Source organism: Microbacterium sp. JZ31 (assembly GCF_016805985.1).
Classification (GTDB): domain Bacteria; phylum Actinomycetota; class Actinomycetes; order Actinomycetales; family Microbacteriaceae; genus Microbacterium.
This window is the reverse complement of sequence record NZ_CP017661.1, coordinates 2,255,380-2,313,050: the sequence shown is the minus strand read 5'-3', so window position 1 is coordinate 2,313,050 and position 57,671 is coordinate 2,255,380. Positions and strand designations below refer to the sequence as shown.

Annotated in this window: 45 protein-coding genes and 1 pseudogene (2 of these 46 only partly in view); 29 read left to right on the top strand and 17 right to left on the bottom strand. The window is 72.4% G+C overall.

What is annotated here, in order from left to right; genetic code table 11:
* The 5 genes from BJP60_RS11065 to BJP60_RS11045 all read left to right on the top strand — a co-directional run.
* Positions 1-737: the 3' portion of a DUF5684 domain-containing protein gene (locus BJP60_RS11065; protein ID WP_203135807.1), read on the top strand. 91 nt of this gene lie to the left of the window's left edge; the window shows 737 of its 828 coding nt (coding positions 92-828); its start codon lies off the left edge, out of view; its stop codon occupies positions 735-737.
* A gap of 74 nt (positions 738-811) precedes the next feature.
* Entirely contained in the window at positions 812-1,795 is a 984-nt protein-coding gene (locus BJP60_RS11060) for an aldo/keto reductase (RefSeq protein ID WP_203135806.1), read from the top strand.
* Positions 1,796-1,912: 117 nt separating this feature from the next.
* A complete protein-coding gene (locus BJP60_RS11055) occupies positions 1,913-2,779 on the top strand; it encodes a PP2C family protein-serine/threonine phosphatase (RefSeq protein ID WP_442923384.1) in 867 nt (288 codons plus the stop codon).
* Positions 2,780-2,836: 57 nt separating this feature from the next.
* Entirely contained in the window at positions 2,837-5,617 is a 2,781-nt protein-coding gene (locus BJP60_RS11050; RefSeq protein ID WP_203135804.1) for an FtsK/SpoIIIE domain-containing protein, read from the top strand.
* A 118-nt stretch (positions 5,618-5,735) separates the two neighbouring features.
* Entirely contained in the window at positions 5,736-8,465 is a 2,730-nt protein-coding gene (locus tag BJP60_RS11045) for a cation-translocating P-type ATPase (RefSeq protein WP_203135803.1), read from the top strand.
* On the opposite strand, the gene BJP60_RS11040 is transcribed toward BJP60_RS11045, so the two are convergent.
* Entirely contained in the window at positions 8,462-8,839 is a 378-nt protein-coding gene (locus BJP60_RS11040; protein WP_203135802.1) for a DUF4406 domain-containing protein, read from the bottom strand. The genes BJP60_RS11045 and BJP60_RS11040 overlap by 4 nt on opposite strands.
* A gap of 47 nt (positions 8,840-8,886) precedes the next feature.
* Between BJP60_RS11040 and BJP60_RS11035 the strand changes: the two genes are divergently transcribed.
* Complete coding sequence (locus tag BJP60_RS11035; RefSeq protein WP_203135801.1) at positions 8,887-9,654, top strand: DeoR/GlpR family DNA-binding transcription regulator; 768 nt, start codon at positions 8,887-8,889, stop codon at positions 9,652-9,654.
* Here BJP60_RS11035 and BJP60_RS11030 read toward each other — a convergent pair.
* Both BJP60_RS11030 and BJP60_RS11025 read right to left on the bottom strand, forming a co-directional pair.
* Positions 9,644-10,336 (bottom strand): nucleotidyltransferase domain-containing protein, encoded by a 693-nt coding sequence (locus BJP60_RS11030; protein WP_203135800.1) that lies wholly within the window; start codon positions 10,334-10,336, stop codon positions 9,644-9,646. The genes BJP60_RS11035 and BJP60_RS11030 overlap by 11 nt on opposite strands.
* A gap of 20 nt (positions 10,337-10,356) precedes the next feature.
* Positions 10,357-11,346 carry an asparaginase gene (locus tag BJP60_RS11025; protein ID WP_203135799.1) on the bottom strand — a complete coding sequence of 330 codons (990 nt, stop codon included), beginning with the start codon at positions 11,344-11,346 and terminating at the stop codon, positions 10,357-10,359.
* 54 nt (positions 11,347-11,400) lie between these two features.
* On the opposite strand from BJP60_RS11025, the gene BJP60_RS11020 reads away from it, so the two are divergent.
* Positions 11,401-11,871, top strand: coding sequence for an OsmC family protein (locus tag BJP60_RS11020; RefSeq protein WP_203135798.1), 471 nt, complete (start codon positions 11,401-11,403; stop codon positions 11,869-11,871).
* A gap of 72 nt (positions 11,872-11,943) precedes the next feature.
* Here BJP60_RS11020 and BJP60_RS11015 read toward each other — a convergent pair whose 3' ends face one another.
* A complete protein-coding gene (locus BJP60_RS11015) occupies positions 11,944-12,729 on the bottom strand; it encodes a lysophospholipid acyltransferase family protein (RefSeq protein ID WP_203135797.1) in 786 nt (261 codons plus the stop codon).
* Between the two features lie 133 nt (positions 12,730-12,862).
* Between BJP60_RS11015 and BJP60_RS11010 the strand changes: the two genes are divergently transcribed.
* Both BJP60_RS11010 and BJP60_RS11005 read left to right on the top strand, forming a co-directional pair.
* A complete protein-coding gene (locus tag BJP60_RS11010; RefSeq protein WP_203135796.1) occupies positions 12,863-13,810 on the top strand; it encodes an FKBP-type peptidyl-prolyl cis-trans isomerase in 948 nt (315 codons plus the stop codon).
* 11 nt (positions 13,811-13,821) lie between these two features.
* Complete coding sequence (locus BJP60_RS11005; RefSeq protein ID WP_203135795.1) at positions 13,822-14,904, top strand: 1-deoxy-D-xylulose-5-phosphate reductoisomerase; 1,083 nt, start codon at positions 13,822-13,824, stop codon at positions 14,902-14,904.
* A gap of 66 nt (positions 14,905-14,970) precedes the next feature.
* Here BJP60_RS11005 and BJP60_RS11000 read toward each other — a convergent pair whose 3' ends face one another.
* From BJP60_RS11000 to BJP60_RS10990, 3 genes are all read right to left on the bottom strand, one after another.
* Positions 14,971-16,599 (bottom strand): Mur ligase family protein, encoded by a 1,629-nt coding sequence (locus BJP60_RS11000; protein ID WP_203135794.1) that lies wholly within the window; start codon positions 16,597-16,599, stop codon positions 14,971-14,973.
* A gap of 117 nt (positions 16,600-16,716) precedes the next feature.
* On the bottom strand, positions 16,717-17,388 hold the full coding sequence (locus BJP60_RS10995) for a YcnI family copper-binding membrane protein (protein ID WP_203135793.1): 672 nt from the start codon (positions 17,386-17,388) through the stop codon (positions 16,717-16,719).
* A 121-nt stretch (positions 17,389-17,509) separates the two neighbouring features.
* Positions 17,510-18,085: a hypothetical protein gene (locus BJP60_RS10990; RefSeq protein WP_203135792.1), complete on the bottom strand. Its 576-nt coding sequence runs from the start codon at positions 18,083-18,085 to the stop codon at positions 17,510-17,512.
* Between the two features lie 71 nt (positions 18,086-18,156).
* Between BJP60_RS10990 and BJP60_RS10985 the strand changes: the two genes are divergently transcribed.
* A complete protein-coding gene (locus BJP60_RS10985; RefSeq protein ID WP_203135791.1) occupies positions 18,157-19,446 on the top strand; it encodes a M50 family metallopeptidase in 1,290 nt (429 codons plus the stop codon).
* A 69-nt stretch (positions 19,447-19,515) separates the two neighbouring features.
* On the opposite strand, the pseudogene BJP60_RS10980 reads toward BJP60_RS10985, so the two are convergent.
* Positions 19,516-21,467: pseudogene (locus BJP60_RS10980) on the bottom strand (anthranilate synthase family protein).
* 301 nt (positions 21,468-21,768) lie between these two features.
* Between BJP60_RS10980 and ispG the strand changes: the two are divergent.
* Positions 21,769-22,899 carry a flavodoxin-dependent (E)-4-hydroxy-3-methylbut-2-enyl-diphosphate synthase gene (gene ispG, locus BJP60_RS10975; protein ID WP_203139274.1) on the top strand — a complete coding sequence of 377 codons (1,131 nt, stop codon included), beginning with the start codon at positions 21,769-21,771 and terminating at the stop codon, positions 22,897-22,899.
* 44 nt (positions 22,900-22,943) lie between these two features.
* Positions 22,944-23,576, top strand: a complete 633-nt coding sequence (locus tag BJP60_RS10970; RefSeq protein ID WP_203135790.1) for an SIMPL domain-containing protein — start codon at positions 22,944-22,946, stop codon at positions 23,574-23,576.
* A gap of 78 nt (positions 23,577-23,654) precedes the next feature.
* On the opposite strand, the gene BJP60_RS10965 is transcribed toward BJP60_RS10970, so the two are convergent.
* Positions 23,655-24,563, bottom strand: coding sequence for an LLM class flavin-dependent oxidoreductase (locus tag BJP60_RS10965; RefSeq protein ID WP_203135789.1), 909 nt, complete (start codon positions 24,561-24,563; stop codon positions 23,655-23,657).
* 134 nt (positions 24,564-24,697) lie between these two features.
* On the opposite strand from BJP60_RS10965, the gene BJP60_RS10960 reads away from it, so the two are divergent.
* Complete coding sequence (locus BJP60_RS10960) at positions 24,698-25,177, top strand: small multi-drug export protein (RefSeq protein WP_203135788.1); 480 nt, start codon at positions 24,698-24,700, stop codon at positions 25,175-25,177.
* 4 nt (positions 25,178-25,181) lie between these two features.
* On the opposite strand, the gene BJP60_RS10955 is transcribed toward BJP60_RS10960, so the two are convergent.
* Genes BJP60_RS10955 through BJP60_RS10945 form a run of 3 tightly spaced genes read right to left on the bottom strand, consistent with a single transcriptional unit; the run spans position 25,182 to position 29,230 of the window.
* Complete coding sequence (locus BJP60_RS10955) at positions 25,182-26,624, bottom strand: RNB domain-containing ribonuclease (protein WP_203135787.1); 1,443 nt, start codon at positions 26,622-26,624, stop codon at positions 25,182-25,184.
* Positions 26,625-26,675: 51 nt separating this feature from the next.
* On the bottom strand, positions 26,676-28,292 hold the full coding sequence (locus BJP60_RS10950; protein ID WP_203135786.1) for an ABC transporter permease: 1,617 nt from the start codon (positions 28,290-28,292) through the stop codon (positions 26,676-26,678).
* Positions 28,289-29,230 (bottom strand): ABC transporter ATP-binding protein, encoded by a 942-nt coding sequence (locus tag BJP60_RS10945; RefSeq protein ID WP_203135785.1) that lies wholly within the window; start codon positions 29,228-29,230, stop codon positions 28,289-28,291. The genes BJP60_RS10950 and BJP60_RS10945 overlap by 4 nt, the downstream gene beginning before the upstream one ends.
* 116 nt (positions 29,231-29,346) lie before the next feature.
* Here BJP60_RS10945 and BJP60_RS10940 point away from each other — a divergent pair, with 116 nt between their 5' ends.
* The 7 genes from BJP60_RS10940 to rbfA all read left to right on the top strand — a co-directional run bounded on the left by BJP60_RS10940 (position 29,347) and on the right by rbfA (position 42,902).
* Positions 29,347-31,110 (top strand): proline--tRNA ligase, encoded by a 1,764-nt coding sequence (locus BJP60_RS10940; RefSeq protein ID WP_203135784.1) that lies wholly within the window; start codon positions 29,347-29,349, stop codon positions 31,108-31,110.
* A gap of 216 nt (positions 31,111-31,326) precedes the next feature.
* Complete coding sequence (locus tag BJP60_RS10935; protein ID WP_203135783.1) at positions 31,327-36,360, top strand: ExeM/NucH family extracellular endonuclease; 5,034 nt, start codon at positions 31,327-31,329, stop codon at positions 36,358-36,360.
* A gap of 81 nt (positions 36,361-36,441) precedes the next feature.
* Entirely contained in the window at positions 36,442-37,956 is a 1,515-nt protein-coding gene (locus tag BJP60_RS10930) for an alanine/glycine:cation symporter family protein (protein WP_203135782.1), read from the top strand.
* Positions 37,957-38,064: 108 nt separating this feature from the next.
* Entirely contained in the window at positions 38,065-39,054 is a 990-nt protein-coding gene (gene nusA / locus BJP60_RS10925; RefSeq protein WP_203135781.1) for a transcription termination factor NusA, read from the top strand.
* A 66-nt stretch (positions 39,055-39,120) separates the two neighbouring features.
* Positions 39,121-39,393 (top strand): YlxR family protein, encoded by a 273-nt coding sequence (locus BJP60_RS10920; RefSeq protein ID WP_203135780.1) that lies wholly within the window; start codon positions 39,121-39,123, stop codon positions 39,391-39,393.
* 61 nt (positions 39,394-39,454) lie between these two features.
* Positions 39,455-42,220, top strand: coding sequence for a translation initiation factor IF-2 (infB, locus tag BJP60_RS10915; RefSeq protein WP_203135779.1), 2,766 nt, complete (start codon positions 39,455-39,457; stop codon positions 42,218-42,220).
* A gap of 241 nt (positions 42,221-42,461) precedes the next feature.
* Positions 42,462-42,902 carry a 30S ribosome-binding factor RbfA gene (gene rbfA, locus BJP60_RS10910; RefSeq protein WP_203135778.1) on the top strand — a complete coding sequence of 147 codons (441 nt, stop codon included), beginning with the start codon at positions 42,462-42,464 and terminating at the stop codon, positions 42,900-42,902.
* An 8-nt stretch (positions 42,903-42,910) separates the two neighbouring features.
* Here rbfA and BJP60_RS10905 read toward each other — a convergent pair whose 3' ends face one another.
* Together BJP60_RS10905 and BJP60_RS10900 are read right to left on the bottom strand one after the other, a co-directional pair.
* Complete coding sequence (locus BJP60_RS10905; protein WP_203135777.1) at positions 42,911-43,780, bottom strand: A/G-specific adenine glycosylase; 870 nt, start codon at positions 43,778-43,780, stop codon at positions 42,911-42,913.
* A 98-nt stretch (positions 43,781-43,878) separates the two neighbouring features.
* Entirely contained in the window at positions 43,879-44,310 is a 432-nt protein-coding gene (locus tag BJP60_RS10900) for a GNAT family N-acetyltransferase (protein ID WP_203135776.1), read from the bottom strand.
* A 114-nt stretch (positions 44,311-44,424) separates the two neighbouring features.
* Here BJP60_RS10900 and BJP60_RS10895 point away from each other — a divergent pair, with 114 nt between their 5' ends.
* The 5 genes from BJP60_RS10895 to BJP60_RS10875 are packed head-to-tail and all read left to right on the top strand — an operon-like array spanning position 44,425 to position 47,967.
* Complete coding sequence (locus BJP60_RS10895) at positions 44,425-45,177, top strand: hypothetical protein (RefSeq protein ID WP_203135775.1); 753 nt, start codon at positions 44,425-44,427, stop codon at positions 45,175-45,177.
* A 56-nt stretch (positions 45,178-45,233) separates the two neighbouring features.
* Positions 45,234-46,133 carry a tRNA pseudouridine(55) synthase TruB gene (truB, locus tag BJP60_RS10890; protein ID WP_203135774.1) on the top strand — a complete coding sequence of 300 codons (900 nt, stop codon included), beginning with the start codon at positions 45,234-45,236 and terminating at the stop codon, positions 46,131-46,133.
* A complete protein-coding gene (locus BJP60_RS10885; protein WP_203135773.1) occupies positions 46,130-46,498 on the top strand; it encodes a hypothetical protein in 369 nt (122 codons plus the stop codon). The genes truB and BJP60_RS10885 overlap by 4 nt, the downstream gene beginning before the upstream one ends.
* 45 nt (positions 46,499-46,543) lie before the next feature.
* On the top strand, positions 46,544-46,993 hold the full coding sequence (locus tag BJP60_RS10880; protein WP_238439395.1) for a hypothetical protein: 450 nt from the start codon (positions 46,544-46,546) through the stop codon (positions 46,991-46,993).
* A complete protein-coding gene (locus BJP60_RS10875; RefSeq protein ID WP_203135772.1) occupies positions 46,990-47,967 on the top strand; it encodes a bifunctional riboflavin kinase/FAD synthetase in 978 nt (325 codons plus the stop codon). The genes BJP60_RS10880 and BJP60_RS10875 overlap by 4 nt, the downstream gene beginning before the upstream one ends.
* 63 nt (positions 47,968-48,030) lie before the next feature.
* Here BJP60_RS10875 and deoC read toward each other — a convergent pair whose 3' ends face one another.
* Complete coding sequence (deoC, locus tag BJP60_RS10870) at positions 48,031-48,768, bottom strand: deoxyribose-phosphate aldolase (RefSeq protein WP_203135771.1); 738 nt, start codon at positions 48,766-48,768, stop codon at positions 48,031-48,033.
* Positions 48,769-48,856: 88 nt separating this feature from the next.
* Here deoC and BJP60_RS10865 point away from each other — a divergent pair, with 88 nt between their 5' ends.
* The 4 genes from BJP60_RS10865 to BJP60_RS10850 all read left to right on the top strand — a co-directional run bounded on the left by BJP60_RS10865 (position 48,857) and on the right by BJP60_RS10850 (position 55,474).
* Positions 48,857-51,124, top strand: coding sequence for a heavy metal translocating P-type ATPase (locus tag BJP60_RS10865; protein ID WP_203135770.1), 2,268 nt, complete (start codon positions 48,857-48,859; stop codon positions 51,122-51,124).
* Between the two features lie 77 nt (positions 51,125-51,201).
* Positions 51,202-51,861, top strand: coding sequence for a hypothetical protein (locus tag BJP60_RS10860; protein WP_203135769.1), 660 nt, complete (start codon positions 51,202-51,204; stop codon positions 51,859-51,861).
* A 376-nt stretch (positions 51,862-52,237) separates the two neighbouring features.
* The gene (locus BJP60_RS10855; protein ID WP_203135768.1) at positions 52,238-54,385 is read left to right on the top strand and encodes a DEAD/DEAH box helicase; all 2,148 of its coding nucleotides are present in this window, start codon (positions 52,238-52,240) and stop codon (positions 54,383-54,385) included.
* Positions 54,386-54,445: 60 nt separating this feature from the next.
* A complete protein-coding gene (locus BJP60_RS10850) occupies positions 54,446-55,474 on the top strand; it encodes an ATP-dependent 6-phosphofructokinase (RefSeq protein ID WP_203135767.1) in 1,029 nt (342 codons plus the stop codon).
* A gap of 74 nt (positions 55,475-55,548) precedes the next feature.
* Here the strand turns inward: BJP60_RS10850 and BJP60_RS10845 are convergent, their stop codons facing one another.
* Positions 55,549-56,037 (bottom strand): hypothetical protein, encoded by a 489-nt coding sequence (locus BJP60_RS10845; protein WP_203135766.1) that lies wholly within the window; start codon positions 56,035-56,037, stop codon positions 55,549-55,551.
* 92 nt (positions 56,038-56,129) lie between these two features.
* Positions 56,130-57,671, bottom strand: partial view of a S9 family peptidase gene (locus BJP60_RS10840; RefSeq protein ID WP_203135765.1) — the 3' portion only. Its footprint extends 603 nt past the window's final position; 1,542 of the gene's 2,145 nt are visible here — the last part of the coding sequence; its start codon lies beyond the right edge, outside the window — the gene reads right to left on this strand; its stop codon occupies positions 56,130-56,132.

The following is a 57,671-nucleotide window of genomic DNA, read 5'->3' as shown; positions in this document are numbered from 1 at the left end:
TGCTGGCGCTCGGACTGTCGAAGGTGTTCGAGAAGGCAGGCGTGCAGGGCAAGTGGCGCGCGTGGGTGCCGGTCTACAACATGATGGTCTTCTTCAAGCTCGGCGACCTCAGCCCGTGGCTCGTGCTGTACGGCCTGGCCGGGACCATCGTGCTGGGGTGGATCGGCATCGGCTACCTGTTCAGCCTCGCGCTCACGGTTCTCAGCTTCATCGCCGCGTACCGCATCGGCCTCAAGCTCGGTCTGAACCCGGGAATGACGGTGCTCTGGATCCTCCCGCCGATCTGGGCGCTGGTCGCCGGCTTCGGCAGCTCGGCCTGGAACCCGAACGTCCAGCCCGCGTCGTGGGCGTCGAACAACTTCATCGGCGACAACACCGTGTGGGACGGCGTGCCCACGCAGCGGACCTCGGCAGCGGGGTACGGCCAGACCGGCTACGGCCAGCAGGGCTACGGCCAGCCGGGCTACGGCCAGCAGGGCTACGGCCAGCCGGGCTACGGCCAGCCGGGCCACGGGCAGGCTCCCGGATACGGCACTCAGCCGGGTCACGAGCAGTACGGTCAGCCGGGCCAGCCCGCCTACCCCGCTCAGCCGCCGGCCGGCGCGCCGGTCCCGCCGCCCGCCCCGGGCGCGCCCGTGCCGCCTCCGGCCACGCCGCCGGCCCCTCCCGCCGCACCGCGTCCGGACGGCGACGAGCCGCCCGCCGGACCCGTGCCACCGGCTCCGCCGCGGCCGTAGTGCCCCTCGCGAACGCCCCCGCCCGATTCGGGTGGGGGCGTTCGCGCGCCCGGGTGCCGACTAGCGTGGTGGGCATGAGTGGTGTCGCGCTGCGCCGGGTCGGGAAGTCGGGTCTGCTGGTGTCCGAGGTGGGGCTCGGCTGCAACAACTTCGGTCGTCGCGGCACGACATCCGAGACCCTCGAGGGCACGCGTGCGGTGCTCGACGCCGCGATCGAGCACGGCGTCACGTTCCTGGACACGGCGGAGATGTACGGCGGGCAGGGACGCAGCGAGACGCTGATGGGCGAGGCGCTCGCCGGCCGTCGAGACCGCGTCGTGATCGCGACCAAGTTCGGGCACCACGCGGTCGACATGGGCTACGGTCCCGCCGCGGGCGCGAAGGGTTCGAGGGCCTACATCCGCCGCGCGCTCGAGGCGTCGCTCACGCGTCTGCGCACCGACTGGATCGACCTCTACCAGCTGCACACCCCCGATCCCGACACGCCCGTCGAGGAGACGATCGACGCACTCGACGATCTCGTGCGCGAGGGGAAGATCCGGTACTACGGCCACTCGAATCTGAGCGGATGGCAGATCGCCGAGGCGCACCTGACGGCGCGCGCGCGTACGCGGTCCGGGTTCGTGTCGGCGCAGAACCAGTTCTCGCTGCTCGCGCGCGACGCGGAGCGCGAGGTGCTGCCCGCCGTCCGTCGCTTCGACCTCGGCTTCTTCCCGTACTTCCCGCTCTACAACGGCCTGCTCACGGGCAAGTTCACGCGCGAGGGCGGGCCCGAGCACAGCCGCATCATGTCGCAGCGCAAGCACCTGTGGGAGACCGCGCCCTGGGATGCGCTCGACGCCTACCGGGCGTTCTGCGACGCACGCGGGATCACGATGCTGGAGGCGACGTTCGGCTGGCTGCTCTCGCAGTCGGCCGTCGCGAGCGTGATCGCCGGCGCCACCTCGCCCGAGCAGGTCGCGGCGAACGCGGCCGCAGGAGCGGCGTGGCGTCCGACCGAGGCCGAGGCCGCCGAGATCGACGGCTTCTTCCCGGCCCCCGAGGCACCCGCCATCTGACGGCAGCGGCGCGGGGCGGTGCATCGCTCCCGATAGACTGTCACTGCTTGCGACGCATCCGCCTGAACCGTTTTCGCTCCGGCCCAGATGTCGTCGCCCGATCCGGAGGTCATACCCGTGTCCGACGCACCCACGACGACGCAGTCGCAGACCGTGGCGCTGCCTGCAGGCCTCGATGCGATCCTGACGTGGGCGGGCGTGACGCACCGCGGACGAAAGCGCGACATCAACCAGGACGCGCTGCTGACGGCGTATCCTCTGTTCGTCGTCGCCGACGGGATGGGCGGTCACATCGGGGGAGAGATCGCGAGCGCCAGCACGATCGACCGGCTGCACCGCATGGTGGGCAAGGGCCCCGTGTCGCCCGAGACGATCGAGAAGGCGCTCACGAAGGCGGTGCGCGACATCGGCGATCACCCGGACACGACGGACGAGGGCACGGGCACGACCGTGACGGGCGTCTACCTCGACATCACCGAGGACGACGCGACCTGGGTCGCGCTGAACATCGGCGACTCCCGTGTGTACATCCAGCGCGACGACGCGCTCGCGCAGGTCACGACCGATCACTCGCTCGTGCAGGAGCTGGTCGCGGCCGGGCGCCTCAGCCCCGAGGAGGCCGAGAACCACCCCTACGGCAACGTCATCACGCGGGCCGTCGGCCCCAGCGAGGGCGCCGTGCCCGACTACGTGCGGCTCGACGTGCGCGACGGCGACCGCTTCGTGATCTGCTCCGACGGGCTCACCAAGGAGCTCACCGACTACGGGATCCTGCACTTCCTGCGGCTGCACGACGATCCCGGGGCCGCGGTCGACGCGATGCTCGAGGCCGCGCTCGAGAACGGCGGGCGCGACAACATCACGATCGTCGTGCTCGACGTCTCGGTGCCCGGCCAGCGCCCGGTCGACAGCGATGAGGAGGCGCCCACCGCGCAGACGCGCGTCGTGGGGGAGTCGTCCACAGGGGACGAACCGGCCGAGTAGTCCCGGCCCGGGCGCCGCGGGCCTCCACCGCGCAGTCGCGCGCGGTGGACTTGCCGCATGCCCACGACGCTCGACGAGCCCATCACGCTGCCCTCGCCGCAGCCGCCGCCCAAGCGCGGACCACTCCCGATCATCGCGTCGATCGTCCCCGTCGTCGCGGCCGTCGCGCTGTGGGCGATCACCGGATCCCTCATCGCCCTGTGCTTCGCCGCGCTCGGACCGCTCATGGCCGGCGCTTCGCTCCTCGACGCTGCCCGCGGCGGCCGGCGCCGCCGCAGGGAGGACCAGCGCGGGCATGCCGACGCGCTGCGCCGCGCGCGCGAGCAGATCGAGCGGCGTCACGCGGCCGAGCGGGCCACGCGATGGCGGGAACGACCGGACGTCGCGGCGCTCGTGGCCGACGCGCGCCGGCAGTGGCGCTGCACCGCGGACGAGCTCGTGATCGGTCGCGGCCGGACGCCGAGCGCCGTGCGGGTGACCGGTGGCGATGACGACGAGGCCCGGACTCTGCGCGCGCACGCGGCGGTCCTCGAAGGCGCCCCCGTGACGGTGCCGCTGCGCGCCGGCATCGCCGTGCAGGGGGATCCGGTGACGGCATCCGCCGTGGCCAGGGCGCTGGTGCTCCAGCTGTGCCTCGGGCGTCCGGCGACCCGGCTCGCGGTGATCGCGGCGCCGGAGCCGGAGCGCGCCTGGGCCTCGGCGCTGCCGCACTGGCGCCCGGCGGGGGCGGCGCCCGTCCGCCTCGCGCTGGTGGGCGTCGGCGAGGCCGTGCCCGCGGCCGACGTGGTGATCGCGGTCTCGCCGCTGGGCGGGGAGGCGTCCGCGGCATGCGGGGCGCTGCTGGAGCTCGACGCGGAGGCGCCCGGGAAGGGCCGGCTCCTCCACGACGGCGAGCTTGCGGACATCGAGGTCGAGGCCGTGTCGATCGCGCAGGCGACCGTGCTCGCCGCGCGGCTCGCGGTGCGTGGCGCGCCGACCGCGGGACCCACGGGCACGGACGCCGTCGTGTCCCTCGGCGCGCTGCTGGATCGCGCCGGCGCGGGCGAGTCGCTGGGTGCTCTCGGCGCGGTGATCGGCCTCGAGGACGGCGATCCGGTGGCGCTCGACCTCGTCTCCGACGGCCCGCACGCGGTCGTGGTGGGCATGACGGGCAGCGGCAAGTCCGAGCTGCTCGTGACGTGGGTCGCGTCGCTGGCGGCGACGCTCCCGCCCGAGCGCGTGCAGTTCCTGCTCGCGGACTTCAAGGGCGGCACGGCCTTCGCACCGCTCGCGCGTCTGCCGCACGTGGCCGGGGTCATCACGGATCTCGACGACGGCGGCGCACGACGTGCGGTCGAGAGCCTGCGCGCCGAGCTGCGTGCCCGGGAGGCGGCGCTCGCCGAAGCCGGTGCCCGCGACGTGTCGGACCCGCGGTCGGATCTGCCGCGGCTGGTGATCGTCGTCGACGAGTTCGCGGCGCTGCTGCAGGAGCATCCGGACCTTCATGCCCTCTTCACGGACGTGGCCGCTCGCGGACGGGCGCTCGGCATGCATCTCGTGCTCGGTACCCAGCGCGCGGGAGGTGTGCTGCGCGACGCGCTCGTCGCGAACTGTCCGCTGCGCATCGGGATGCGCGTGGCCGAGGCCGCCGAGAGTCGCGCGCTGCTCGGGTCCGACGAGGCGGCGTCGCTCCCCGGCGGGCCGGACGGGCGCGGTCTGGCGTGGATCCGCCGCGCGGGCGACGCCCGCGCCCGACTGACCCGCATCGCGCTGTCCGCGCCGACCGACGTCGCCGCGGTCGCATCGCGCTTCGCCGACCGCGCGCGTCGCCCCGCGCCGTGGCTGCCGCCGCTTCCCGGACGGCTCACCGCGGAGGAGGCCGCGGCGCTCGTCGGCGCGCCGCGCGGCGGGGTCATCCTGCTGGGCGTCGCGGACGATCCCGTGCGCCAGCGGCGCTCGCCCGTGCTGCTGACGCCGGGGGAGGACCGCGGCCTCACCGTCGTGGGCGGCGGCGGCTCCGGGCGGTCGACGGTGGCGGGCGTAGTGGTGGCCGCTCGTCCGGACGCGGTCGTGGTCCCGCGCGACGCGGAGGGCGCCTGGGACGCGCTGGAGCTCATCGATCGCGTGCGGCCCGCGGTCGTGGTGATCGACGACGCCGACGCGATGCTGGCGCGCTTCCCGGCCGAGTACGCGCAGGCAGCGGCCGAACGCGTCGAGGCGATCGTGCGTGACGCGGGCGAGACCGGCACGACGGTCGTGATCACGGCCGCGCGGCTGAGCGGAGCGGTGCTGCGCTTCGCCGACCTGCTGCCGCGTCGGGCGCTGCTCGCGCTGCCCGGGCGCACCGAGCATGCCGCGGCGGGCGGCGACGTCGCGACCTTCGATCCCCGCCGACCGCCCGGGCGGGCGATGCTCGACGGCCTCGAGGTGCAGTTCGTGCACGCCTCGCCGCCGGTGCCGGCCGACGCTCCCGCCCTGGAGCGCTGGCAGCCGCACACGCCGCTCACGGGCATGGTGCTGCGGGCCGCGCGGCGCCGCAGCGATCAGCTCGCGGCGGCGTGGCCGGGCGACGTGCGCGTGATCGTGGTGGACGACCTCCCGCCCGGTACGCGCCTTGCCGCGCTCGACAGGGCGGGCGAGCGCCTGGTGCTGGTCGGCGACGGCGACGCCTGGCAGCGCCACTGGGGACTGCTGCAGGAGCTGCGGTCCGTCGCACCGCTCGTGGTGGGCGCCGACTGCGCGACCGAGCTGCGGACGCTCGCGGGAGAGCGCGAGCTGCCGCCGTATGCCCGCACGCGGGCGTCGCGCGCCTGGGTCGTGCGCGACGGGCTCCCGCCCGAGCGCGTCGTGCTGCCCTGATCCGGCCCGGCCCCGGGTGTGCGTCGGTTGACACGGCCGCGCGGGTGCGGAAAGGATGACGGCAGAGCAGCGCAGCAGCGGTCGGCGCACGGCCCTGTCGGAAGGGCGAGGCGGACAGATGGATGCGAGCGACCGGGTCGCCGGTCTCGACACGCCCGAGACGGCGGTCGTGAACCGCGGCGCGGAGTCCACGCCATGGGCCGTGCCCGGCGACGACGTCGTCGAGAGCCTACGCACGCGCGCGTCCGGCCTGACGCGGGCGGAGGTCGCCGAGCGCGCGGAGCGGTTCGGCCCGAACGAGCTGCCCGAGGCGCAGCGCAAGCCCGCGATCGTGCGCTTCCTGTCGCACTTCAACGACACCCTGATCTACATCCTGCTGGGCGCCGCGGCGGTCAAGGCGGTCATGGCCGACTGGCTGGACTTCAGCGTGATCATGGTCGTCGCGGTCATCAACGCCGTGATCGGATACGTGCAGGAGGGGCGCGCGGAGAAGGCGCTCGCGGGGATCCGCGGCATGCTCTCCTCCGTCGCGCAGGTGCGACGCGAGGGCGAGTGGCACGTCGTGCCGGCCGCCGAACTCGTGCCGGGCGACATCGTGCGCGTCGCACCCGGCGACAAGGTCCCGGCCGACATGCGGCTGATCTCCGCCACGCAGCTGCGGGTGGACGAGGCGGCGCTCACGGGCGAGTCGGTGCCGTCGTCGAAGTCGGTCGCGCCCGTGCTGCCGGAGGCCGGCGTGGGCGATCGCGCTTCGATGCTGTTCTCGGGGACCATCGTGTCGGCCGGTCAGGCGCGCGCGGTCGTCACGGGCACCGGGGCGGCCACCGAGATCGGCACCATCCAGGCCCTGGTCGGCGAGGCGGGCTCGCTCGACACCCCGCTCACGAAGCAGCTCGACGCGTTCGCCCGGGTGCTGACCCTCGTGATCCTGGGCATGGCGACCGTCATGCTGCTGATCGGGCGCTTCCTGCACGGCATGCCGTTCGGCGAGCTCGTCTCGGCGACGATCGGCTTCGCCGTCGCGGCGATCCCCGAGGGACTGCCCGCCCTGGTGACGATCACCCTCGCGATCGGCGTGCAGCAGATGGCGCGCCGCAACGCCATCACGCGCAAGCTGCCCGCGGTCGAGGCGCTCGGCTCCGTCACCACCGTGTGCTCGGACAAGACCGGCACGCTCACGACGAACGAGATGACGGTGCGGCGGATCCTCACCCCACGCGCGGCGTACGAGGTCGAGGGCCTCGGGTACACACCGGAGGGGCGGATCGCCCCCGCCGCGGACGGCACGGAGCCGACGGGCGAGGACGTGCGCGCCCTTCTGATGGTCGCCTCGCTGTGCAACGACGCCTACATCCAGCCGACCGGCGAGCAGTGGCAGCTCGTGGGGGAACCCACGGAGGGGGCCCTGAAGGTCGCGGCGATGAAGGGCGGCTTCGACGGCGCCGGTTTCACGCGCGCGGCGGTGCTGCCGTTCGACTCGGCGAACAAGCTCATGGCGACCGTGAACGCGGACGTCGAGGGCGGCCGCGTCCTGCTGGTCAAGGGGGCGCCGGATCGCCTGCTCGACCGCTCCACGACCGAACTCGGGGGCGTCCCGCTCGACCTCGCGCGCTGGATCTCGGCGGTCGACGCGTTGAGCGCCGAGGGACTGCGCGTGCTGGCGGCGGCACGCATCACGGACTACCCGGTCGGCGGCGACCTGTCGCTGGATGATCTGTGGGACCTCGAGTTCCTCGGCGTCTTCGGCATCGTCGATCCGCCGCGTCCCGAGGTCATCGACGCGATCGCCGACTGCCACGCGGCCGGCGTGCGCGTGAAGATGATCACGGGCGACCACGCGGGCACGGCGGTCGCGATCGCGCGCGAGATCGGGATCGTCTCCGAGCCGGATGCGCCCGTGCTGACGGGCGCCGAGCTCGAGGCGATGACGCAGGATCAGCTCACGGCGGTCGTGCGCGACGTGGACGTGTACGCGCGCACGAGCCCCGAGCACAAGATCCGCATCGTGCGCGCCCTGCAGGCGCACGACGAGGTGGTCGCCATGACGGGGGACGGCGTGAACGACGCCCCGGCCCTGACGCGCGCGAGCGTCGGCATCGCCATGGGCATCAAGGGAACCGAGGCGACGAAGGAGGCCGCCGAGATCGTCCTGGCCGACGACAACTTCGCGACCATCCGGTCGGCGATCCGCGAGGGCCGGCGCATCTACGACAACCTGCGCAAGTCGGTCGTCTTCCTGCTGCCGACGAACGGCGCGCAGTCGCTCGTGATCCTGATCGCGATCGTGTTCGGCCTCTCACTGCCGCTCACCCCGGTGCAGGTGCTGTGGGTCAACATGATCACGGCCGTGACGCTGTCGCTCGCCCTGGCGTACGAGCCGGCGGAGCGCGGGATCATGTCCCGTCCGCCCCGCCGGCCCGGCGGATCCATCATCTCGACGCGCGAGCTGGGGCTCGTGCTCGTCGTGTCGCTGCTGATCGGCGGCGCCACGCTGTTCGTGTTCTACACCGCGCTCGCCCGCGGCGACGCGCTGAATCTGGCCCGCACCGAGGCCGTGCTCATGCTGGCGCTCGGGCAGCTCGCGTTCCTCTTCAACTGCCGGATCTTGTCGCACTCGAGCTTCAGCCTCGATGCGCTGCGCGGCAACCCGGTCGTGTGGTGGTCGGCGCTCGTCCTGATCGTGCTGCAGCTGATCTACTGCTACGTGCCGTTCATGAACGGTCTGTTCGACTCGACGCCGCTGCCGCTGTGGGCATGGGTGGTGCCATTGGGGCTGGCGATCGCGCTGTTCGTCCTGATCGAGGCCGTCAAGGCGCTCTGGCGCCGCCTGCCCGGCGGTTCGCGCTAGGCGACCGGGGCCTTCGCGGGGATCTCCTCCAGGGAGAAGTACACGGGGATGCCGCGCTCGCGGGCGATCGCGACATCCTGGTCCGCGCCCCGCGAGTCGCCGGGCAGACGCAGCACGGCGTCGCAGTGCTGCAGCAGACGCTCGGCCGTCGGGTACATGACCTCGGCCGCGAGGGGATCGGTCGGGCCGCTCGCCCCCGCACTCGACAGCACGGGCAGCGCGACCCACTCGCCGATCATCGGGATGTGGCCGGCCTGGAAGATTGGCCACGCGGCCTCCTCGAGCCGGGCGAGGTTGCGGGCCATGAGGGCGGGATCGCCGCCGGTTCCCGAGGCATAGGGGCCGGCGATGAGAATGAGAAGTGGTTTCGTCATAACCGGTACGATACAGCAAGAACGTGCACAAACGTGAAGGAGTCGGAATGCTCGCCGCCGCGCGCAAGGAACTGCTGCTCGAACGACTGCAGCGAGACGGCCGCATCGTCGCGAAGGAGATCGCAACGGAGCTCGGGCTCTCGGAGGACAGCATCCGCCGCGACCTGCGCGAGCTCGACGCCGCCGGGCTCGCGGTGCGCGTGTACGGCGGAGCGCTGCCGGCATCACCGGCCGTGGCGGACTACGCGGCGCGCGCGACGGTCGCGCCGAACAGCAAGCGCCGCGTCGCCGCGGCCGCCGTGGCGCTGATCGAGCCGGATGCCACGGTCATCCTGGACGGGGGCACCACGGCCCTGGCGATGGTCGAAGCCCTGCCGCGCTCGTTCCGGTGCACGGTCGTCACGCACAGCCCCACGATCGCGGCGGCGCTGCTCGAGCACGCGGCCGACGTGTTCCTGATCGGCGGACAGCTCTTCAAGCACTCGGCTGTCACGAGCGGGGCGGCCGCCGCCGAGGCCGCGAGCCGGATCAGCGCGGACGTGTTCTTCCTCGGCGTGACGGGCGTGCACGCCACGGCAGGCCTCACGACCGGCCATCCGGACGAGGCGGCCATGAAGCGCGCGCTGGCGGCCCGGGCCGCGGACACCTTCGTGCTCGCGAGCGACGAGAAGATCGGGGCGGCCTCGCGGTTCACCGTGCTCCCGCTCGACGAGGTCGCGGGCGTGATCGCCGACGCCGACTCCGACCTCCCCGCGATGCGCGATCTCGTCGCGGCGGGCGCGCGCGTGATCCCCGCCGGCGGAGTCAGCGCGTGAAGTCCGCCTGCAGCCTGCCGCCGAGCGCCTCCAGCTCGACCTCCGCCGCCGCCACGAGGCCGGCGTGGTCGTCCGCGAGCAGGGGAGCGGAAAGCCGCTCCGTCCGCACGGGATCCCAGGCGCGCAGCCGGCGCGGCAGGTGCTTGCCGGTCGCGATCCACTCGCCGTGCGACACCAGCAGCAGCTCGCCCAGGCGCTCGAACAGGGTGGCCGCGAGCACGCGCCGCTCGAGCGGATCGGTCGCGTCGCGCAGGTCGTCCACCACGTCCGTCACGATGTAGCGGCGCATGTCCAGCTCGTGCGGCTCCACGCGGGGACCCGCGTCCCGCACGGGACTCCATCGATCCCGCAGCCGATCCAGCAGCGCACCGGCTCGCACGGGCCGGCCCTCGAACAGCATGTTCAGCAGAAGCGGCCGGTGCCGTGCGAGGTCCTTCTCGACCCACCGCTCGAAGGCGCCCGCCGTGTGCGCGAAGACCTCGAACGCCTCGCCCTCGAACGCGAGGGTGGCCGCGAGGCTGTCCTCGTCGGCGTCGAACATCTGGGCGGGGCCGAGCACGAGCAGGTCGACGTCGCTCGTCGCGGTGCGCTCGCCGCGGGCCGTGCTGCCGGCGAGGACGGCCGCCTCCGCGGCGGGGAAGCGGTCCTCGACGAACCTGCGGGCGAGCGCGTCGTGATCCATGGACCCGACCGTAGCGGGACTCAGACGGTCGCGCGGATGCGCCCGACCTCGCGGCCGCCGCCCTGCACGGCGAAGGACGGGTGTGCGGCGGCGTCCGCCACCTCGTTCGGCGGCAGCGCGCCGGCGTTGGCGAGAAGCTGCAGCGCGACGAGCGGCGCCGCCCGCAGCGATCCGTCGAGCATCTTGAGCGCGACCGTCGTGCCGTCGGGGGCGACCATGATCTGCACACCCTCCGCGCCGAGCTTCGAGAACACGCCGAAGCGCTCGATCGCCATCGTGTCGCCGCCGCCGGGCCCGTCGATCACCCACGGGTTCTCGCGCACGGCGCGCACGAGTGCACCCGCGACGCGATGCAGCGCGAACGGCGAGCGCTCCGACGACGTCCCGATCCGGTGGATGCCGCGCGCGAGGCTCGCGAGCGGCAGCGCGTGCACGGGCGCGCCGCATCCGTCGATCACGGTCGCGGCGATCTTCTCGCCGGTCAGGCGCTCGACGACCTCGCGGATGTGCGTCTGCAGGGGATGGGCCGGGTCGAGGTACCCCGCCACATCCCATCCGGTCGCGACGCACGCGGCGAGCATCGCGGCGTGCTTGCCGGAGCAGTTGTGCCGGATGGCGGCCGGCTCGAGATGCTCGCGCACCATGGCGTCGCGCGTGGCCGTGTCGCTCGGCCGGCTCGCGGGGCACGCGAGGTGGTCCTCCGTGAGTCCCGCGGCGGACAGCACGTCGCGCACGAGCGCGACGTGCCGATCGGTTCCCGCGTGGCTCGCGGTCGCGAGCGCGAGGTGCTCGCCCTCGAGCGCGGCGCCGGCCGTGACGACCGCGACGGCCTGAAGCGGCTTGAGGGAGGAGCGGGGCAGGATCGTCGCGTCCGGATCGCCGAGGCGCGTGACGACGTCGCCGGCGGGGGAGAGGACGATCGCCGAACCCGCGTGACGGGATTCCACGAAGCCGCCCCGCTCGACTACGGCGAGCTCTTCGGCATCCTGCACGGTGAAAGTCTGAGCCACCTCCTCAGCCTAACGACGCGGATCGCGCTCCTCGCGCGGTGGCAGACTGGCGCCATGAACCGAGAGCACCGCTACGCCCTGACCGCGACCTGGACCGGCAACCAGGGCTCCGGCACGAGCGGCTACCGCGACTACTCGCGCGACGTGACGCTCGAGGTGGCCGGCAAGCCGGCGCTGCTCGCGTCGTCGGACAAGCCGTTCCGCGGCGACCCCGAGCGCTGGAACCCGGAGGACCTGCTCGTGGCGGCGCTGTCGGAGTGCCACCTGCTGTCGTACCTGCACGCGTGCGTGCAGGCTGGCGTCGTCGTGACGTCGTACGTCGACGACGCGACGGGTCTGCTGCGGGAGGACGGCAGCAGCAGCGCGCGGTTCGAGCAGGTCGTGCTGCACCCGCGCGTGACGGTCGCGGACGCGTCGATGATCGAAGCCGCCGAGGCCGCGCACAAGACGGCGCACGAGTGGTGCTTCATCGCCCGCTCGGTCAACTTTCCCGTGCTGCACGAGGCGACCGTCACGGTCGGCTGACCCGCGGCGCTCGAGTCAGGCGATGAAGCCGAGGCGTGCTCGGCGCTCGACCCGGCGAGCCGCGTGGGCCGGCTACCGGCGCTCGTGCGGCAGCGCGCGGCGGATCTTCTCCATCGGCGACTGCGCGGGGGACTCGTTGTAGGCGTTGGCGAGCTCCTGGCCCGAGAGGGCATGGATCGCGGCCATGATCTCGTCCGTCGCGGTGCGGCGCGCCTTCCCCGAGCTGGCGGGGCCGTGGTGCGAGAGGTCGAGAGGTGCGCCGAAGCGGATCGTCACGCGCTCCTTCGTCGACGGGAACTTCGCCCCGACGGGCATGACGCGATCGGTGCCGGTGAGACCGACCGGCACGACGGGCGCCCCGGTCTGCAGGGCGAGGAACGCCACGCCCGTGCGGCCCTTGTAGAGGCGGCCGTCGAGCGAGCGCGTGCCCTCGGGGTACAGCGCGACGGCGGCGCCCGTCTCCAGGATCTGGCGCTGCTGGTCGAGGGCGTCGAGCGCGGCCTGCCCTGCGCCGCGGCGGACGGGGATGGCGCCGACCGCCGTGAACAGCGACTTCGACAGCCATCCCTTGAAGCCGGTGCCCTCGAAGTACGACGACTTCGCGAGGAAGTGCACGGGGCGCGGGGCGACGGCGACCGGGATCGCGATCGAGTCGATGAACGACAGGTGGTTGCTGGCGAAGATCACGCTCCCGTCGCGGGGGATGTGCGCCTTGCCCTCGACATGCGGGCGGTAGATCGCGCGAGCGAGTGGGGCGAGCGCGAGGCGGCCGACGGTGTAGAACCAGCTCGGTCGGCTCGGGTCCTCCTCGGGCGCCGTCTCGTCGGGTTCCGGGGGCACGGAGTCCGCAGAGGTCATCGTCCGAGATTATCGCGGGGTCCATTCCGTCGGGAGCATGCCTCGTGGGAGCATCTGCCCGGGTGATGCTCAGGACGTTCGTACCCGGCATGGGGCAGGATGGGACGACCCCCACAACGATCGAGGTATCTTCGTGCGTCTTCGCTCCGCAGCTTTCCTGTCCGCTCTCGCGCTCAGCGCCGTCGCGCTCGCCGGCTGCTCGGGCGAGCCGGCGCCGGCGGAGACGCCCACCGCCTCCGCCGAAGCCACCGACGTGTGCGCGGCGGCGCTGGCGAGCGGCGCGTCCTCCGAGGCCGTCACGGTCGAGGGCGAGCCCGGCGAGAAGCCGACCATCGCACTGGACGGCGCGCTCGAGATCACCACGCCCGAGCGCACGGTCGTCGACGAGGGCGACGGGGAGCCGATCGCGCTCGGCCAGATCATCGAGTACGGCCTGACGGTCTTCGATGCGAGCACGGGCGAGGAGCTGCAGAGCGTCGGCTACGACACGCCCGTCCTGCCCGAGGCGCTCGCCATGGATAGCGGCACCGCGCAGCTGTTCGGCTGCGCTCCGGTGGGCTCGCGCATCGTCGCGACCGTGCCCGGCCAGGGCGAGCAGCAGCCCGCCACGGTGTACGTGATCGACCTGCTCGGCAACGACACGCCCACGGCCGCGTGGGGCGAGCCGCAGGAGCCCGTCGAGGGCCAGCCCACGGTCGAGCTCGCCGACGACGGAGAGCCCACCATCACGCTCCCCGACACCGAGCCGCCGGCGGAGACCGAGGTCACCACGCTCAAGGCCGGCGACGGCGCCGAGGTGGCGTCGGGCGACAGCGTGCTCGTGCAGTACACCGGCGTGAAGTGGTCGGACGGCTCGGTGTTCGACTCGAGCTGGGAGCGGGGCGCCGCGGCCGCCATGTCCACCACGGGCGTCGTCGCCGGCTTCCAGAAGGCCCTCGAGGGGCAGAAGGTGGGCTCGCAGGTGCTCGTCACGATGCCGCCCGCGGACGGCTACGGCGCGTCGGCCGAGCACGAGCTCGCGGAGGAGACGCTGACCTTCGTGGTCGACATCCTCGCGTCGCAGTCCGTGGCGCAGCAGTAAGCGCCGCGGCAATGCGTCGCGTCGTCATCCTCGGCTCCACCGGGTCGATCGGCACGCAGGCGCTCGAGGTGATCCGGGCGAACCCGGACCGCTTCGAGGTCGTCGGCCTCTCGGCGGGCTCGAACGCCGCGGCGATGGCGGCGCAGGCCGACGAGTTCGGCGTCGCGCACACCGCGCTCGGGGCCGTCGAGGCCGAGCAGCTCGTGCGCGACGTGGCGGCCGACGTCGTCGTCAACGGCATCACCGGATCGGTCGGTCTCGGCCCGACGCTCGCGGCGCTCGAGGCCGGACGGACGCTCGCACTCGCCAACAAGGAGTCGCTCATCGTGGGCGGCGACCTCGTGAAGCGCCTCGCGGCGCCCGGGCAGATCGTGCCCGTCGACTCCGAGCACTCCGCGATCGCGCAGGCGCTGCGCGCGGGGGAGCACCGCGAGGTGCGGCGGCTCATCGTGACCGCGTCGGGCGGCCCGTTCCGCGGACGCCGCCGCGATGAGCTGGAGGGCGTCACGCCGGCCGAGGCGCTGAAGCATCCGAACTTCGCGATGGGCCGCGTCATCACGACGAACTCGGCGACGCTCGTGAACAAGGGCCTCGAGGTCATCGAGGCGCACTTGCTGTTCGACGTGCCCTACGACAGCATCGAGGTCGTCGTGCACCCGCAGCAGTGGATCCACTCCATGGTCGAGTTCCACGACGGCTCCACCATCGCGCAGGCGGGGCCGCCTCGCATGCTCGTGCCGATCGCGCTGGGTCTGTCCTGGCCCGAGCGGCTGGCCGACGTCGACGTCCCGATCGACTGGACGCGCGCGCAGAGCTGGGACTTCGAGCCGCTCGACGACGACGCGTTCCCCGCGGTGAGGCTGGCCAAGCAGGTCGGCGAGGCGGGCTCGACCTTCCCCGGTGTCTACAACGCCGCCAACGAGCAGGCGGTCGACGCCTTCCACGAGGGACGTCTGCCGTTCCTCGGCATCGTCGACACCGTGAGCCGCGTCGTCGACGCGCACGAGCCGCCGGCGGAGCTCACGCGCGAGTCGCTCGCGGACGCCGAGGCGTGGGCCCGGGCCGAGGCCGACCGGATCATCGCCTCGCTCTAGCCCCGATCGCCTCACGCGGCCGCTGAGCGCGGCCGCTGAGCACCGGGCACGGGCGCGGCGAGCCGGTCAGCCCTCCGCGCGCGCGTACGGGTCGTTCCAGCGGCGCTCGCCCACGGGCCAGCCGGCGTCGTCGAGCGCGCGGCGCGCCAGTTCACGGCCCGAGTAGAACAGCCGCACGCCCTGCACCTCGCGGTGGTCCTGGTGGCCGGGTCCGAACCAGATGATCGCATCGCCGGGACCGACGAGCTTCACCGCGTCGACGATCGCCTTCTCCGGCGGGACGACCTCGTACGCCTCGGCCTCCGACTTCACCGACAGCGCGCCCTCGAGCAGCATGCGCCGCACGACGGCCGGGTCCTCCCAGCGCGGGTTGTGGTCGGTGATGATCACGACGTCGCCGTAGTCGCCCGCGGCCTTGCCCATCGCGAACCGCTTCGTGGTGTCGCGGCTGCCGTCCGCGCCCATCATCACGACGAGCTTGCCGGTCGTGACCTTGCGCATCGCCTCGAGGGTCTTCTCGATGCCGACGGGGGTGTGGCCGAAGTCGACGTAGACCGCGGGGCCGTTCTCGCCCGCGGCGTGGATGCGCTCGGCGCGGCCCGGCAGGTGCGCGCGGATGGCGCCGTCCTTCGCGATCGCCCCCGTGATCCGCTCCCACGAGTAGCCGGCCTCGAGCAGCATCAGGATCGCCAGGCCGGCGTTGGCCGCCATGTGCGGTCCGATCACCGGAACGAAGGAGGTGAACGAGCGGCCGTCGGCGTTGTTCGTGAGCGTGAACCCGGTGCCGTCGAGCGTCTCCTCCCGCACCGTGACGGTCCACTCGGCGGTCCCGGCGAGTTCCTGATCGACCGCGATCGCGGGCGTCGCGATGGTCACGACGGGGACCTCGGCGCGCTGCACGACCTCGGCGCCCGCGGGGGTGTCGAGCGAGACGACCGCGCGGCGGGCGCGATCCGGACGGAACAGCGGAAGCTTCGCCTCGAGGTACTCCTCCATGTCGGAGAAGTCGTCCATGTGGTCGTGCGAGAGGTTGGTGAACGCGCTGACGTCGAACACGATCGCATCGACGCGGTGACGCATGATCGCCTGCACGCTGACCTCGATCGCGGCCGCCTCGACGTGGCGCTCGCGCATGACGGCGAGCAGCGCGTGCATCTCGTAGGCCTCGGGGGTCGTGAGCCGCGCCATGACCGACTCGCCCGCGATCGTGCGCAGGGCCGACGAGGACAGGCCCGACACGACGCCCATCTGCGACAGGATGCCGTCGAGGATGTGCGTGATGCTCGTCTTGCCGTCGGTGCCGGTGGTGCCGAGCAGGATCGGCAGATCGTGATCCGTGCCGAAGGCCCACTTCGACAGCTCGCCCAGCACGCCGCGCGGGTCGTCCACGATGACGATCGGCAGACCGGCGGGCTCCGCGATGTCGGCGCCCTCGGCGTCGGTGACGATCGCGACCGCGCCGGCGTCGGCCGCGGCCTGTGCGAACTCGGCGCCGTGCTTGTTGCGGCCGTTGATGGCGACGAAGACCTCGCCGGGGTGCAGATCCGTGGTCGCGAGCGTGACGCCGCGGATCTCGACGCCGTCGAGGGATCCGCGCGTATCGCGCCCGAAGCGCTCGGCGAGCTCGGTGAGACGGCGCCGCGGCGGGTTCTCGGGACGCAGGACCGGCGGGATGTTCGATGCAGGCTTCGTCATGGCCCTACAAGTCTCGCACGCGGGCCGGATCGCGCCGGGTCGCCGGGTGCTCCGCGTTCCGGATGGTGCGCGTGGTGCGGGCGGCGCGCTCGCGCGGAGCGCACCGCCCGGAGGCGATCACCGGCGCGCGCGACGCCAGGCGAGCAGCGACACCACGAGGGCCGCGACGCCCGCGACCAGGCCGCCGGCTCCCAGGGCCACGGGAAGCGGATCCGCGGCAGGCGCGGCCGCCTCCGCGGGCGCCGCTTCCGTGTCGTGGGACGCCGATGCGCCGTGCTCGGCGGAGGTCGCCTCGCCCAGCGTCACGGTCGGCGCGGGGTGGTCGAGCGCGTGCGGGTCCTCCCCGTCGGCGGCGATCTCGCTCCACGACGTGGCGCCGTCGACGCACACCTGCTCGACCGGGAAGGCGAGCGTGTCGGCGGCGTCCTCGGCGTACTTCACGCCGAGCTCGATGGTCGCGCGGCGGTCGTCGGCGACGGGCTCGTCGGCCGTGTACGTGACCTGCGTGACGAGGCCGTTCGACGCGTCGCGCTCGACGTCGATCGCCCACCCGGGAGCGATCGTCGGCGTGACGGAGTCGAGTCCGTCCGGCATGTCGATGCGCAGCGCGGTGGTGGGCGAGCCGTCGCAGCCGTGCCCGAACGCGAACGTCAGCACGTCGTAGCCGCCCACGGCGGGGGCGTCCGGCGTGACGGTGACGTGCGCGCTCGCGGCGAGCGGAGCGGCGAGCACGAGGCCGGCGGCGAGGGTGACGCCGGCGGCGATGCGGGTGCGGTGGGTGAAGGGCATGTCTGTCTCCAAGTGATCAGGGTGCGAGCGGGCGCGGCTGATCCGCGCGGTCCGGCGCTCGCGGTGAGGGATCTGCGGCGTGCGCCGATCACCGCGCACCCGTCAGGCGGGTGCGTGCGGCTCAGACGCTTCGCGGTGCGGGCGGGCCGCGCAGGGAGACGGAGGAGAGGATCCGCGACTCGACGGGTCGCGGGACGTCGAGGAAGCGCGTGCCGGTGGCGACCGGTGCCGCGGCGCGCGGCACCTCGACCCGGCGCAGCACCGCGACGGTCTCGCGCGCGATGGCCCGGATGACGCGCTCGCCGCGCCACAGCAGCGCCAGCGTGAGGATCGCCGCGACGGCGTGCGCGGCATACATCTCCGCGCTCTCGGCCGGCGGTGCGGCCACGTCGAGCGCGACGCCCGCCGTGTGGTGCGCGTGATCCGCCTGCACCCGGTCGCCGGTGGGCGAGCCGAGCAGCTGGAACGCGGCGTGGAAGGCCACCTGGCTCAGCGCGACCGCGGCCGCGAGGCGCGCCAGGCTCGCCCGCGGGCCGACGACGCCGCTCGCGACGGGCGTCAGCAGCGCGATCATGAGCGCCACAAGCAGCGGAGCGGGCGCCGGTCCGCCGGCGATCGTGTGCGACGTGGCGGCGAGGAGCGTCGCGACGGTCGCGGCGGAGGCACCGCGGAGGGTGCGCAGCTGCCGGGTCGTCACCCGACGAATCTACCCGCGCCATCCGGGGCCGCCGCCACGCGATTCAAAGGTTCCGGGCATACCGTTGTCGCGTGGCTGTGCTCGCGTTCGTGATCGGTGTGCTCATCGTCGTGGTGGGGCTCGCGGTGTCGATCGCGCTGCACGAGATCGGGCACCTCGTCCCGGCCAAGCGCTTCGGCGTGCAGACGAGCCGGTACATGGTGGGCCTCGGACCCGTGATCTGGTCGAAGCGGATCGGCGAGACCGAGTACGGCGTCAAGCTGCTGCCGATCGGCGGCTACGTGTCGATGGCGGGGATGTACGCGCCCGTCCACGCCAAGGCGCGCACGCGCGGCATGCTCGCGACCCTCGTGCAGGACGCGCGCGACGCCAACCACGAAACCCTCGTCGGCGTCGACGACTCGCGCGCCTTCTATCGCCTCGCGGTGTGGAAGCGCATCGTCGTGATGCTCGGCGGGCCGGTCATGAACCTGCTGCTCGCGCTCATCCTCTTCACGATCCTCTATACGGGGATCGGGATGCAGCAGACGACGACCACGATCGACACGGTCGCCGAATGCGTCGTGCCGGCCGGGTCCGCGGCGACCGAGTGCGCGCCGGATGCCGAGGCCTCGCCCGCGCATGCCGCCGGTCTGCTGCCGGGGGACCAGCTCGTCTCGCTCGACGGGCAGGAGGTCGCGACGTTCGCGGAGGCGTCGGCGATCGTGCAGGCACACCCGGATCAGACGATCCCGGTCGTGGTGCTGCGCGAGGGCGCGCGCGTGGAGCTGTCCATGACCCCCGTGCTCGCCGAGCGTCAGATCGCCGGCCCCGACGGCGAGGTCACGACGCAGAGCGTGGGCTTCGCGGGCATGACGGCGGCCGTCGAGCGCGTGCACCAGCCGGTCTGGGCGGGCGCGCAGGCGACGGCCGACAACCTCGGCCGCGTCGCGGGGATCATCGTGCAGCTCCCCGTGCAGCTGTGGAACACCGCCGTCGACCTCTTCACCGGTCAGGAGCGCGACCCGAACGGACCCCTCAGCGTCGTCGGCGTCGGCCGGCTCGCGGGCGAGGTCGCTGCGGCCGAGGCGCCCATCCTGGATCGCGTCGCGGCGATGGTGGGCCTGCTCGGCTCGGTGAACATCGCGCTGTTCGTGTTCAACCTGATCCCGCTGCTGCCGCTCGACGGCGGCCACGTCGCCATCGCGCTGTGGGACGGCATCAAGCGCGGCTGGGCGCGACTGCGCGGCAAGTCCGAGCCGGCCCCGGCCGACGCGACCCGGTTCGTCCCGGTGGCGCTCGTGGTCGTGGTGCTCATGATCGGCATGGGCGCGCTGCTCTTCGCGGCCGACATCTTCAATCCGATCACGCTCGCAGGCTAGCGGCGCCCGGTCCGCGGGGTCCCGTTCGTCGCGCGCAGCCAGGACCGGGACGGCCCGGACGACCGGAGGCTACGCCACGGCGTGCGTCACGAGGCGCTCGAGCGTGCGCATGCCGTCGCGCGACAGGATCGACTCGAGGTGCCCCTGCACCGAGGCGAAGCCGCGGCCGCGCAGCGCGTACACGTCGCCCGTCTCCGCTTCGGCGGCGATGTCGACGACGCCGACCTCGCCGCAGCGCGTCTCGCTCGGCGTGAGCCGGGAGACGCCCGGCATCACGCGCGCCGTGAAGGTGTTGTAGAAGCCGATCGAGGCGGGCTCGCCGAACACGTCGACCGTCTTCTGCAGCCCCTGGTGCGGGCTCGCGAGGGGTCGGAGGTCGATGCCGATCCGGTCGGCGAGGATCTGATGGCTCAGGCACACCGCGAGCAGGGGGGTGCCGGCCGCGAGTCGGCGGTGCACGAGCTCCCGCATCCGGGCGATGCGCGGGTTCGCGGCGTCCCGCGGATCGCCCGGCCCCGGGCCCGACACGACAAGCTCCGCGGCGTCGATGTCGGCGTCGGCGACCTCGGACCAGTGCGCGATCCGCACGTCCAGGCCGAGGTGGCGCAGCTGATGCGCGAGCATCGTGGTGAAGCGGTCCTCGGCGTCAATCACGAGCGCCGAGCGTCCCGTGAGAGGGCCCGGCTCGGAGCCCTGCGGCTCGAGCCAGAACGGCGCGAGCCGCGCGTTGCGCGACGCGAGCAGCTCCGCGATACGCGGATCCTCCGCCAGCGGGCGCCGCTCGGGGTGGGCTCGTCCGGATCCGGCACGGGCACCTCGCGCGGGACGGCGCCGATCGCGCCGAGCACGCCCGCCGCCTTGCCGTGGGTCTCGGAGACCTCGCCGTCCGGGTTCGAGTGCCGCACGAGCGTCGCGCCCGCAGGCACGCGCAGCCGCCCGTCGACGAGGTACGCCGTGCGGATCAGGATGGGCGCGTCCAGGTCGTGCCCGCCGTCCGCGCGCGGCGTGAACAGCGCCGCGACGCCCGAGTAGTAGCCGCGGGGAGTGCGCTCATGCCGCCGGATCACCGCGCACGCGTTCTGCATGGGCGAGCCCGTCACGGTCGGGGCGAACATCGTCTCGCGCAGGATGTCGCGCGGATCGAGGCGGCTCGTGCCACGCAGCATGTACTCGGTGTGCGTGAGGCGAGACATCTCCTTGAGGTGCGGGCCGGTGATCCGCCCGCCGTCGCTGCACACGGCGCTCATCATCTTGAGCTCCTCATCGACGACCATGAAGAGCTCCTCGGTCTCCTTGGTGTCGGTGAGGAACGCCGCGAGCGTCTCGGCCGTCGCGCCGCCGGCCGGGTGTCGGAACGTGCCGGAGATCGGGTTCATCGTCACGACGCTGGCCTCGCCCGCCGCACCGGTGTGCGCCGTGACGTGGGCCTCCGGGCTCGCGCCGACCGCGATGTGGCCGGGCGTGACGACGGCGAAGGTCCAGTACGCGCCGCGCTCGTGCTGCAGCAGCGCCCGGAACCACGTCAGCGCTGCGATGCGCGGATCCGCGTCCACGCCCGCCGTGTAGTCGCGCCGGATGACGAAGTTCGCGCCCTCGCCGCGTCCGATCTCGTCCGTGATGACGCGGCGCACGATGTCGGCGTACTCGGCGTCGGGGATGTCGAAGCCCGCGTCCGTGAGCGGGATCGTCTCGGTCGGCAGCGCGGCCATCGCGTCCGCGAGATCGATGCGCTCGCGCGCCTCGACCAGCAGGCAGCGCAGCGGAGCACCGTCGTCGTGCGCCTCGAAGCCGCGCTCGCGCACCTGGCGGTAGGGAACGAGGGCGAGCACCTCGCGCGGCGCGCCGACGGCGTCCTGCAGCGGGATGTCGGCGAGCAGCTCGACATCCTGCACGGCTCCGGTCAGCACCTCGACGGCGTCTGCGGAGCCGGACGCGCCCGCCCGCGCGATGAGCGCGAACGACGCGTCGGGATCCGCGGCGAGGCGGTGGATCAGGTCGGCGGTGGGGGTGGGCCCGGTCATCGGGTTCTCCTCGGCGGTGCGGCGGCCTGACATGCAGAAAGACCGCCTGGAGCGGCGGTCTGTTCTCGAGGTTCGCGAAAGCACCGCCTAGGAGGCGGGCCACCAGGAGGTGAGGTTCGCGGACATGCCACGAAACGTACCACAGCGGCGTCGGCTCGGATCGCGCGGGTGCGGCCGCGCGCACGCCGGGTGGCGCTCGCGCGCTCGCGCTCATCCGTGTGTCTGCTGGGTAGCCGCCCTCGTCCAGCCTCGGTTCATCCGCGCGCATTAACCTTGAGGCGTGCCAGCCGTGAACCTCGGGATGCCGCGCGTCCCCGAAACGCTCGCCCCGCGTCGCAAGTCCCGCCAGATCAAGGTGGGCAAGGTGCTCGTCGGGGGCGACGCCCCCGTCAGCGTCCAGTCCATGACGACGACGCCGACGACCGACATCAACGCCACGCTGCAGCAGATCGCCGAGCTCACGGCGTCGGGCTGCGAGATCGTGCGCGTCGCGGTGCCGAGCCAGGACGACGCGGATGTGCTGCACATCATCGCGAAGAAGAGCCAGATCCCGGTCATCGCCGACATCCACTTCCAGCCGAAGTACGTGTTCCAGGCGATCGACGCCGGCTGCGCGGCCGTGCGCGTCAACCCGGGCAACATCCGCAAGTTCGACGACCAGGTCGGCGCGATCGCGCAGGCCGCGCAGGCCGCGGGCGTCTCGCTCCGCATCGGCGTGAACGCCGGATCCCTCGACCGCCGCCTCCTCGAGAAGTACGGCAAGGCGACGCCCGAGGCGCTCGTCGAGTCGGCCGTGTGGGAGGCGAGCCTGTTCGAGGAGCACGACTTCCACGACTTCAAGATCTCGGTCAAGCACAACGACCCGATCGTGATGGTGAAGGCCTACCGCCAGCTCGCCGAGCGTGGCGACTGGCCGCTGCACCTCGGCGTGACCGAGGCGGGCCCGGCGTTCCAGGGCACGATCAAGAGCGCCACGGCGTTCGGCATCCTGCTGGGCGAGGGCATCGGCGACACCATCCGCGTCTCGCTGTCGGCGCCGCCGGCCGAGGAGGTCAAGGTCGGTCACCAGATCCTGCAGTCGCTCAACCTGCGCGAGCGCAAGCTCGAGATCGTCTCGTGCCCGTCGTGCGGCCGCGCGCAGGTCGACGTCTACACGCTGGCCGAGAGCGTCACGGAGGGCCTGAAGGACGTCACCGTCCCGCTGCGCGTCGCGGTCATGGGCTGCGTCGTGAACGGTCCGGGCGAGGCTCGCGAGGCCGACCTCGGCGTCGCGAGCGGCAACGGCAAGGGGCAGATCTTCGTCAAGGGCGAGGTCATCAAGACCGTCCCCGAGGCCGAGATCGTCGAGACGCTGATCCAGGAGGCCCGCCGCATCGCGGACGAGATGGGCCCCGACGCGCAGATCGGCACCGCGCAGGTCGTCACCGCCTGAGCCGGATCCGCCCGAGGCGCGTCGGCGGCGAATAGGCTCCGGCCATGGTCGCCATCACGGTCGAGGGATCTCACCGCCTGACGCAGCAGGCCGAGCGCGGGGTGCTCGCGCTCGACATCGCCGCGCACGGCGAGGATCGCGACGACGTCGTGCGCCGCCACGCGCGGCTGCACGACGAGCTCGCGGGGATCGCGCGCGCCCGGCGCGAAGGCGGCGCCGCGGCGGCGTTCGACATCGGCAGCCCGTGGGCGTGGGCGGACGCTCCCACCGCGGCTCCGGATCGGACCGGCACGCCGATCCATCACGTCACGTCGACCGTCACGATCACCTTCACCGACCTCGCCGCGCTCGCGGTCGACGTGGCGGCCTTCGCCGCGCGTGCCGACCTCGGCGTCCAGCCCGTGCGCTGGGAGCTGTCTGACGAGACCCGGGAGGGCCTGCTCGACGCGGCTCGCGGCCTCGCCGTGCAGGATGCGGTGCGTCGCGCCCGGTCGTACGCGGCCGCGATCCGGCCCGGAGAGGACGTCGAGCCCGCGCTCGCGAGCGTCACCGAGCGCCAGGTGCACGGCGGCGGCCCCGGCGTGCCGATGTTCGCCCGCGCGGACGCCGCCGGCATCGCCTTCACGACGCCCGAGATCGACGTCGAAGCCGCGATCGTCGCGACGTTCGAGCTCTGACGGCTCCGGCCCCGGGCCGTCTGCCGCAATCTGCCGCCATCCGCCCGCGGAAAGCGGCAGTTCGCGGCAAACGGCGGCTCAGGCGACCATCGCGGCGACCTCCGTCAGGAAGCGGTCGCCCAGGTCGTCGATCTTCGCCACGTCGCTCAGCGATGTGAGCGGCAGGATGAACTCGTCCACCCCGGCCTCGGCGTACGCGCCCATCAGATCGACGATCTCGGTCGCGCTGCCGCCGATCGCCGGCCGTCCCTTGGCCGCGATCTCGTCGGCCCGCGCCCTGTCGTCGAAGAACACGAGCGCCTGCGTCGTGCGCCACAGCGAGGCGGACTCGCGGCCGGCGTCCTCGAGCGCGGCGGTGAAGATCCGGTTCTTCTGCGCGAACACCTCGGGCGTCGACCACATGTTCCACTCGTCGGCGTAGCGCGCGACGAGCTTCGGCATGACCTTCTCGCCCTTGCCGCCGATCAGGATCGGCAGCGTCGCGTGCGGCTTCGGGTTCAGCGAGGCGTGCTCCAGGCGGTAACGCTCGCCTTCGAAGTCGGTGAACTCCTGGTCCCGCAGCGAGCTCCACACCTGCAGCGCCTCACGGAACCACCGGATGCGGCTCGGCACGTCGGCGAACTCGAGCCCGAACGCCCTGTGCTCGTTCTCCTGCCAGCCGGCGCCCACCCCGAGCACGAACCGCCCGTCAGCGATGTCGCTGAGCGCTGCGGCCTGCTTCGCCACGACCGCCGGGTGACGGTACGTGTTGCCGAGCACGAGGGACCCGATCCGGACGTCGGGGACGGTCGCGGCGAGGGCGGTCAGCTGGGTGAGGCACTCGCCGCGCGCGCCGTCGTTGGGCTCCGGGGTGTTGTCCATGAAGTGGTCCTCGAGCCACAGACCCCGCCATCGGGCGGCGCCGGACGTCGCGCCGGCGGCGTGGATCGCGGCGGCGCGGAGGTCGCGCCAGGGCAGGTTCGCGGGGAGCCACAGACTGAACTTCATGCTCCCGAGCGTAGCCAGCGGAGGCGGGTGCGGATCCGCCGGACGACGGATCAGGATCCGCCCAGCGGGGGAGGCGCGGCCGGTGCGGGCGTTCCTAGCATCGGAGCAGACCGCCGAACAGAGGAGAATCCCCCGTGCTCGACAGCCTGCAGTCCTTCACCGAGTCGCTGCCGCCCGCCCTGCAGTGGCTGGGGGTGATCCTGCTCGGCGCGATCCCGTTCGTCGAGTCGTACTTCGGCTCGTTCGTCGGCGTGCTCGCGGGCCTGTCGCCCTGGGTCGCGGTGCCCGCCGCCATCATCGGCAACGTGATCTCGATGCTGATCTTCGTGCTCGGCGCGCACGGCGTGCGGAAGGCGGCGACCCGCAACCGGGAGGCCCCGGCCCTCTCACCGCGCCGCGCGAAGCTCAAGGAGCGCCTGGAGCGGTTCGGAGTGCCCGGCGTGAGCCTGCTGGGTCAGCTCGTGCTGCCCAGCCAGATCACGTCCGCCGCGATCGTCGGTTTCGGCGCGTCCCGGAACGCCGTCATCTTCTGGCAGGTGATCTCGATCGTGCTGTGGGGCGTCGTCTTCGGCGTGCTCGCGATGCTGGGCGTGCAGGCGATCACCCGCTTCTGACGTCTCAGGCGGCCGCGAACGTGACGCGCCCATCGGCGATGTCGGCGGATGTCACGCGCACGCGGATCGCGGATCCCGGATCGTGCGCGTCGGACGTCGAGGCGGTCACGAAGGGCTGCGCCAGCTGGATGCGCGAGCCGCCACGGGACTGCGAGACGACGACCGCGTCGAACTCATCGCCGATGCGCGCATGCAGCACGGCGGCCTCGACGCGGTCGACCGCGCCGGATTCGAGGCGGCTTGCGAGCGATCCGGATCGGCGCATCGCATCCGGGAGGTCGGCGAGCGCCTCGCGCGCCCACGGCGGCGCATCCGTGCACATCGCCAGGACGAACCGGTCGACGAGCCGGCGCAGCGGTGCGGTCGTGTGGGCGTACGCCGCGCCGATCGCGGCCTGCACGGGCTGTGCCGGCGTCTCGCCGTCGAACGCGACGTAGTCCGCGCCGCGGAACAGGCCGCTCGCGGCCTGCATGATGGCGGGCGCTGCGGGGTCCGCGTGATCCACCTGCCGCAGGTACTCCCCGTACGGCATGCCGTCCGGCCACGGGTGTCCGATCGCCGCCACGCGGCGGCGGAACTCGGCGATCGCGTCGTCGTCGGCGGGCGGCAGCGTGCGCAGGATCCCCGTCCCGCGCTCCAGCATGATGGCGGCGGCCGCCATGCCCGTCATGAGCGAGATCTGCGCGTTCCAGTCCTCGATCGCCAGGGTGGCGCGCGCCTGCAGCGCATAGCCGTCCGGCGTCGCGACGATCTCCTCCTCGGGCGAATTCAAGCTGGCCCCGCCGCGCGCGGCCTCCCGCGCGATCAGCGCGGGGCCCACCTCCGCGAGCAGCGCGATCGAGTCGGGCGCGGTGCCCTCATCGACGGCGGCCTGCGCCTCGCGGTATGTCCACTGCCGCCGCGAGCGCACCCACGCCCGCACGGGAGGCCGCGCGGGCTCGCGCAGCGCACCGTCGGCGTCGAGGGCGAACCGCCACACGTACGCCCGCCGATCCTGCTCGGGGAGCAGCGACGCCGCGCCGTGCGACAGCGCCTCGGGATGGAGCGGAACGGAGCCGTCCGGCGCATACAGGGTCTGCCCGCGCAGCCGCGTCTCCGCGTCGATCGCCCCTCCCGGCCGGACGAACGCGGCGAGATCGGCGATCGCGTAGTGGACGATCCACCCCGATCCGTTCCCGGCGGATCCGTCCCGCTCGATCGCGAGCGCCTGATCCAGATCGCGCGAGCCCTCCGGATCGATCGTGTGGAAATCGACGTCCCGCAGGTCGGCGCGAGCCGAATCCGATCCGTCGACCGCCGTCCCGGACGCGACCACCTCCTTGGCCTCCGCGACCACATCGGCCGGGAAGGCCTCGGGCAGCTCGAGCTCTCGCCGCAGCAGCGCGAGGGACTCGGCGAGTGCGGTCTGGACGGCGGACGGCGACAGGTGCGCGTGGCGGGCCGGCATGCGGCAAGCCTATTCACCGCGCTCCATGCGTCCAGGAGGCGTGAACCCGGCTCACCCGGCGAGCTCGCGCCGCCGCATGGCGGCGAGCGCCGCGGCGGTGAGAGCCGCCGCGACGCCGAGCATCCAGATCCCGCCGGTCCAATCCGTGTCGCCGCCCGCGGGGACGGGGGAGTGGGCGAAGGGCGACAGGTCGACCACGCCGTCCGGCAGGCCGAACAGCGGGCCGAAGAACCCCACGACGGCCGCCAGTCCCACGAGAGCCCACGCGAGGGCCGTGATCGGCCGGGGGAGCAGGGCGACCCCCACGAGCGTGACGCCGAGGAACACGGCAGCGGCGGGCGCCTGCGCGGCGGCGGCCTCGATCACGAGCGGGACGAGCGACTCCGCGCGGTCCGTCGCGGTGGCGCCGAGCGCGCCGGCCGCGCCGGCGGCGGCCAGCACGACGATCACGACGATCGCCCCGACGGCGCCGTACTCGGCGAGCCAGCGGACGCGCGACACCGGTGTGGCGAGCACGGCGTCCGCCGTGCCGTGCGTCTCCTCCTGCCGTGCCCGCAGCCCGACCTGCACGGCGCAGCACGCCGCGAGGATGCCCACCATGCCGTAGAACGTGCCGACGAACGCCTCCTCGATCGATGCGTCGGCGCCGATCGTGCGCTGCAGGGTCTCGACCACCGCGGGCACGTCGCCCGCGAGCTGGTCGATCGCGCCCGTCAGCGACGTCGCCAGCAGACCCGTCGCGATGCCGCCCGCCGCCCAGGCGGCGAGCACGGGGAGGCTCAGGCGCCACGCCAGGCCGCCCGACGAGCGCAGCAGCAGGCCCGCCCGCGCCCGGCCCGCGCCGGCGCGGACCAGGCTCGCGCCCTGATCGCGCACGGCCTGCAGGCCGAACACCAGCGCCACCAGCAGCGCCCCGAACGCGACCGGCACGATGAGCGGCGTCAGGTCGTTCTCCACGTACGCACCCGTGAGCTGCCCGTAGCCGATCGGCGACAGCAGGGCGGGCCACGCGGGCTCGACATGCATCAGGTCGGCGGACGGCGTGCCGGCCGCGTCTCCGATGCCGCGCAGCAGGTACGCCGCCAGCACCGCGGCCACGGATGCGCCGTTCGCGCCGCGCGGCGTGCGGAACAGCTGCGCCGCGAGCAGTCCGATCCCGAGGAACGCCACTCCGGTCGCCGCGAGGGCGATGCCGAACACCACGGACCCGCCGGGCTCGAGACCGGCCACGGTCAGTCCCGCCGCGGTCAGCGCGCCGAGCGCCGCGTTCGCGAGCAGGCCGTGGATCACCGTGGCGGCCAACGGCAGCATGCGCCCCGCGGGCGTGGCCGAGACGAGCTCGGCGCGACCGCGCTCCTCCTCCATGCGCGTGTGCCGCACCGCGAGGAACGTCGTCATGAGCCCGCCCATCAGGGCGATCCACGAGAACATCAGGAAGAACGCGAAAGCGCCGTCGCCGACCCCGTTCGGCGTGCCGCGGAAGATCAGGATCGTCCGGGTCGCGACGGCCACGGCCAGGATCTCCCGTCGGTCCTCCTCGTCCCCGAACGTCTCGAACACCGCCGCCACGGCCGCGGTCGCGAGCCCGGCCGTGCCGGCGACCCACAGCGTCAGCTGCAGCCAGTCGCGTCGGGCGCGCTGGCGCAGGAGAACCGACAGGATTCTCATGCGCGCGCGTGGTCCCCGACGCGTTCGAGCTCGTCGCCGTAGTGCCGCAGGAAGAGCTCCTCGAGCGACGCGGGCGCGACCGTCACGCCCAACGCGCGCAGGCGCACCAGCTCGGCGAGGGCGCCGGGCATCGCATCGGCGTCGACCGCGAGCGTCACCCGCCCGCCCTCGCGCACGACATCGTGCGCTCCCGGCAGCGCGGCCAGCGACCGCTCGGCCCCCGAGCCGAGCCCGTCGTCCGAGAACGACACGCTCGTGCGCGTGAGGTGGCGGAGCTCCGCGAGAGTGCCGGACTCGACGAGCGCGCCTTGGCGGATGATCGACACGCGCGTGCACAGCTGCTCGACCTCGCTGAGGATGTGACTGGACAGCAGCACCGTCGCGCCGTCGCTCGCCGCTCGCCGCACCTCGCGATTGAAGACCTGCTCCATGAGCGGATCCAGCCCGCTCGTCGGCTCGTCGAAGATGTACAGCTCGGCGGGCGTCGCGAACGCCGCGATCAGCGCGGCCTTCTGGCGATTGCCCTTCGAGTACGCGCGACCCTTCTTGCGGGGATCGAACTCGAACACATCGATCAGGCGCGATCGCTCGCGGTCGTACGCGGCGCGATCGCGCCTTCCGCCGCGCAGATTCCCGAGCAGGTCGATCGCCTCTCCGCCCGACAGGTTCGGCCACAGGCTCACGTCGCCGGGGACGTACGCGATGCGGCGATGCAGGCGGGCGGCCTCGCGCCAAGGGTCCGCGTCGAACACCGAGACCCTCCCGGAGGTCGCCCGCGCGAGTCCGAGCAGGATGCGGATCGTGGTGGACTTCCCGGCGCCGTTCGGGCCCAGGAAGCCGTGCACCTCGCCGGGCTCGACCATGAGGTCGAGCCCGGCGAGAGCGTGGACGCGGCCGTAGCGCTTGACGAGGCCTTCCGTGCGGATCACTGCCGTCATGGCGCCGAGGTTACTGAGCCGCATCCGATCCGGAAACGGCCCTTGCGGAACCCGCTCGCCCGTCGTGGACGGAATCCGCCCGGTGGCGGGCGGGCGGATCCATAGACTGGACGCCTATGGTCACGCGGCTCACTTCCTTCTTCTTCCGCTCCCTCCGGGAGGACCCCGCCGACGCGGAGGTCACCAGCCACCGTCTGCTCGTGCGTGCGTCGTACATCCGCCGACAGGCGCCGGGCATCTTCGCGTGGCTGCCGCTCGGCCTGCGGGTCAAGGCGAAGCTCGAGCAGATCGTGCGCGAGGAGATGGCCGCGGCCGGCGCGCAGGAGGTGCACTTCCCCGCGCTCATGCCGCGCGAGCCCTATGAGGCGACGGGCCGCTGGACCGAGTACGGCGACGGCATCTTCCGCCTCAAGGACCGCAGCGACGCCGACTACCTGCTCGCACCCACGCACGAGGAGGCGTTCACTCTGCTCGTGAAGGACCTGTACTCGTCGTACAAGGACCTGCCGCTGACGATCTACCAGATCCAGGACAAGTACCGCGACGAGGCCCGACCCCGCGCGGGCCTGCTGCGCGGCCGCGAGTTCACGATGAAGGACGCCTACTCGTTCGATTACTCGGACGAGGGCCTCGACGCCTCCTACGAGGCGCAGCGCGCCGCGTACGAGCGCATCTTCCAGCGCCTCGGCATGGAGTACGTGATCGTCAAGGCCGACGCGGGCGCGATGGGCGGCTCGAAGTCCGAGGAGTTCCTGCACCCGACCCCGATCGGCGAGGACACGTTCGTCCGCTCGGAGGGCGGCTACACCGCGAACGTCGAGGCGTTCGAGACCACCGCCCCCGATGCGCTGCCGATCCCGGATGGCGTGCCCGTCGTCTTCGACTCGCCGCAGACCCCGACGATCCAGACGCTCGTGGATCACCTCAACGCCCACATCGACAAACCCGCGACGGGGGAGTGGGCGGCCGAGCACACGCTGAAGAACGTCGTCCTCGCGCTCGTTCACCCCGACAAGACGCGCGAGCTCGTGATCATCGGCGTCCCCGGCGACCGCGACGTGGACGCCAAGCGCGTCGAGGCGGCCTTCGCGCCCGCCGAGGTCGAGCAGGCGACCGAGGCCGACTTCGCGCGGCACCCCGCGCTCGTGAAGGGCTACATCGGGCCCTGGTCGCCGCAGGGCGCCGTGCTGGGCGAGGAGTCGGCGAGCGGGATCCGCTATGTCGTGGATCCGCGCGTGGTCGACGGCACCGCCTGGGTCACGGGTGCGAACGAGCACGAGAAGCACCTGCACTCGCTCGTCTACGGGCGGGACTTCACGGCCGACGGCGTCGTGGATGTCGCCACGGTGCGCGAGGGCGACATCGCGCCCGACGGCACGCCCATCAGGCTCGAGCGCGGCATGGAGATCGGGCACGTCTTCCAGCTCGGCCGGAAGTACGCCGAGGCCCTCGGACTCAAGGTGCTGGACCAGAACGGCAAGCTCGTGACGGTGACGATGGGCTCGTACGGCATCGGCATCACCCGCATCCTCGCCGCGATCGCCGAGCTCAACAACGACGACAAGGGGCTGATCTGGCCCGCGGCCGTGGCGCCGTTCGACGTGCACGTGGTGGCGACGGGGAAGGGCGACGACGCGCTGAACCTGGGCGAGGAGGTCGTCGCGCAGCTCGAGGCCGCCGGCCTCGACGTGCTGTTCGACGACCGGCCGAAGGTCTCGCCCGGCGTGAAGTTCGGCGACGCCGAGCTGATCGGCGTGCCGCAGCTCCTCGTCGTCGGCCGCGGAGCCGCCGAGGGCGAGGTCGAGCTCTGGGACCGTCGCTCGGGAGACCGCGAGGTCGTGCCCGCGGCGGAGGCCGTCGCGCGCCTCACCGCCCGCTGATCGGATGACGAGTACGCGACGCCCCGGCCGGAGACGGCCGGGGTGTCGTGCTTTATATCGGCTTGTTCGCCGAGTCGTAACCTCACCGCCAGCAGGCGGAAACGGGTCGGGGTGAGAGTGGGGGAGTTCTGCCCGCGGAAATGTCGGCGGAGCGTGATTCGCTGATGTTCTGACATCCCCGTCTGCCCCTTCCACCCTCTTCGAGCCGGAGACCCCATGTCTTTGAACGGTCCGGCCCCGGCGCGTCGTCGCGCCGCGGCCATCGCGAGCGCCGCCCTCACGGCCGGCTGCCTCGCGTCCTTCGTCCCCACGGCGGCGTTCGCCGCACCCGACGGCAGCACGCTCGTCATCAACGAGGTCTACGGCGGGGGCGGCAACAGCGGCGCCGCGTACACGCACGACTTCGTCGAGCTGTACAACCCGACCGACGAGGCCGTCAGCCTCGAGGGCCTCAGCCTCAACTACTGGTCCGCCGCCGGCGGATCGGGCGGTGGCGTAGCCCTGCGGGGCACGGTCGCCGCGCGCGATCACTTCCTCGTGCAGCTCGCTGCGGGCAACGGCAACGGCCAGCCCCTGCCGGCGGCCGACCAGGTCGCGAGCGCGCCGAACATGTCCGGCACGACGGGTCGACTGTTCCTCCTCCCGACCACGGCCGTGTACGCGGGCGCCACGGGCGACGCGGCCGGCCGTGACGACATCATCGACATGATCGGCTGGGGTTCGGGCGCCGCCACGTTCGAGACCGCGCCCGCGCCCGGCACGACCAACGGCACGAGCATCGCGCGCGCCGAGAACGGCGCCGACAGCGACTCCAACGCCGCGGACTTCGCAGCCGGTGCGCCGACCCCGCAGAAGTCCGGCGAGGCCACGCCCGACCCGGAGCCCACCTCGACGCCGACCCCGTCGCCCACGCCGACCGAGACGGCTGCGCCCTCGACGGTCGCGATCCGCGACGTGCAGGGAACCGGCGAGACGTCGCCGCTGAACGGCCGGACGGCCACGGTCGAGGGCGTCGTGACCGCCGACTACCGCACCGGCGGCTTCAACGGCTTCTACATCCAGGACCCGGCGGGCGACCCCGCAGACGGCAAGTCCGACGCGCTGTTCATCTACGGAGCGAACGCGCGCGCCGAGATCGGTCAGAGCGTCCGCGTCACGGGCCCCGTCACCGAGTACCAGGGCACCACCGAGATCACCCCCGCCGCGGGCGGCGTCACGGTGCTCGCCGAGAGCCTCGGCACCGTGGCCCCCCTCTCCGACTGGGCGCTCATCGACACCCCCGTCGAGAAGGAGGCGCACGAGGGCGAGCTCATCCAGCCCGCCACGCCGTTCACCGTCTCGGACAACTACGACGCGAACTACTACGGATCGTTCGGCCTCGCCCACGGCGAGGGAGCGCTCAAGACGCCCACCGAGCACGCCGACGCCGACGACACCGCGGGCCTCGCGGCGATCGTCGCGGAGAACGACGCGCGCCGGATCACGCTCGACGACGGCTCGACCACCAACTTCAACAGCACGGCGAACAAGGGCACGCCGCTGCCGTACCTGACGCCGGACAACCCGGTGCGCGTCGGCTCGACGACGACGTTCCACGAGCCCGTCGTGCTCGAGTACCGCTTCAACGCGTGGAACTTCCAGCCGACCACGCCGGTCACGGACGACGGCACCGACGTCGTGACCTTCAGCGACACGCGCACGCCGAACCTGCAGCCGCAGGACGTCGGCGGCGACATCCGCCTCGCCTCGTTCAACGTGCTCAACTACTTCCCGACCACGGCCGAGGAGTATGAGAACGAGCTCGGCGGCTCCTGCTCGACGTACAACGACCGCGCGGGCGACCCCGTCACGGCGAACGACTGCGGCGACACCGGCCCGCGCGGCGCCGCGGAGGCCGAGGACTTCGAGCGCCAGGAGATCAAGATCGTCAAGGCGATCAACGGTCTCGGCGCCTCGATCGTCTCGCTCGAGGAGATCGAGAACTCCGCGCACTACGGCAAGGACCGCGACTTCGCGGTCGAGACGCTCGTCGACGCGCTGAACGAGAACGCCGGATCGGACGTGTGGGCCTTCGTCCCGTCGCCCGCGACGGTTCCCGCGGTCGCGCAGGAGGACGTCATCCGCACGGCGTTCATCTACAAGCCGGCCGACGTGGCCCCGGTGGGCGACTCGCGCATCCTGATCGACGAGGAGAACTTCGACAACGCGCGAGAGCCGCTCTTCCAGGCGTTCAAGCCGGCGGACGGCGGCGACGACCAGGCCTTCCTGGTGTCGGTGAACCACTTCAAGTCGAAGGGCTCCGGCGTCGACGACGGCACCGGGCAGGGCAACGCCAACCCGGACCGGGTCGGTCAGGCTGAGGCGCTCGTCGCCTTCACCGAGCAGGTGCAGGCCGAGACCGGCATCGAGGCCGTGTTCCACGCGGGTGACTTCAACGCCTACGCGATGGAGGACCCGGTGCAGGTCATCGAGCAGGCGGGCTACACCGACGTCAACGTCGCCCTCAACGGCGGCGAGGCGACGTACAACTTCGACGGCATGGATGGATCGCTCGACCACATCTTCGCCAACGAGGCCGCGTTCGAGATGGTCACGGGCGTCGACGTCTGGCAGATCAACGCGCAGGAGCAGGTCGGCTTCGAGTACAGCCGTCACAACTACAACGCGACGATCCTGTACGACGACTCGGTGTTCCGCGCGAGTGACCACAACCCCGAGATCGTGGGTCTGGACCTGGCGGCCGCGGATGAGCCGATCGAGCTCGATCTCGTGAACATCAACGACTTCCACGGCCGGATCGACGGCAACACGCTCGCCTTCGCCAAGACCGTGCAGGACCTGAAGGCGCAGAACGCCGACGGCACCGTCTTCGTGTCGGCGGGCGACAACATCGGCGCATCCCTGTTCGCCTCGGCGACGCAGAAGGACCAGCCGACGATCGACGTGCTGAACGCCCTCGGACTCGAGGCATCGGCCGTGGGCAACCACGAGTTCGATGCGGGTTACGCCGATCTCATCGAGCGCGTCGCCCCCGCCTCCGAGTACAGCGACCTGGGCGCGAACGTCTACGAGAAGGGCACCGAGACACCGGCGCTCGACGAGTACGACATCGTGACGGTCGACGGCGTCGACATCGGCTTCGTCGGCGTGGTCACGGACACGACGCCCACCCTGGTGAGCGGTTCGGGCATCGCCGGCATCGAGTTCGGCGACCCGGTCGACGCGCTCAACCGCGTCACCGAGCAGCTGCTCGACGATGACGCCGCCAACGGCGAGGCCGACCTGGTCGTCGCTCTCGTGCACGAAGGCGCCGGCGCGGGCACGCCCGACGGCTCCACCATCGAGGAGGAGGTCGCCGCGGGCGGTGTCTTCGCGAAGATCGTGACGGAGACCGACCCGCGAGTCGCCGCCATCCTGACGGGCCACACCCACAAGCAGTACGCGTGGGACGCCCCGATCACCGGCACGACGGACACCCGCCCCATCATCCAGACGGGCAGCTACGGCGAGTTCCTCGGTCACGTCTCGCTGACCGTCGACCCGACGACGTCCGAGGTGCTCGACTACGAGGTCGAGAACGTCAAGCGCGGCGCGGCTCCGACCGCGGACGAGCTCGCGGCCGACGCGGTGCTCGCCGAGGTCAAGGAGATCGTCGACGCGGCGCTGGCGTACGCGGCCGAGGTCGGCAACCAGCCGATCGCCGAGGTCACGGCCGACATCACGACCGCCTTCGCCGGCGGCTCGTACGTGAACGGAGCGTGGACCGGGGGATCGCGCGACGACCGCGCGAGCGAGTCGGCGCTGGGCAACCTGGTGGCCGACTCGCTCGTCGACGCGCTGTCGTCGCCCGAGCGCGGCGGTGCCGAGATCGGCGTCGTGAACCCCGGTGGTCTGCGCAACGAGCTGCTTTACGAGAGCAGCTCGGTGGGCGAGGGCGACGGTGTCGTGACGTACGCCGAGGCCAACGCGGTGCTGCCGTTCGTCAACAACCTGTGGACGACGACGCTGACCGGTGAGCAGCTCGACCAGCTGCTCGAGCAGCAGTGGCAGACCACGACCGAGGGCGGCACCACGCGTCCCTCGCGTCCGTACCTGGCGCTCGGTCTGTCGGAGAACGTGACCTGGGTCGCCGACACGGCCGACCCCAACGCGGCGCCCGGCGACCACGTCGACGCGATCTACATCGACGGCGAGCTCGTCCAGCCGGACGACGAGATCCGCGTGGGCACGTTCTCGTTCCTCGCGGCCCCGGCGGCCACGGCGGGCGACAACTTCTTCGCCTTCCAGCACGGCACGAACCCGACCGACTCGGGTCTCGTCGACCGTGACGCGTGGATCGCGTACCTGTCCGAGAGCTCGCCGCTCTCGCCGTCCTTCGCCCGCACCCGCGCGGTGTCGGCGGGCACGTCGCCGTCGGCGGAGGCGGGCGGCACCGCGACCGTCGCGCTGTCCTCGCTCGATCTGACCTCGCTCGGCTCGCCGCAGAACACGTCGGTCGAGGTGCGCCTGGACGGCGCCTCGATCGGCACGCTGCCGGTGACGAACGGCGCGGTCTCGGGCACGGTCACCGTGCCGGCGGCCACCACGCCGGGCGCGCACACGCTCGAGGTGGTCGCGGCGCCCTCGGGCACCACGGTGCGCCTGCCGCTCACCGTCACGGCTCCGGCGGACGCGAAGGCGCCGACCGTCACGGTGAAGATCGACACCATCGGGTCGGACGGCGTGTACGAGAAGGTCAGCTTCAAGCTGTTCGACGAGGGGCTGATCGATCGCATCGTGCTCAACGGCGTCGAGAAGGACCTCACGGACGCGAAGTGGAGCGACCTGAACGGCATCGCCCCCGGTGTGTTCGGAGCGGTCCTCGGCGAGAACACGCTCGAGGTCTTCGACGTCGCCGGCAACGTGACCACGATCGAGTTCACGCTCGTCGAGCCGGCGCCGGAGTACCCCGAGTGGGAGAAGGGCAAGGTCTACACCGGCGGCGACATCGTGTCCTACAAGGGCACGCTGTACAAGGCGCAGTGGTGGACGAAGGACAAGCCCGGCACGTCGACGACCGGCTCGTGGATGGAGCTCGGCGAGATGACCGCGTGCGCCGAGGGCGACGTCGCGGCATGGACCCGCTCGATGGTCTACGCGGGCGGCGAGCACGTCGTGCACAAGGGCAAGGTCTACGAGGCCAAGTGGTGGACGCGCGACCAGAAGCCCGGCGGCAAGAACGGTCCGTGGGAGCTGATCGGCACCTGCTGATCGCCCGATCCGCCTGACCAGCGACGGCCCCGTCACCCATCGAGGTGGCGGGGCCCTCGCCGTTCCGGCGAGACTAGGACGATGGAAGCAATCGAGAGCTGGCTGGCCGCGCAGGGCGATCTCTTCTGGACCTGGGTCGTCCTGCCGATCCTGGCGCTGCTCGGCGTGTACCTCACCGTGCGCACGGGCGTCGTGCAGATCCGGCTGCTCCCGGAGATGTTCCGCACCCTGACCGACAAGACCCCGCTCGACGCCGACGGCAGACCCCAGTCGGTGTCGTCGTTCCAGGCGTTCACCATCTCTGCGGCCTCGCGTGTGGGCGTCGGCAACATCGCGGGCGTCGCCACGGCCATCGCCCTGGGCGGCCCCGGCGCGGTGTTCTGGATGTGGCTCATGGCCGCGATCGGCGCCGCCTCCGCGTTCGCCGAGTCCTCGCTCGCGCAGCTGTTCAAGGTGCGGGACTCCGACGGGTTCCGCGGCGGTCCCGCCTACTACATGGCGAAGGGGCTCGGGGCGCGATGGATGGGCATCGTGTTCGCCGTCATCCTCATCTTCTGCTTCCCGTTCGCGTTCAGCGCGCTGCAGGCGAACACGATCGCGATCACCACCGCGACGGCCGTCGAGACGCTCACGGGAGCCGATGCGCAGTGGCTGCCGCTCATCGCCGGCGTCATCACGGCCGGCCTCACGGCGCTGATCGTCTTCGGCGGCGTGCGCCGCATCGCCGACGTGACGCAGATCCTCGTCCCGGTCATGGCACTCGCGTACCTCCTCCTCGGCCTCGCGGTCGTGGTCGTGCACATCGACCAGCTGCCAGCGGTGTTCGCGTCGATCTACACGCAGGCGTTCGGCTTCAACCAGGTGCTCGGCGCCACGCTCGGCCAGATCATCCTCGTCGGCGCCAAGCGCGGCATGTTCTCGAACGAGGCCGGCCTCGGGTCGGCTCCGAACGCGGGCGCCGCGGCGGCGGTCACGCATCCGGTCAAGCAGGGACTCGTGCAGTCGCTCGGCGTGTACTTCGACACGATCATCGTGTGCTCGATCACCGCGTTCCTGGTCCTCGTCGCCGTGCCGATCGAGCCCGGCGGTCCGCAGGGCGTCGAACTCACCCAGATCGCTCTCGAGACCTCGCTCGGATCGTGGACGGCCATCGCGCTCGCGGTCGTCGTGTTCATGCTCGCGTTCAGCTCGATCATCGGCAACTACTACTACGGGGAGGCGAGCATCGAGTTCATCTCGCCCCGCCGCTCCGTGCTGCTCGTCTTCCGCTCGCTGGTCGTGCTGGCCGTGCTGGCGGGCTCGGTGGCCTCCGCGGGGGTCGTCTGGAGCGCGGCCGACGCCGTGATGGGCGTCATGGCGGTGATCAACCTCGTCGCGCTCGCGCTGCTGTCGGGCCTCGTCTTCCGGCTGCTGAAGGACTACACGCGTCAGCGCCGAGAGGGCCTCGACCCGGTCTTCACGCGCGACCGGATGCCGGATGTCAAGGGCATCTCGTGCTGGGAGGACGCGCTCTCCGTCACGGGGCCGCTGGAGGTCGTCCCGCGTCAGCGTCCGTCGAAGAGGCAGCGCGCGGATCTCGACGGCCGTCGGCCCTGATCCGGGCGAGGCGGAGCCGCCGCTCCCAGCAAGCTGCGGATCCGGTCCGGTAATGTCGGAGGGATACCGGCGGACGTGTGCCGGTGAGAGCTGAATAGGGAGGTCGCTGTGGACATCGATCTGGGGCTGCTGCGGACGGTCGAGCGCGAGAAGGAGATCCCGTTCGACGAACTCGTGCGGATCATCGAGCAGGCGATCCTGACCGCCTACGGCAAGCACACTTCGCAGAGCGGCGAGGTGCCCGAGGGGGCCCGCGCGCAGCTCGACCGGAAGACCGGTCACGTGGGCATCTACGTTCCCGTCCACGACGACGAGGGCGCGGTCATCGGCGAGGAGGAGACGACTCCCGAGAACTTCGGCCGCATCGCGGCCTACGCGGCCAAGCAGGTCATCAGCCAGCGCCTGCGCGACATCGCGGACGACGCCGTGCTGGGGGAGTTCCGCGGCAAGGAGGGCGACATCGTCGCCGGTGTCGTGCAGCAGGGCCCGAACCCGCGCATGATCCACGTCGACCTCGGAACGGTCGAGGCGATCCTCCCTCCCGAGGAGCAGGTGCCCGGCGAGGAGTACCGTCACGGGTCGCGCCTGCGCGTGTACGTGACGAGCGTGTCGAAGGGCGCCAAGGGGCCGGCCATCACCGTCTCGCGCACGCACCCCGGTCTCGTGCGCAAGCTGTTCGCGCTCGAGGTGCCGGAGATCGCGAGCGGCCTGGTCGAGATCACGTCGCTGGCGCGCGAGGCCGGTCACCGCACGAAGATCGCCGTGAAGGCGAACGACCCGTCGATCAACGCCAAGGGCGCGTGCATCGGCGAGCTCGGCCGTCGCGTGCGGGCCGTGACGGAGGAGTTGAGCGGCGAGAAGATCGACATCGTCGACTACGACGCCGAGCTGGCCAAGTTCGTCGCGAACGCGCTGTCGCCCGCCAAGGTGACGTCGAGCTTCGTGCTCGATGCGAACACCAAGGCCGTTCGCGCGCTCGTGCCCGACTACCAGCTGTCGCTCGCGATCGGCAAGGAGGGCCAGAACGCCCGCCTCGCCGCCAAGCTCACGGGCGCCAAGATCGACATCCAGCCCGACTCGATCCTCGAGGACAGCTGACCCGAGGACCGTCCAGCGGGCGGCTCCCGTGAACGCGTGAGACCGTTCCGGAGAAGAGAGGGTAGGATGGAGGCAGTACGAACGTGCGTCGGCTGTCGCACGCGTGCCCCCCGAACCGCTCTGATCCGAGTGGTCGCGCGCGGTCTCGAGCTCGTCATCGACGAGCGGAAGGCCGCACCGGGTCGGGGCGCGTGGCTGCATCCCACTCGCGAGTGCGCGGAGACCGCCCTCAGGCGCCGCGCCTTCGGACGAGCATTGCGTGTGTCAGGCCCGCTTGACACGCAGACCTTCGAGGAATGGCTGAACGGCTATGGAAACAAAGTGAACGGCTCGAAATGAGACCCGTCCGCCTTTAGAGGTCTGCCCTGTCCTGGGGTAGGCCGCCCCAGACAGGAGAATTGTGGCAAAACCACGCGTACATGAGATCGCTGCGGAGATCGGCGTCGACAGCAAGGTCGCCCTGGCGAAGCTCAAGGAGCTCGGCGAGTTCGTGAAGAGCCCGTCGTCCACGATCGAGCCCCCCGTCGCGCGCAAGCTGCGTGCGGCGTTCGAGGCCGACGGCGCCAAGCCCGCCGAGAAGGCCGCGACCCCGGCGAAGCCCGGCCGTCCCGGCCCGGCGCGCGCGACGACCGCGAAGCCCGGCGCCCCGGCGAAGCCCGCCGCGCCCAAGGCCGAGCAGCCCGCCGCACCGGCGCCGGCGCCCGCACCGGCGCCGCAGAAGCCGGCCGTGCCCGCGGCCGAGAAGCCTGCCGCCCCGGCCGCGGAGAAGCCTGCCGCACCGGCGAGCCAGGCGCCGAAGCCCGGCGGTCCCCGTCCCGGCGCCCCGCGCCCCGGCGGTGCCCCGCGTCCGGGCAACAACCCGTTCGCCTCGTCGCAGGGCATGGGGCAGCGCCCCGCCGGCCCGCGTCCGGGCAACAACCCCTTCGCTTCCGCGCAGGGCATGGGGCAGCGCCCCACGCCCGGCAACATCCCGAAGCCCCAGCCGCCGCGTCCCGGCGCTCCGCGTCCGGGTGCGCCGCGCCCCGGCGGTCCCGGCGGCGCGGGCCGTCCCGGTCGTCCCGGTGGCGGCGGTCGTCCCGGCGCGCCGTTCCAGCAGCGTTCGGGCGGTCCCGGTCGTCCCGGCGGCGGCGGAGGCTTCCGTCCCGGCGGCGGCCCCGGTGGTGCGCCCGGCGGCGGCTTCCCGGGTCGTCCCGGCCCCGGTGGCCGCGGACGCGGCGGCACGGCCGGCGCGTTCGGCAAGGGCGGCGGCAAGTCGAAGCAGCGCAAGTCGCGTCGCGCGAAGCGCCAGGAATTCGAGATGCGGTCGGCGCCGGTCGTCGGCGGCGTCAACGTCCAGAAGGGCAACGGCGAGATCATCCGTCTCCGCCGCGGCGCGTCCATCGCGGACTTCGCCGACAAGCTCGAGGCGCTGAACGGCTACACCGTCCAGCCCGGCACGCTCGTGACCATCCTGTTCAACCTGGGTGAGATGGCGACCGCGACCGAGTCTCTCGACGAGGCGACCTTCGAGGTCCTCGGCGAGGAGCTCGGCTACAAGATCCAGATGGTCTCGCCCGAGGACGAGGACAAGGAGCTCCTCGAGGGCTTCGGTCTCGACCTGGAGCAGGAGCTCCTGGACGAGAACGCGGACGACCTCGAGATCCGCCCGCCGGTGGTGACCGTCATGGGTCACGTCGACCACGGTAAGACGCGACTGCTCGACGCGATCCGTCAGACCAACGTGGTCGAGGGTGAGGCCGGTGGCATCACGCAGCACATCGGCGCCTACCAGATCTGGACCGAGCACGACAGCATCGAGCGCGCCATCACCTTCATCGACACCCCGGGTCACGAGGCGTTCACCGCCATGCGTGCCCGTGGTGCGCAGGTGACGGACATCGCGATCCTGGTCGTCGCGGCCGACGACGGCATCATGCCGCAGACGGTCGAGGCGCTGAACCACGCCCAGGCGGCCGGTGTGCCGATCGTGGTCGCGGTGAACAAGGTCGACAAGCCCGAGGCGAACCCGGGTCGCGTGCGCCAGCAGCTCACCGAGTACGGCCTCGTCGCCGAGGAGTACGGCGGCGACGTGATGTTCGTCGACGTGTCGGCCCGTCAGGGCACCGGCATCCAGGACCTGCTGGACGCCGTGCTGCTCACGGCGGACGCCGGGCTGGACCTCACGGCGAACCCGAACAAGGCTGCGCGCGGTGTCGCGATCGAGGCCAAGCTCGACAAGGGCCGTGGTTCCGTCGCGACCGTGCTGATCCAGTCGGGAACGCTGCGCGTCGGCGACGCGATCGTCGCGGGCACGGCCTACGGCCGCGTGCGCGCCATGATCGACGAGAACGGCGAGCACGTGGAGGAGGCGGCTCCGTCGCGTCCGGTGCAGGTGCAGGGCCTCAACTCGGTCCCGCGCGCGGGCGACACGTTCATCGTCACGGATGAGGACCGCATGGCGCGTCAGATCGCCGAGAAGCGCGAGGCCGCCGAGCGCAACGCCCAGCTGGCCAAGGCCCGCAAGCGCATGTCGCTCGAGGACTTCACGCGCGCTCTCGAAGAGGGCAAGGTCGAATCGCTCAACCTCATCATCAAGGGCGACGTGTCGGGTGCCGTCGAGGCGCTCGAGGAGTCGCTGCTCAAGATCGAGGTCGACGAGAGCGTCCAGCTGCGCATCATCCACCGCGGTGTGGGTGCCATCACGGAGTCGGATGTGAACCTGGCGACGATCGACAACGCGATCGTCATCGGCTTCAACGTCCGTCCGGACGCGAAGGCCCGCGAGGCCGCATCGCGCGAGGGCGTCGACATCCGGTTCTACTCGGTCATCTACAACGCGATCGACGATGTGGAGCAGTCGCTCAAGGGCATGCTCAAGCCGGAGTACGAGGAGGTGCAGTCGGGCGTCGCGGAGATCCGCGAGGTCTTCCGCTCCTCCAAGTTCGGCAACATCGCCGGTGTCATCGTCCGCTCGGGCACGATCACGCGCAACGCCAAGGCGCGCGTCATCCGCGACGGCGTGGTCATCGCCGACGGCCTGGCGATCGAGTCGCTGCGTCGCTTCAAGGACGACGTCACCGAGGTCCGCACGGACTTCGAGGCGGGTATCGGCCTCGGCAAGTACAACGACATCCAGATCGGCGACGAGATCGAGACGACGGAGATGGTCGAGAAGCCGCGCTCCTGACACTCGTCGCGAAGCGACCGCCATCCGGTCGTTGAGCGAGGAGCGAAGCGACGAGTCGAATTGCTCGTCGCGAAGCGACCGCCATCCGGTCGTTGAGCGAGGAGCGAAGCGACGAGTCGAAACGGGCTGGATCTCGTCGAGACTCTGAGAAACTGGCCCTGGTGGGTGGCTGCGGCCGCCCCCAGGGCCGTTCCGTCCCCTCGGGGATCCACCCCACGGGGACACACTGAAGGAGGACTTCATGGCTGGTCAGGAACGACAGGCGAGGCTCTCGGACCGGATCCGGGTGATCCTGGCGGAACGGCTGGAGAAGGGGCTGCGCGATCCGCGGCTCGGCTTCGTGACGATCACGGACGTGCGCGTGACGGGCGACCTGCAGCACGCGTCGGTCTTCTTCACGGTCTACGGCTCGGACGAGGAGCGCGCATCGAGCGCCGCCGCGCTCAAGGCGGCGACGGGCATGCTGCGCAGCGAGGTGGGCCGCAAGCTCAACACGCGCCTGACGCCCACGCTCGAGTTCATCCCGGACGCGCTGCCGGAGAACGCCGGGCATCTCGACGCACTGCTGCGCGAGGCGCGCGAGCGCGACCAGGCCGTCGCCGGCATCGCGGCGACCGCGAAGTACGCCGGGGACGCCGACCCGTACGTGAAGCCGCACGACGCGGACGTCGACGGCGACTGACGACCCGCTCAGCTCCGCGGCAGGTGGAGCACGCCGTGCTCGGCCTCGATGAGCCCGTCGTCCAGCAGGCTCAGGATGGCGCGGTCGCGCTGCAGCGCGTCCGGCCAGTCCGCGAGCACGTGCACCTGAGGCTGCGCGCCCTGCTCCCGCAGGGCGCGCAGCACGGCGCCGCGCGCCTGACGATCGCTGCCCTCGTACCGCGCCTGCCGCCGGCGCAGATCCGGCGTGTCCGGACGCCCCGCGAGCACCCAGGCGCACAGGTCCTCGAGAGGGCACGCGGCGCAGCGCGGTGAGCGCGCCGTGCAGACGACCGCACCGAGCTCCATAGCCGCGGCGTTCACGGCCGCGGCTCCCGTCATGTCGTCGGGGAGCAGCGCCTCCATGTCGGCCAGGTCGCGCCGGTGCGGGGGACCGGGCTGCGCGCGACCATGCACGGCACGGGCGATCACGCGGCGCGTGTTGGTGTCGACGACCGGATGGCGGTCGCCGTACGCGAAGGCCGCGACAGCGCGGGCCGTGTAGTCGCCGATGCCCGTGAGCGCCAGCAGCGCGTCGACGTCGCGCGGCACCACGCCGTCGTGCCGGTCGCGGATCTCGACCGCCGCGCGGTGCAGCCACAGCGCGCGACGTGGATAGCCGAGGTTCGCCCACTGCTTCACGGCCTCGGCGGGCGGATCGGCCGCGAGCGCGGTCGGGGTGGGCCAGCGTCCGAGCCAGGCCTCGAGATGCGGGATGACGCGGTTCACGGGCGTCTGCTGCAGCATGAACTCGCTGACGAGCACGCCCCACGCGCCGAATCCCTCCGCGCGCCACGGCAGGTCCCTCTTCTCCCGCGCGTACCAGGGGATCAGCCGCGCGGCGAGCGAGGAAGCAGGCATCCCTCCAGCGTAGGCGCGACCCGCGCGCGCGTACCGCCCTCCGCACGACGCGGGGTGCTGACGCACACCGGCCGCGCGCTGAGACTCCCGTGCTTCGCTCAGGCGGTGCGGATCATGGGCACGTGCGGGATGCCGTCCTCGAGGAACTCCGGGCCCTCCGGCGCGAAGCCGAACCGCGCGTACCAGTGTGCGAGGTGCGACTGCGCGTCCAGTCGCACGGTGCTCGCCCCGCACTGCGTGAGCGCCCGGCGCATGAGCTCGGCCGCCAGACCTCGCCCGCGCGCGCTCGCCGCGGTCGCGACCCGGCCGATCCGGCGATCCGGTCCGTCGGTCAGCAGGCGGAGCGTCGCGACCACGTCGCCGGCGTCCTCCGCCCACAGCTGCACCGCCGTCGGCTCCACGTCGCGCCCGTCGAGCTCGGGATACGCGCATTCCTGCTCGACCACGAAGACATCCACCCGCAGCCGCAGGATCGCGTACAGCACGAGGGGCGGGAGGTCGGCGGTCGGAGCAGAGCGGTATTCGAGCACCGGATCAGCCTAGGCGTTACGCAAACGTGACGCCGTGGCGCGGATGGGGTCCCGCAGACCGGGCAGGACTCAGGGAGCATCGTGGCGAAGGCGATGCACATCGAAGGGAACATCATGACGGACTTCCGCTTGCGCCGCGTCCCGACCGCGGCGACGATCGTGGCGGTCTCGCTGCTCGGGCTGGCGGCTTGCGCGACACCGTCCGGTCCCGCGGCCGTCGACTCGCCGTCCGCGTCGCCGAGCGCACCGACCCAGACGCCGGCCGCGCCGACGGAGACGCCGACGGCACCGGCGGAGACGCCGAGCGCACCGGCCGAGACGCCGACCGCGGTGCCGGCCCTGCCCACGCAGGAGCCTGGGCCCGATGAGCCAGGAGCGAACGCGGACATCGCGACCTGGGCGATCAGCGAGGAGGGCATCGGGCCGTTCCGCATCGGCATGGCGTGGGGCGAGGCGGTGGAAGTCGCCGAGCAGCTCGGATGGGACACGTCGGCGGCGGGCGACCAGGCCGGCTGCGCGCCCAACGTGCGCCCCGAGCCCCGCGACGGAGATCTCTCGCTGTACATCTGGAAGGGCGAGTCGGTCGTGTACGACATCACGCTGACCGACGACGGCGATGCCGCGCAGGACGCTCCGCGCCCGAAGACCGAGGACGGCCTGACGGTGTCCAGCACGGTCGACGAGGTGCGGGCCGCCCACCCCGGCGCGAGCGAGGGGAACGTCATGCCGAGCGGCGAGCGCCCGTTCCTGACCGTGGACGACGACGGCCGGGACGGCCGCCTGCACTTCGAGCACGCGCCGGAGGAGGACGTCATCACCGGCATCTCCGTCAACCGGATCGATCAGCCCGCCTACGAGCACTGCTGACGGACCGCGCGGCCGCTTCAGCGGGCGGATCGCGTCGGACACGTACGCTGGAGGGTATGCGTCCCCCGTCCGGCATCCTGCTCGTCGACAAGCCGGGCGGGATCACGAGCCATGACGTGGTCGCCCGCACGCGCCGTGCGTTCGGGACCCGCAAGATCGGCCACGCGGGCACGCTCGATCCGATGGCCACGGGTCTGCTCACGCTCGGCATCGAGGGCGCGACCCGCCTGCTGACCTACCTCGTCGGTCTCGACAAGACCTACGACACGACGATCCGTCTCGGGGCGGCGACGACGACGGACGACGCCGAGGGGGAGGTCGTCGCGACGGCCGGACCCGAAGAGCTCGCCTCGGTCACGGACGAGCGGATCGCGAGTGGAGTCGCCGCGCTCACGGGTGCGATCTCGCAAGTGCCGAGCACGTTCTCGGCGATCAAGGTCGACGGCAAGCGGGCGTACGACCTCGCCCGGTCCGGCCAGGATGTCGAGCTGAAGTCGCGTCGGGTGACGATCGACCGCTTCACGGTGGCGGCGATCCGCCGCGCGGGCGGGTTCATCGACGTCGACGCGACGATCGACTGCTCGTCGGGCACGTACATCCGGGCGCTGGCCCGCGATCTCGGCGCGGACCTCGGAGTCGGGGGACACCTCACCATGCTGCGCCGCACGCGGATCGGCCCGTTCGCCCTCGCCGACGCCCACGCGCTCGAGACGCTGGCCGAGCGGCCCGCGCTCCTGGACCCCGCCGAGGTGGCCGGGCGCGTGCTCGGCCGGCTGGAGGTCAGTGCCGACGAGGCGCGGGACCTGCGGCACGGCAAGCGCCTGGACGGTGCCGCGAGCCGCATGACCGGCGCGAACGCGGCCGCGATCGACCCCGACGGCGTGCTCGTCGGCATCGTCGAGCGCCGCGGAGACGCGCTCAAGAGCGCCATGAACATGCCGGAGGTGCCCGCGTGATCCTGTGGTTCACGATCGTCCAGCTCGTCGTCGCGGTCGTCGCCGGCCTGCTGGCCGTCGTGCTGGGCCTCGCCGGGAGGCGGCCCAGCGATCTCAGCGTCGGGGCGCTAGCGCTCGTCGAGCTGCTGCTGATCGGGCAGGTCGTGATCGCGATCGTCGCGCCGTTCACGGGCAACCCGCCCACGGGCAGCGTGCTGGAGTTCTGGACGTATCTCGTGTCCGCCGTGCTGCTGCCGGCCGCCGGGGTCGCATGGGCGCTGATCGAGCGCAGCCGCTGGAGCACCGTGATCATGGGTGTCGTCGCGCTCTCGGTCGCGGTGATGGTGTGGCGCATGCAGGTGATCTGGACGATCCAGGTCGCCTGAGCGCCCACCTGTGGCGCGGGCGCACGCGCCTAGACTTGAGGGGCTATGAGTGAAACGAAGCCCTCGCGCCGCATGACCGGCATCGGCCGGGTTCTCGTGATCGTCTACGGCGTGATGGCGCTCGCCGCCACCGGCCGTTCCTTCGTGCAGATCGCCGAGCGGTTCGAGCAGGCGCCGCTCGCGTTCTCGCTGTCCGCCGCGTCCGCCGTGGTCTACATCCTCGCCACGCTCGCGCTGATCTTCTCGCGCAGCGACGCGTGGTACCGGGTCGCCTGGGTGGCGATCGCCTTCGAGCTCGTCGGCGTGCTCGTGATCGGCACCATCTCGTTCATCGTGCCCGAGCTCTTCCCCGAGGCGACCGTGTGGTCGCACTTCGGCAACGGCTACCTGTTCATCCCCCTCGTGCTGCCGTTCCTCGGCCTGTGGTGGCTGATCACGCACCGCACCGCGCCCGTCGCCGCCGCGAGCGAGGCGTCCGCGGAGGCGGTCCGATGATCCTGTTCCAGGACGTCTCCGAGGTCCCCGCCGACTTCGGCCCGACGGTCATCGCGATCGGCAAGTTCGACGGCGTCCACGCGGGGCATCGCGCGCTCATCGAGAAGATGCTCGTCGACGCGGCCTCGACACAGGCCCGCACGGTCGCGGTCACGTTCGACCGCAACCCGCTCGCGGTCGTCGCGCCCGAGCGCGTACCGCGGTCGCTCGTCGGCATGACGCAGAAGGTCGAGCTGCTGGGGCGCACGGGGATCGACGCCGCGCTGATGCTGCGCTTCGACGAGGACCTGGCGTCCGAGGAGGCCGAGGCCTTCGTGCGGCGCGTGATCGTGGCGGGGCTGCGCGCGCAGCGGGTGCTCGTGGGCAGCGACTTCCGCTTCGGACGCGGCGGCGCGGGCGACGCCGCGCTGCTGCGCCGCATGGGGCAGGACCTGGGCTTCGCGGTCGAGGAGGTCGCCGACGTCGCGAGCGCGGAGGACGGACGCCGCGTGTCGTCGACCTGGATCCGCGAGCTGCTCGACGCCGGCGACGTCGAGCGCGCGGCGAAGCTGCTGGGCCGCTACCCGGCGGTGACCGGAGAGGTCGTGCACGGCCTGAAGCGCGGCCGCGAGCTGGGCTACCCGACCGCGAACCTCTCGCCCGAGGCGGAGGGCTATGTGCCCGCCGACGGCGTCTACGCGGGGTGGCTCACCGAGCGCGCGCCCGAGGGCGTGCTGCGCTCCGGGGTCCGATACCCGGCGGCGATCTCCGTCGGCACGAACCCGACGTTCGACGACGTCGAGGTGCCGCAGGTCGAGGCGTACGTGATCGACGAGACGGATCTCGACCTCTACGAACGACGCGTCGAGATCGAGTTCGTCGCCCGGATCCGCGGCATGGTCGCGTTCGAGGGCGTCGACAAGCTGATCGAGCAGATGGCCGACGACGTCGCGCACGCCCGTCTCGCCCTCACCGACGCCACGTCCGGGCGCTGAGCTTCCGCCGCACGCGGCGACGCCGTTCGGCGCCGGCACCGCACGCGCAGGTGATCGGCGAGCTCAGTAGCTGCTGCGGTCCTCGGCGCCCGAAGCGGCGCGGCCCTCGGCGCGGGCGCGCAGCTCGCCCAGGATCGTCGCGCTCGCGCTGGTGCCCAGGCGCGTCGCGCCCGCCTCGAGCATCGCGAGGGCGGAGTCGAGGCCCCGCACACCGCCGGACGCCTTGACCTGCACGGCGGGGGAGACGCTCTCGCGCATGAGCGACACGTGCTCGACCGTCGCGCCGCCGCCGGCGAACCCGGTCGACGTCTTGACGAACGTCGCGCCGCCCGCCTCCGTCAGGCGGCTGCCGCGTGCGATCTGCTCGAGGTCGAGGTAGCTCGTCTCGAGGATGACCTTGGTGACGGAGCCGCCCTCGGACGCACGGCCCCCGGCGGCCTCGACGACGGCGGCGATGTCGGCCGTCACCAGGTCGTCCTCGCCCGAGCGCAGCGCGCCGATGTGCACGACCATGTCGAACTCGCTCGCGCCGTCCTCCTCGGCTTGCCGCAGCTCGGCGACCTTGGCGGCGGTGGACGTGGTGCCGTGCGGGAAGCCGATCACGGTGCCGACCGCGACGCCCGTGCCGTCGAGGCGACGCACGGCGTAGGCGATGTCGGAGGGACGCACGCACACGCTGAACACGCCCCACTCGGCGGCGATGTCGAGCTCGCGATCCACGTCGGCGCGCGTGAAGTCGGGCTTCAGGATCGCGTGGTCGATGGTGGCGGCGACGGCCCGCTCGTTCAGCTCGTTGGTCATGCGTCCAGCCTACGTCGCCGGTGTTGCGGGAATACCCCAGGGGGGTATCTTGGTTCCGGCGTGATGAACCCATGAAAGGGGGCCTCCCATGAGTCATACGGTGCAGGACGAGCGGCGCGACGTGGTGCTCGACATCCAGGGCATGACGTGTGCGAGCTGCGTCGCGCGCGTCGAGAAGCGCCTGCAGCTGGTGCCCGGCGTGGACGCCGCGGTGAACCTCGCGACGGAATCGGCCAAGGTCCAGGTTCCGGCGACGGTCGCCGACGACGCCCTCGTCGAGGCCGTGAAGTCGGCGGGCTACGACGCCACCGTGCGTCGGGTGGCGCGGCCGCACGCGCCGGACCGCGGCGCCCATGCCCACCACGCGAGCCACGCGAGCCACGCGGAGCACGAAGAGGGTCAGGATCACTCGGGTCACGTGCATGACGTCGAGGACGCGCCCGGCGAGACGCCGCTGCGGACCCGGTTGATCGTCGCGGTCGTGCTGAGCGTGCCGATCCTGCTGGTCTCCATGATCATGCCCCTGCAGTTCCCGGGATGGCAGTGGGCGGTGCTGGCTCTCAGCCTCCCGGTCGTGCTGTGGGCCGGATGGCCCTTCCACCGCGCGACGCTGCGCAACGCGCGCCACGGTGCGGCGACCATGGACACGCTCATCACGCTCGGCACGCTGGCCGCGCTGCTGTGGAGCGCGTGGGTGACGATCGTCGGCGGCATGCACGTGTACTTCGAGGTCGCGGCCGTCGTCACGACCTTCCTGCTGCTGGGCCGCTTCATCGAGCAGCGTTCTAAGCGCCGGGCGGGCGCCGCGCTGCGCGCCCTGATCGACCTCGGCGCCCGCGAGGTCGTGCTCGCCGACGACGCCGGGCGGGACGCCGACACCGTGCCGATCGACGGTCTGCAGCCGGGGGACCGCTTCGTGGTGCGTCCCGGCGGCACCATCGCGACCGACGGCGTCGTGGAGGACGGCGAGGCCGCGATCGACGCCAGCATGCTCACCGGAGAGTCCGTCCCCGTGCCCGTCCGCTCCGGTTCCGCGGTCACCGGCGGCACGATCGCGACGGACGGGCGCCTCGTGGTGCGCGCCACGGCCGTCGGATCCGACACGCGCCTGGCGCGGATCGCGGCGCTCGTCGAGGACGCGCAGGCCGGGAAGTCGCGCATCCAGCGGCTTGCCGACCGGATCTCCGGCGTCTTCGTCCCCGTCGTCATCGGTCTCGCGATCCTCACCCTCGTCGGCTGGCTGCTCGCCGGGCAGAGCCTCGAGGCGGGCTTCATCGCGGCCGTCGCGGTGCTGATCATCGCGTGCCCGTGCGCACTCGGACTCGCGACGCCCGTCGCGATCCTGGTCGGCACGGGGCGCGGCGCGCAGCGCGGCATCCTGATCACCGGTCCCGAGGCCATCGAGAGCGCGGGCCGGATCGACACGATCGTGCTCGACAAGACCGGCACGGTCACGAGCGGCCGCATGACCGTGCACGACATCGTGCTCGGCCGCGGTGCCCACCGCGACGAGGTGCTGGGGATGGCCGGGGCCCTCGAATCGGGCTCGGAGCACCCGATCGCCCGCGCGATCGTCGCGGCGGCGCAGCGGCAGGAGCTGCCGGCGGTCGGCGGCTTCCGCAATCACGCGGGCCACGGCGTGACCGGCTCGGTCGCGGGGCGCGAGGCGTTCGCGGGCAGCCTCGCGTTCGCGATCGACCGCGGCGCACGCGTGCCCGATGAACTCGCCGACGTCGCGCGCGTCGCCGCCTCCACCGTCGTGATCGTCGGATGGGCTTCGGCGGCCGGCATGAGCGCCACGGCGCGCGCCGCCATCCTCGTCGGCGACACCTTGCGCGATGACAGCAGGGACGCGGTCGCGGGCCTGGAGCGCCTCGGACTCGACGTCGTGCTGCTCACGGGGGACGGCGAGGGGGTCGCCCGCGCTGTGGCCGACGAGGTCGGCATCCGCGCGGTCGTCGCAGGGGTGTCTCCCGAGGGCAAGGTCGCGGAGATCCGCCGCCTGCAGGAGGCCGGTCACCGGGTCGCGATGGTGGGCGACGGCGTGAACGACGCCGCCGCACTCGCGACCGCCGATCTCGGCATCGCGATGGGCGGCGGCACGGACGCGGCCATGCACGCGAGCGACATCACGCTCGTGCGCGACTCGCTGACCGCGGCGGCCGACGCCGTGCGTCTGTCGCGTCGCGTGCTGGGTGTCATCCGCGGCAACCTGTTCTGGGCCTTCGGCTACAACGTGGCGGCGATCCCGCTCGCGGCGCTCGGATTGCTGACGCCCATGATCGCGGGCGCCGCGATGGCGTTCTCCAGCGTGTTCGTCGTGCTGAACAGCCTGCGGCTGCGCTCGTTCCGGTGAGCGGAGGCAAGCGCTCGGGCGCCGCGACATCGCGAGCCGCCCGAGCGCTTGCGCGGCTCGTGAGGCAGGATGGGGCCATGCGCCCCGTCCGACTCGCCGCTCCCGCGCTCGTCCTCGCGGTGTTCGCGCTCGCCGCGTGCCAGCCGACGCCCGATCCGACCGACTCGCCCGCGCCGACGAGCGAGGCGCCCACCGTCGCACCGACGGAGCCGACGGATTCGCCGGAGCCGAGCGCCTCCGCGACGCCCACGCCGAGCCCGACCCCCACGGAGACGCCCGACGCGGGCGCCCTTCCCGCGAGCTGCGAGGAGGCGTACTCGCTGCAGATGCAGGACTGGCTCTTCGCCGAGCTCGGCGCGCTCAACCCCTCGGATGCGGATCTGGTGCCGAGCTCGAAGCTCGCCGATCTGCTCGACGTGATCCAGGGCTCGCCGAACCTCACGTGCTACTGGACGCCCGAGGGCGGCGGCACGATGGCGCTCAACTCCAACGCGGCGGTCATCTCTGCCGAGCACGAGCAGTTCGTGCGCGACGCGCTCGGACAGGCGTTCCCGGGCTGCGACGCGACGGCGGAGCACGTGCGGTGCACTCGCGAGGGGGAGCAGCAGGAGGGAACCCTCGAGACCGAGACCGTCGTCCTGCGCGGCGACGTGATGCTGACGACGTATGCGATGAACGTCGACGGCGCGCTCGTGCAGGAGGCCGTCGACGACATGCTCGCCCACCTGCCGCAGTGACGCCTCCCGCCCCCTGAGCGCGGGCTCGCTCCGCCGGAGCAGGGTCCGTCGCCGCGGCGCCGGATTTCCGCCCCGACCCGCGGCGTTTCGCGGCGGGTGATGCCCTAGACTGGGCTCACAGGTTTCCGTTCCGACGCGTCACCGACGGCCGAGAGATCCGGGTCTCGACCCGATTCGCTCGCTCGACCTGGTTGCACTGCGCAACGCAGGCAGGCGCACGTGCCCCGGGCGGAGACCGCGTCCGCGTCGCCGCATCGCGCAAGCGCGTGGCACTCGCGACCAGCGATGTCGTCTCGTCGCCGAGCGGCGGACGCACCAACGACTCCGACCGCCGGCCCGCGCCGCGGTCGAGACGGTCTCTACGCTCAGGAGGAGCATGCCGACCACGGCACCCGCGCGACAGCGCAAGAAGTCCTCATCCGCGCGCCGCGACGACGAGGCCCCCCTCATCCCGATCCTCGCGCGCAAGGTGCGCGAGGTCGAGGCGAAGGCCCAGCGCGGCAAGCTCGGCCCCACGAACCGCACCAAGTTCCAGGTGATCGCGTTCCTCGTGCGCGAGGAGCGCGCACGCGTCAAGGCCGACCCCGAGCTCACCGACGCCGCGCGCGCCGAGCTGCTCAAGCGCCTCGACGGCGTCGCGACGATCCTCGCCAAGACGGCCGCGCGCGACACGTCGCTCATCCAGCTGCTCGAGGTCGACCAGGCCACGTCGCCCGTCGCGCGGCGCATGCGCCGCGACTGGCTGCTCGAGTCGGGGGCCGAGCTGCCGCCCGAGGAGCTGGTGATCGCCGACGTCAAGCCCGTCGTGCAGACGACGCTCGTGCCCCCGGCCGCCGCCGAGCGTCAGGTGACGCCCCCGCAGATCGAATCGCGCGTCGAGGCGAACCCGTTCCTCGCGCCCGACCTGACCCACCGGGTGGGCGGCCCGACGCCGCGCCGGCGTCTGGACGGCTGGGAGCTCATGGGCCCGCTGTACAAGGCGTTCGAGCAGGGCTCCGGCGGCGGCTCGGCCACCATGCCGCTGCCCGAGCTGCCCGAGTTCGATCGCGTCTCGCCCAAGGGCCTCGAGGTCATGGCGCACCAGTCGCGCTTCCTCGAGGCCGTGCGGGCCGGTCACCGCACGTTCCTGCTCGCCGACGAGCCCGGCCTCGGCAAGACCGCCGAGTCGGTCCTCGCGGCGTCGGTCGCGGGCGCGTACCCGCTCGTGGCCGTCGTGCCGAACGTCGTGAAGATGAACTGGGCGCGCGAGGTCGAGCGGTGGACGCCGCACCGCCGCGCGACGGTCATCAACGGCGACGGTGCCGACATCGACGCGTTCGCCGACGTGTTCATCGTGAACTACGAGATCCTGGATCGGCACCTCGGCTGGCTGGCGAAGATCGGCCTGCGCGGCATGGTCGTCGACGAGGCGCACTTCATCAAGAACCTCACGTCCCAGCGGTCGCAGAACGTGCTCGCGCTCGCGTCGAGCATCCGCGAGAGCACGCCCGGCGGCGATCCGCTGCTGCTCGCCCTCACGGGAACGCCGCTCATCAACGACGTCGAGGACTTCGACGCGATCTGGCGGTTCCTCGGCTGGACCACGGGGGACAAGCCGGGCCCCGAGCTGATGGAGAAGCTGGACGCGACCGGCCTCACGCCCGCGGACAAGGCCTTCTATCCGGAGGCCCGCGACGCCGTGATCTCCATGGGCATCGTGCGGCGACGCAAGAAGGACGTGGCGAAGGATCTGCCCGACAAGCTGATCGCGGATCTGCCCGTGCAGCTGGACGACGAGTTCGGCCGCGGCATCCGCGAGGCCGAGCGCGAGCTCGGTGCCCGCCTGGCGGCCCGCTACCGCCGGATCATCGAGTCCCGCGGCGACCGCGGCCTGGCGCCCGGCGAGATCGACGACGACATCGTGCGCCTCGTCGCGCAGGGCGAGCTCGACGAGTCGAAGGCGGCCGGCACCGAGGGAGACAACGTCTTCACGATGGTGCGGCGCATCGGCCAGGCGAAGGCCGGCCTCGCGGCCGACTACGCGGCCCAGCTGCAGCGCTCGGTCGGCAAGGTCGTCTTCTTCGCGAAGCACATCGACGTGATGGACCAGGCCGAGGCGCACTTCGCGGCGGTCGGCATCAAGAGCGTGTCGATCCGCGGCGAGCAGTCGTCCACCGCCCGCCAGCAGGCGATCGACGCGTTCACGGGAGACCCCGAGGTCGGCATCGCGGTGTGCTCGCTCACCGCGGCGGGCGTCGGCGTGAACCTGCAGGCGTCGTCGAACGTCGTGCTGGCCGAGCTCAGCTGGACCGCCGCCGAGCAGACGCAGGCAATCGACCGCGTGCACCGCATCGGACAGGATGAGCCCGTCACGGCGTGGCGCATCATCGCCGCGCACACGATCGACACGAAGATCGCCGAGCTGATCGATCAGAAGCAGGGCCTCGCGGCGCGCGCACTCGACGGCGAGGCCGTCGACCCGACGTCGAGCGACTCGGTCCAGCTCGCCGCCCTCATGCACGTGCTGCGCGACGCGCTCGTTTGATCGCCGCAGGGTCCGGACGACCCCCATCGGGCGTCGTCCGGATCCCCTAGTGTCGAGAGCATGAAGATCGGAATCCTCACGTCCGGAGGTGATTGCCCCGGACTGAATGCGGTCATCCGCGGCATCGTCCTCAAGGGCACCACTTCCTACGACCTCGAGTTCGTGGGCATCCGCGACGGCTGGCGCGGCGTCGTCGAAGCGGACTTCTTCCCGCTCACCCGGCACGAGGTCAAGGGCCTCGCGAAGGTCGGCGGCACGATCCTCGGCACCAGCCGCACCAACCCCTACGAGGGGGAGCGCGGCGGCGCCGAGAACATCAAGGCGACGCTCGCGGAGAACGGCATCGACGGCATCGTGGCGATCGGCGGCGAGGGGACCCTCGCGGCGGCCGAGCGCCTCGCGAACGACGGCGTGCCCGTCTTCGGCGTGCCCAAGACGATCGACAACGACCTCGGCGCGACCGACTACTCGTTCGGCTTCGACACCGCCGTGAACATCGCGACCGAAGCGATGGACCGCCTGCGCACCACGGGCGACTCGCACCAGCGCTGCATGGTCGCCGAGGTCATGGGCCGCCACGTCGGCTGGATCGCGCTGCACGCCGGCCTCGCCGCGGGCGCGCACGTCATCTGCATCCCGGAGGTGCCGCTGTCGATCGAGGAGATCACGGCGCAGGTCACCTCGGCCCACGAGCGCGGTCGTGCCCCGCTCGTCGTGGTGTCCGAGGGCTTCAAGCTCAAGGGGCAGGAGGAGGCCTACAGCGACAAGGGCCTCGATGCGTTCAACCGCCCGCGCCTGGGCGGCATCGGCGAGGTGCTCGCTCCGGAGATCGAGCGGATCACCGGCATCGAGACGCGCGCGACCGTGCTGGGCCACATCCAGCGCGGCGGGTCGCCCTCGGGCTTCGACCGCGTGCTCGCCACGCGGCTCGGCCTGCACACGGCGGACGCCGTCGTGGAGGGCGCGTGGGGCGAGATGGTGGCCCTGCGCGGCACCGACATCGTCCGCGTCCCGTTCGCCGAGGCGCTCGGCGAGCTGCACACCGTCCCGCTCTCGCGCTACGAGGAGGCCGCGGCGCTGTTCGGCTGATCCCGCACGACGAGGGGCGGTCGCGATGTGCGCGCGACCGCCCCTCGTCGCGTCCGGCCTCGGCGGGGGCGCGATCACTGGGCGGGCAGGCAACCGCCGTCCATGATCCCGCCGCCGATCTCGGCGGTCACCGCCTCCGGCGTGACCGCGCCGAACACGCAGCCGCCGTCGGGTGCCGTCGCCCCGAACAGCACGTCGCCTGCGGCGGCGCGGGTCTGCACGCTCGCGAGCCCGGCGTCCTGCAGGACCTCGGTCACCGCTGCGGCCGTGAGCGCCGTGCCGCCGGTGCGCAGCGACTCCAAGCCCCGACGCACCGCCGGCAGGTGCTCGGCTGCCGCCGCGGCGGCCTCTTCGCCGAGCGGGATCCGCTGGCGGTAGCGGTCGTTCTCCGCCATCGCCGCATCCGGATCGTACGGTGCGCACCCCGCCCGCGGCTCCGTCCCGGGAGGCTCCGGACATGCGGCGGTGGGGCTGGGCGAGACCGTGGCGGTCGGAGCTGCGGCTTCTCCCGTGGCGCAGCCGGTGAGCAGCACGGCCATGGCGAGCAGGAGCAGGGCGCGCATGACGGCACCCTACGACCGCGCGGGCCGGCCCCGCTGTCCCCCGTTCGGCGGGCGCGGGGGTGCGTGCCCACGGCCCCGCGATCCGCGCCCGGTCAGGCCTCGGCGACGCCCAGGACGTCGAACAGCCAGGCGAGCTGGAAGGCCCGCTCGCGCCACGAGTTGTAGCGGCCGCTCACGCCGCCGTGGCCCGCCACCATCTCGCACTTGAACAGCGCGTCGGCGCCCACGTCCCGCAGGCGCGCGACCCACTTCGCCGGCTCGACGTAGAGCACGCGCGTGTCGTTGAGCGACGTCATCGCCAGGACCCGCGGGTACGTCACGCCCTCGCGCACGTTCTCGTACGGCGTGTACCCCTTCATGTACGCGTATACCTCGGGGTCGTGCAGCGGGTCGCCCCACTCGTCCCACTCGATGACCGTCAGCGGCAGGGACGGATCCAGGATGGACGTGAGCGCGTCGACGAACGGGACGTCCGCCAGGATCCCCGCGAACAGCTCGGGGGCGAGGTTCGCGACGGCTCCCATCAGCAGGCCGCCGGCCGACCCGCCCTCCGCGACGAGGCGATCCGGGGCCGTGTAGCCCTCCGAGACGAGGTGCCGCGCGACGTCGACGAAGTCGGTGAACGTGTTGCGCTTCGCCTGCAGCTTGCCGTCCTCGTACCACTGGCGGCCGAGCTCTCCGCCGCCGCGCACGTGCGCCACGGCGAAGACGACGCCGCGGTCGAGCTCGGACAGGCGCGCCACCGAGAACGCCGGGTCGATCGAGTGCTCGTACGAGCCGTAGCCGTACAGGTGGACGGGCCGGATCGCCGCACCGGGCTCGCCGAAGGAGCGCTTCCAGACGAGCGAGACCGGGATGCGCGTGCCGTCCTGCGCGGGCGCCCACAGGCGTGCCTGGCCGTACTGCTCGGGGTCGTAGCCGCCGAGCACCTCCACCCGGCGCCGCAGGATGAGCTCCCGCGACTCGAGCACGTATTCGAACACCGATCCCGGGGTCGTGAACGAGCCGTAGCCCAGGCGGATCACGGGCGGCGCCCACTCCGGGTTGCCGCCGAGTCCCGCGGCGAACAGCGGCTCGTCGAAGTCGATCTCGGTCAGCGCGTGGGTGCGGTAGTCCAGCAGCGCGACGCGCGGCAGGCCCTCGCGGCGGTACTCCACGACCGCGAAGTCGCGGAAGCAGTCGACGTCGAGCAGGCGGCGGCCCGGCTCGTGCGGGAGCACCTTCTCGACCTCCTCGGGCGCGCCCACGCGCGCGCGCACGAGCTCGAAGTCGAGCGCACCGTCGTTGTGCAGGATGTAGAGCCAGTCCTCGCCGTCGATCACCGCGTGATCCACGCCGTACTCCACGCCCTCGCGGCGCGGCCACACCACCCGCGGTGCGGCATCCGGATCCGTCGCGATCGTCGCCGCGTCGAGCAGTGCGACCTCGCTCGTGATGCTGGAGCCCGACTCGACCACGACGAACCTGTCGCTGCGCGTGACGCCCGCGCCGACCCAGAAGCGCTCGTCGTCGTCGCGGTAGATCTCCCGGTCGCCCTCGCGGCCCGCCTCGCCCACGGCATGCAGCCACGCGCGGTCGGGACGCCACGCGTCGTCGACCGTCGTGTACAGGACGTGCGTGCCCGACGGCAGGAA

What these genes read in the sequence shown, in the direction of transcription:
- BJP60_RS11060 (WP_203135806.1), top strand. Translation starts at nt 812, where the DNA reads ATGAGTGGTGTCGCGCTGCGCCGGGTCGGGAAGTCGGGTCTGCTGGTG.
- BJP60_RS11050 (WP_203135804.1), top strand. Translation starts at nt 2,837, where the DNA reads ATGCCCACGACGCTCGACGAGCCCATCACGCTGCCCTCGCCGCAGCCG.
- BJP60_RS11045 (WP_203135803.1), top strand. Translation starts at nt 5,736, where the DNA reads ATGGATGCGAGCGACCGGGTCGCCGGTCTCGACACGCCCGAGACGGCG.
- BJP60_RS11040 (WP_203135802.1), bottom strand. Translation starts at nt 8,839, where the DNA reads ATGACGAAACCACTTCTCATTCTCATCGCCGGCCCCTATGCCTCGGGA.
- BJP60_RS11035 (WP_203135801.1), top strand. Translation starts at nt 8,887, where the DNA reads ATGCTCGCCGCCGCGCGCAAGGAACTGCTGCTCGAACGACTGCAGCGA.
- BJP60_RS11030 (WP_203135800.1), bottom strand. Translation starts at nt 10,336, where the DNA reads ATGGATCACGACGCGCTCGCCCGCAGGTTCGTCGAGGACCGCTTCCCC.
- BJP60_RS11020 (WP_203135798.1), top strand. Translation starts at nt 11,401, where the DNA reads ATGAACCGAGAGCACCGCTACGCCCTGACCGCGACCTGGACCGGCAAC.
- BJP60_RS11015 (WP_203135797.1), bottom strand. Translation starts at nt 12,729, where the DNA reads ATGACCTCTGCGGACTCCGTGCCCCCGGAACCCGACGAGACGGCGCCC.
- BJP60_RS11005 (WP_203135795.1), top strand. Translation starts at nt 13,822, where the DNA reads ATGCGTCGCGTCGTCATCCTCGGCTCCACCGGGTCGATCGGCACGCAG.
- BJP60_RS11000 (WP_203135794.1), bottom strand. Translation starts at nt 16,599, where the DNA reads ATGACGAAGCCTGCATCGAACATCCCGCCGGTCCTGCGTCCCGAGAAC.
- BJP60_RS10995 (WP_203135793.1), bottom strand. Translation starts at nt 17,388, where the DNA reads ATGCCCTTCACCCACCGCACCCGCATCGCCGCCGGCGTCACCCTCGCC.
- ispG (WP_203139274.1), top strand. Translation starts at nt 21,769, where the DNA reads ATGCCGCGCGTCCCCGAAACGCTCGCCCCGCGTCGCAAGTCCCGCCAG.
- BJP60_RS10970 (WP_203135790.1), top strand. Translation starts at nt 22,944, where the DNA reads ATGGTCGCCATCACGGTCGAGGGATCTCACCGCCTGACGCAGCAGGCC.
- BJP60_RS10965 (WP_203135789.1), bottom strand. Translation starts at nt 24,563, where the DNA reads ATGAAGTTCAGTCTGTGGCTCCCCGCGAACCTGCCCTGGCGCGACCTC.
- BJP60_RS10955 (WP_203135787.1), bottom strand. Translation starts at nt 26,624, where the DNA reads ATGCCGGCCCGCCACGCGCACCTGTCGCCGTCCGCCGTCCAGACCGCA.
- BJP60_RS10950 (WP_203135786.1), bottom strand. Translation starts at nt 28,292, where the DNA reads ATGAGAATCCTGTCGGTTCTCCTGCGCCAGCGCGCCCGACGCGACTGG.
- BJP60_RS10945 (WP_203135785.1), bottom strand. Translation starts at nt 29,230, where the DNA reads ATGACGGCAGTGATCCGCACGGAAGGCCTCGTCAAGCGCTACGGCCGC.
- BJP60_RS10940 (WP_203135784.1), top strand. Translation starts at nt 29,347, where the DNA reads ATGGTCACGCGGCTCACTTCCTTCTTCTTCCGCTCCCTCCGGGAGGAC.
- BJP60_RS10935 (WP_203135783.1), top strand. Translation starts at nt 31,327, where the DNA reads ATGTCTTTGAACGGTCCGGCCCCGGCGCGTCGTCGCGCCGCGGCCATC.
- BJP60_RS10930 (WP_203135782.1), top strand. Translation starts at nt 36,442, where the DNA reads ATGGAAGCAATCGAGAGCTGGCTGGCCGCGCAGGGCGATCTCTTCTGG.
- BJP60_RS10920 (WP_203135780.1), top strand. Translation starts at nt 39,121, where the DNA reads ATGGAGGCAGTACGAACGTGCGTCGGCTGTCGCACGCGTGCCCCCCGA.
- rbfA (WP_203135778.1), top strand. Translation starts at nt 42,462, where the DNA reads ATGGCTGGTCAGGAACGACAGGCGAGGCTCTCGGACCGGATCCGGGTG.
- BJP60_RS10905 (WP_203135777.1), bottom strand. Translation starts at nt 43,780, where the DNA reads ATGCCTGCTTCCTCGCTCGCCGCGCGGCTGATCCCCTGGTACGCGCGG.
- BJP60_RS10895 (WP_203135775.1), top strand. Translation starts at nt 44,425, where the DNA reads ATGACGGACTTCCGCTTGCGCCGCGTCCCGACCGCGGCGACGATCGTG.
- truB (WP_203135774.1), top strand. Translation starts at nt 45,234, where the DNA reads ATGCGTCCCCCGTCCGGCATCCTGCTCGTCGACAAGCCGGGCGGGATC.
- BJP60_RS10880 (WP_238439395.1), top strand. Translation starts at nt 46,544, where the DNA reads ATGAGTGAAACGAAGCCCTCGCGCCGCATGACCGGCATCGGCCGGGTT.
- BJP60_RS10875 (WP_203135772.1), top strand. Translation starts at nt 46,990, where the DNA reads ATGATCCTGTTCCAGGACGTCTCCGAGGTCCCCGCCGACTTCGGCCCG.
- deoC (WP_203135771.1), bottom strand. Translation starts at nt 48,768, where the DNA reads ATGACCAACGAGCTGAACGAGCGGGCCGTCGCCGCCACCATCGACCAC.
- BJP60_RS10865 (WP_203135770.1), top strand. Translation starts at nt 48,857, where the DNA reads ATGAGTCATACGGTGCAGGACGAGCGGCGCGACGTGGTGCTCGACATC.
- BJP60_RS10860 (WP_203135769.1), top strand. Translation starts at nt 51,202, where the DNA reads ATGCGCCCCGTCCGACTCGCCGCTCCCGCGCTCGTCCTCGCGGTGTTC.
- BJP60_RS10855 (WP_203135768.1), top strand. Translation starts at nt 52,238, where the DNA reads ATGCCGACCACGGCACCCGCGCGACAGCGCAAGAAGTCCTCATCCGCG.
- BJP60_RS10850 (WP_203135767.1), top strand. Translation starts at nt 54,446, where the DNA reads ATGAAGATCGGAATCCTCACGTCCGGAGGTGATTGCCCCGGACTGAAT.
- BJP60_RS10845 (WP_203135766.1), bottom strand. Translation starts at nt 56,037, where the DNA reads ATGCGCGCCCTGCTCCTGCTCGCCATGGCCGTGCTGCTCACCGGCTGC.